Consider the following 56202-nt stretch of genomic DNA (forward strand, 5'->3'; position numbering starts at 1 on the left):
CGGGCGGTAGGCCTGAAACCTGTATGGGCTTGACGGGTGCGGGCGATTTAATTTTGACTGCAACGGGTGACCTCTCGCGCAATCGCCGAGTGGGCTTAGAGCTCGCCGCTGGCAAACCGCTCACTCATATTTTGGGTGGCCTAGGACATGTGGCCGAGGGTGTTTTGTGCGCTCAAGCAGTAGGAAGTTTAGCCATCCGTTTGGAGGTCGACATGCCCATTACGACAATGATGGGTGAGGTACTTTCAGGAAATGTTACTCCGCATGAAGCTGTAAAACAGCTGATGGGACGTGACCCCAAATTAGAAGTCTAGTGTTTAGTCACAACTCAATTGCCGCCGCTTAGGCCGTTTTGACGCCAAGCTTCGTACACTACGATGGCTACTGTGTTTGAGAGGTTGAGGCTGCGACTACTCTCTTGCATTGCTAAGCGCATTTGATTGGGGTTAGGGATAGCACCTCTGACTTCCGCAGAAATCCCTTTGGTCTCAGAGCCAAAGACAAAATAATCATTCGGTAAATATTGCCCCTCATGAAATTTCCCCGTGCCTTTGGTGGTTAAGGCAAAAAGGCGCTCAGTGCGAGGTTGTTCATTGCTTAAAAATTCAGTCCAATTGCCGTGCAGTTTGATGCTGGCAAACTCGTGATAATCCAAGCCCGCACGGCGCAGTTTGGCATCCTCCATGGGAAAGCCAAGGGGTTCGATTAAATGTAAGTGGCAGCCCGTGTTGGCGCATAAGCGAATAATGTTGCCTGTGTTGGGCGGAATTTCTGGTTCGAATAAAACGATATTAAACATACGCATTTCGGAGTGGAGTTGGGCGGGCAGTTCTCAATAACACCCAATTAATGACACGAGATACCCCATTGTCCTTCAGAACGCGGGCAATCTCATTTAAGGTTGCACCGCTGGTCATCACATCGTCAAACACAATCACCGTTTTATTCTTTAAGATGGCCTGAAATTGCGGCGAGATGTGAAAGAGGCCTTGTATAGCAATGCGACGCCCTAACTTATTTTCTAAAGCTAGGGACTGAGAACTATGCCGTCTTAAGAGGGCGTTCGGCAGTCTTTTAATTTGAGGATGCAGGTGGATTCGCCTAGCAATTTCCCAGCTTTGGTTAAAGCCTCTAAGACATAGTTTTTCTTTGCTCAGAGGGACTGGCAGGAGGTAGTTTGCATTTGTTTCAAAGATGGACTGAGCGGCAATGTGATTCCAGCTTGTCGCCAGTCCATGAGCGAACGCAAGGCGCTTGTGATATTTGAGTTGGTGTAGGGCTGCCTGCAACTTGCCTTCATATCGATCAAGACAGTAAGTCTCATCAAAATAAGGGGCAGTGTCTACGCAATCATTGCAGCGCTGAGCCAATAATTCGCTGCGTGCGAGCGTAGTACCGCATTGCTGGCAGCACTCGTAATGCAATAGATTTTCTGCTTCCAATTGTTTTCTACAAGCAGGACACAAAGTTTCCGCCTGAAATGCTGCACAAGCAATGCAAGAGGTTGGTAATATTTGCGCGCAAATAGCGTGAAAAGCATTCTCTAATATAGACATGGGGCGCTGAGTATACTGAGGCAATGACCCAACCAATCAGATGGCTTCAGGACGAAATTGCAGACCGAATGTTGCAAAAGTTAGACCTCGTCAAGTTGCCAGTAAAAAGCGCCCTCATTGTTCCTGATTTTCCTGGAGATCATTGCCGCTTTCTGACAAAGCGTTTTCCTGGAGTGCGTATTGTGAGTGCTCCAGAATCCGATCTACGGGGATTCGATTTATTGCGCTTAAAGACGGCAAATTTATGGCACTCCGGTCTCAAAAGTCAGGCCGATATTTCGCTGGAGGAGTTTCAAAAGTCAGGCCGTTTCGATCTCCCCGATCACTCGGTGGATTTGGTGTTTAGTGACTTGTTGATTCAAAATCTGGCTGATCCCAAGGCATTTCTTCAAGAATGCTGGCGGATACTAAAAGAGGGTGGCCTGCTGACCTTTAGTTATTTAGGGCCTGATACTGGAAAAGAGCTCTATGCAGCAGCTTCGCCCAAGTGGTCATTAAAGAAGCTTGCTAGCCCTTGGGATATGCACGATATGGGCGATGCCCTTGTTGGGGCGCGGTTTGCTGATCCGGTGATGGATATGGAGTATTTGAATTTGGAATATGAGTCAAGCGCCGTTTTGCAAACCGACGCAGTTGCCCTTAATTTGATGGAGCCCTTGGCGGAAAAGCTTCCCATTTCCTCTGAGATGCCAAGCAAGCTGACTCTAGAGGTCGTTTACGGCCATGCCTGGGCAATCGGGAAGCACCTGGCCAAGCCGCAGGATCATATTGCCTATATTGACCCATCTCAAATCTTGCGCAAGACTCGGATTACCCCTGAAATAAAGTAAGTAATTACTAACATATTGAGGTGCAGTCTTTTCGGGGCAGGTTTACCCCATTTGTCGTACATGCTAATTAACCCTATAATCTGTGCTGGTTGTAAGGCAGGACACAGACTTAGGGATTTTTGGGGTCTAAAACTCCAAAAGTTCATGACAACAAACTGAGAATAAGATGAATTTATTTGGAAAAGTCACAAGGGCTTCGCTCTATTTCATAGCTGCCTTTAACGCAGCAGCCGTTTTTGCAGCTGAAAATATGCCGGGCGGCCCTGCCGTGAATCAGCTCAACTTTACGCCCCCCGCCACCAAAATCATGCAAGAAATTCATGGGCTTCACTGGATGATGCTGGTGATTTGCGCAGTGATTTTTATTGGTGTATTTGGCGTGATGTTTTATTCCATCTTGCGTCATCGCAAATCACTCGGCGCCAAATCAGCCTCTTTTCATGAGAGCACCACGGTTGAAATTATTTGGACCGTTATTCCATTGATCATTGTGATCGGTATGGCTTTGCCTGCGACTAAGACGGTCGTGGCAATGAAAGACACCACCAATTCAGATATCACCATTAAAACCACGGGTTATCAGTGGAAATGGGGCTACGACTATATTAAAGGTGAGGGCGAAGGAATTAGTTTTCTTTCAACCCTTTCAACACCAAGAACCCAAGTAAATAATTTGGAACCAAAATCGCCAACCTATTTAATGGAAGTCGATAACGAAATGGTAGTGCCGGTCGATAAAAAAATTCGCATTATTACTACGGCTAACGATGTAATTCACTCTTGGACAATTCCTGCTTTTGGTCTTAAGCAAGATGCTATTCCAGGCTTTGTACGAGATACGTGGTTCCGCGCCGACAGAATCGGCACATTCCGTGGACAGTGTTCTGAGTTATGCGGTGCCGAACATGCGTTTATGCCGATTGTGGTGAAAGTGGTTTCTCAAGAGGACTACACCAAATGGGTGGCAGAGAAGCAAAAGTCACTGACTGCTGCCACGGATGATCCATCCATGGTCTACACCCTTGCGGAGCAAAAAGAGCGTGGTGAAAAAGTTTATGGAGCCAACTGTGCAGCCTGTCATCAGCCTAACGGCAAAGGTGCAGGCGCCTTCCCGGCTTTAGCTGGAAGTAAGGTTGTGAATGGACCTTTGGAAGGTCAAATCCATATTCTCTTGAATGGTAAAAATGCGATGCCTAAGTGGAGCGGTGTTCTCTCTGCTGCGGATATCGCTGCAGTAATTACTTACACGCGTAATTCATGGGGAAATAACTCGGGGCAAGTCATTCAAACCCAAGAAATCGTTTCTGCACAAGCTAAGAACTAATTTTTAAACTATAGATCAATCTCAACTGGAGTAATTCATGAGCACCGTCTCTACCACCCACGATACAGCGCACGATCATGCACACGATGATCACACGCCACACGGTTGGCGTCGTTGGTTATTCGCGACCAACCACAAAGATATCGGTACGATGTATTTAACCTTCTCGTTCATTAGTCTGCTGGCCGGTGGAGCGATGGCGATGGGAATTCGTCTAGAGCTGTTTCAGCCAGGCTTGCAATTTTTCCGCCCAGAATTTTTCAATCAGTTGACCACTATGCATGGTTTGGTAATGGTGTTCGGCGCGATCATGCCCGCATTTGTGGGTTTTGCTAACTGGATGGTGCCACTACAAATTGGCGCCTCCGATATGGCCTTTGCGCGGATGAACAACTTTAGCTTCTGGATTTTGCCAGTCGCAGCGCTATTGCTGTTTGGCTCTTTCTTAGCGCCGGGTGGTGCCCCTGCCGGAGGCTGGACTTTATATGCGCCCTTGACATCGCAAATGGGACCTGGCTTAGACATGGCTATTTTTGCTCTGCACTTGTTGGGTGCGTCTTCGATCATGGGCTCGATTAATATTATTGTGACCATTCTCAATATGCGTGCCCCTGGCATGACGCTGATGAAGATGCCCATGTTCTGCTGGACTTGGTTGATTACCGCATATTTGTTGATTGCCGTAATGCCGGTGTTGGCAGGTGCGATTACGATGGTATTGACTGACCGCCATTTTGGTACAAGCTTCTTCTCGGCTGTAGGCGGCGGTGACCCAGTAATGTTCCAACACATCTTTTGGTTCTTTGGTCACCCAGAGGTGTACATCATGATTCTGCCCGCGTTCGGTATCGTGAGTGAAATCATTCCTGCGTTCTCAAGAAAGACCCTCTTTGGTTATAGCTCGATGGTGTATGCCACCTCTTCGATTGCGATCTTGTCCTTCATTGTTTGGGCTCACCATATGTTTGCCACGGGCATGCCAGTGACAGGTCAATTGTTCTTCATGTACGCCACGATGTTGATTGCTGTACCAACTGGCGTAAAGATTTTCAATTGGGTTGCAACAATGTGGAAAGGCTCAATGACTTTTGAGACTCCCATGTTGTGGGCCGTAGGCTTTATTTTCGTATTTACTATGGGTGGATTTACTGGCTTGATTTTGGCTATTGCACCGATTGATATTGGTTTGCAAGATACCTATTACGTAGTTGCTCACTTCCATTACGTGCTGGTAGCGGGCTCTTTATTTGCGATGTTTGCAGGTTTTTACTACTGGTGTCCTAAGTGGACCGGCCAAATGGCTAATGAAACGCGTGGCAAGATCCATTTTTGGAGCTCCATGATTTTCTTCAACATTACCTTCTTCCCTATGCACTTTTTGGGGCTAGCAGGAATGCCACGTCGTTACGCCGACTACCCAACCCAATTTGCCGACTTCAATATGATCGCTTCGATTGGCGCCTTGGGTTTTGGTTTATCTCAAGTCTATTTCTTGATCTTTGTAGCCTTGCCTGCGTATCGTGGAGAGGGTGTCAAAGCCCCTATGAAGCCCTGGGACGGTGCCAAGGGTCTCGAGTGGACAGTGCCTTCACCAGCTCCACATCACACCTTTGAAACTCCTCCCGATGCTGAAGAATTGCATGCCGCAGGAATTTAAAGTTAGATCAAAGGAAGCCCTCTCTGCTAGCAATCGCAGATTGGGTTTTATTCTATTAAGCATTGCCGCTATTTTCTTTCTCGGCATTCTGATGAAATACAGCATCTTGGGCTAGTCTCAGGAAATCCGCAATGTCCGCAACCCTTGCCCTTAATCGCCAAATCTTACTGAAGCTACTTATTGCTTCAGTCATGATGTTTGGTTTTGGTTACGCTTTGGTGCCGATGTATAAGGCCTTGTGTGAAGTCACCGGTATCAACGTGATTACCAGCAAGAATGATTATGGCGTACGTGCCTTCAGCCCGAATAAGGTAGGCAATTCACAGGTGGATTACTCACGTGTCGTAACGATTGAGTTTGACTCCAATAGTCGGGGGCCCTTTGGCTTTCGCCCGGTCAAGAATTATTTGGAAGTGCATCCCGGTGAAATGACGGAAATTGTTTATGAAGTAACCAATAAATTAGACCGTACCGTGCAAGCACAAGCAATTCCAAGTTATGCGCCTAAAAGTGCGACGGAGTTCTTTACTAAACTAGAATGTTTCTGTTTTCAGCAGCAAACCCTCACAGCACACGAATCAAGAAAGATGCCAGTGGTTTTTGTGGTTGATGCCGGCTTACCGCAGGATGTAAAAACAATTACCTTGTCTTATACTTTTTTTGAGATAGGGGTCGGTCAGCCGCCAGCAGGGTTCACTACGCCAAAGTCTAAAGAGTTGTCGTCATGAAGCAAAAGAGTTCATTTATTAAGTCGATGGTGGCAGTGTTGTGGGCTTTCTTGGGCGTTCGTAATAAGTCGGGCCTAGATAGCGATGTCACCTCTTTAAGTTTTGTGCATATTATTCTTGCAGGTGTTCTGGGTGCTTTAGTATTTATGGCCATCCTGCTGTTGATCGTCAAAGCAGTTCTGTCCCACTGATTATTTATTGATTTAATTGAGAGAAGAAGATGTCATCCAATACCACTCCCTATTATTTTGTTCCTGGATTATCTAGTCACCCTGTCATGGCGGCCATCGGCTTAATTGGCTTTGGCTTTGGTATGGCAGGTTGGGTTAATCACACTTCTTGGGGCGGATATCTTGCAATTGCTGGTGTGCTGTGGGTTTTAGGAGTGCTTTATTACTGGTTTGGCGACACCATTGCAGAGTCAAACGCAGGCAAAAATGGCATCAACGTGGATGTTTCTTATCGCTGGTCGATGGCTTGGTTTATTTTCTCGGAGATTATGTTCTTCGGCGCTTTCTTTTCAGCCTTGTTCTACGCGCGCAATATTGCCATGCCTTGGATGGGTGACGTTGAGAGTAAATTAATATGGCCTAACTTTACGGCGGTCTGGCCCAATGATGGTCCCGCTGGTTTAGTCGAGAAATTCACGACGATGGGCCCTTGGCCAATTCCGACAATTAATACCTTTTTGCTTTTGAGTTCAGGCGTCACAATTACGTATGCCCACCATGCTTTGGTTGAGAATCACATTAAAAAGGCGATTTACGGTCTGGCAGCTACGGTTGCTCTAGGTTTCGTCTTTTTATGCTTTCAAGGCTACGAGTATTACCACGCATACCATGAGCTCAATTTGAAACTCACGTCTGGCATTTATGGCTCAACATTCTTTATGTTGACTGGTTTTCATGGCTTTCACGTCTTTTTAGGCGGTACGATTTTGGCAATTGTCTTGCGCAGGATGATTCGCGGCGATTTCACAGCGGAACATCACTTTGCTTTTGAGGGCGCCGCTTGGTATTGGCACTTCGTTGACGTGATCTGGTTAGGTCTTTACATCGCCGTTTACTGGATGTAAATCCAAAAAGAACGGGGCTTCGGCCCCGTTTTGCATTAGTTGGAGCCGACGCGGATGCCCGTAGCCTCAATCCAGCCAAAGTGATAAGCAATCAGTATCCCAAGAAATAAGGCCATAGAAAGCCCAATGCGCAGCATGAGGGCGCGAACCATTTTGGAGTTATTGCCCTTGCCCTTCATCATAAAGAACAGGGCTGAGCCTAAACTCCCTACAATCAACAGTAGTACAACCGGAATAACCCATTTCATCGTCATCATCCTCGCTTGAATATTTTCTCTATTTTTATTCGCTCACGTATAGCCGCTACTGTATCAGCCCTTTTGGTGATAGCGATTGGCTGTGCGGCGGGAATTTGGCAGCTCAATAGAGCGGATCAAAAGATTCATCTGGGCGAAACGATGGCAGCGATGCAAAAACTGGCAGTGCTGGATGGAAATATAGGTGCCGTCAGCTTAGAGGAGGCAAACCAACGCCGTATGCAGGTGCATGGACGTTATCTGCTGAATGAAGTCGTTTGGCTCGACAATCGGCCGCGACCAGTGCCTGAGGGGGTTGGCGCTAATACCGCTCAAGCCGGGTTTTATGTCTTGATGCCTTTGAAATTAGAGGGTAGCGATCGAGTGCTTTGGGTGAACCGGGGTTGGGCTCCACGCAATCACGAGAGTCGTACACAATTGCCCCTAGTGAACACTCCAGAGCGCGTCCTAACGGTCGAGGGCGTGGTGTTTCCTCATCCTGGCAAGGTATTCGAATTGGGTAAGTCGGATGATTCGCTTACTCAGCCGCGTATCGTGCAAAACTTAGACTTAGCACGCGAGGCGCAGATTCATGGATGGCAGCAGTTGCCTTTTATATTGCGCGCTTCTGATACCGATATCGACGATGGTTTAGTGAGAATTTGGGCAGCTCCGACGAATGGAGTCGATCGCCATTATGCTTATGCCTTTCAGTGGTTTGCATTAGCGCTTTGCGGATTTTTGTTTTGGTTTCTTACCGGACTAAAGCAATATCGGCGCAAACGTAAAATAGAGCGTCAAGTTGGAGTGCAAAATGAGTAATGAAGAGTTATTAATTCCTGCAGCGCAAGCAGATGTTTCCGCTATCAACGCGCGGACTCGTCGTGGCCGTATTCAAATGCTTCTCCTCCTGCTTGCTTGCGCAGCCCCCGTCATTGCTTCCTACTTAGCGTATTACGTGTTTAAACCAGAGGGTGGAAAAACAAACTTTGGTACCTTGGTGCAGCCAGCTCAAGAAATGAGTGACGCTTGGTTTGATTTTCCATTTAAAGGAAAGTGGACTTTGTTGGTGGCTCGGCCAGCAGGTGAATGTCAGGTTGAAAATTCAGATTGTTTAGAAGCCTTATTTTTAATGCGACAACTCCGCGTTGCCATGGCTAGAGAGAGTGGCAGAGTCCAATTAGTGTGGATTAACACCGATGGAAAATCAGTGAGTCCACAAATTGCGCAGGCATACGATAAAAATATAGCCGGTTTTGAAATACTGCCAATGCCAGCCGATCCCCAATCTAAAGCCGCATTTGAGGCCTGGCTAAATCGCGAAGGTGCTGGGCAAAAAATTCAATTAATCGATCCGAGCCCAGCCAAGATGATGTATTTCCCAGTAACAAATTCATCTAAAGAATTTGGCAGCATGAAGAAGGACCTGGAAAGACTCTTGCGCTTTAATCGCAAAGGTGAAAGCCTGCCATGAATAGCTTGATTCTCTTCGGAGAGCTTGCGGCCATTGCCATGCTCTTTGCTGGTCTGCCGTTGACTTATCTGTTGACTAGACCTGGCTATGACTTGTTTCAAAAGCTCAACTGGGTTTTGGTCTTCATGACTTTTGATTTGATTGTGTTTGGGGCATTTACTCGGCTAACGGATTCAGGACTTGGCTGCCCTGATTGGCCCGGTTGCTATGGGACCTCCAATCCGTGGCATGCCATTGGGGATATTCAGTTGGCTCAAACTGCAATGCCTTCAGGTCCAGTGACTGTTCTCAAGGCGTGGATAGAAATGATTCATCGTTATATCGCGATGATGGTGGGCGCTTTAATTTTGGTGCAACTGAGTTTGGCTTGGAGCAAAGTGAAGTCTTTAGGTAAGGCCCCGCTCTTGGGTAGTGTGGGTCTTTTGGGTTTAGTGTGCATTCAAGGTGCATTCGGTGCGTGGACCGTTACCCTGAAACTTCAACCGATTATTGTGACTCTACATCTTTTATTGGCTTTGGCTTTACTCGCCTGTTTAACTGCCTACGCCCAACAAGCTTGGAGTGAAAAAAATTCGGCTCAGGCGATTGCGCGAGTCAAGCCCTTATCAGCAAAGTTACTCTGCTTTGCTTTAATGATTCTCGGTAGCCAAATATTTTTAGGTGCTTGGGTAAGTACTAACTACGCGGTATTAGCTTGCCCGGACTTTCCAACTTGCATGGGAGCCATTTGGCCAGATACTAGTTGGCAGGAGGGCTTTGCTTTATGGCGCCCATTAGGACTTACTGCCCACGGTGAATCTATCTCCCCCACAGCCTTACAAACAATTCATTGGGCGCATCGCGTCTTTGCGATTGCTGTAGTACTCACCTTGGGATTTTTAACTTGGAATGCTTGGCAAGAAGCTGTGCATAGACAGCCACAATTAAAACCATTTGTGCGCCTCTTAATTTTGCTACTGTTTTTGCAGTTGATCACAGGAATCTCTAATGTAGTGTTTCAGTGGCCTTTATTCGCTGCATTACTGCACACTGCTGGTTCCGCTGCTTTGGTATTTTGCTTGGTGAGGCTGAGTTATTGGGCCTCTTGGAAATCACCCCTTTTAATTGATCGCGCAGCACTATGACTGAGTTACTAAAACCAGCTGAAGCGATGCCACGTTGGCGTCAATTTTGGGTGCTGACTAAACCCCGGGTAACGTTACTTGCGGTTTTTTGTGCGGTGATCGGGATGTTTCTAGCAACTCCAGGTATGGTTCCCTATCCCATCCTTATCGGCGGAATAGTAGGAATTTGGTTATTGGCGGGCGCTGCATTTGCCATGAACTGTTTAATAGAATTAGCAGTTGATGCCAAGATGAAGCGCACTGCATGGCGACCCTCCGCTACTGGGGAAGTGACCCCATTTCAGATTGTGGTTTTCTCCATCATCTTAGGCTCACTCGGAATGGTAGTCCTGTGGAACTTTTGCAATCCACTAACGATGTGGCTGACTGTTGCTACCTTTGTGGGTTATGCGGTGATTTACACCTGGTTGCTGAAACCTGCGACCCCACAAAATATTGTGATTGGTGGCCTCTCCGGTGCCATGCCACCTGCCTTAGGATGGGCTGCTGTGACCAATACGCTGCCAGCAGAAGCATGGTTATTGGTGCTCATTATTTTTGTTTGGACGCCTCCGCATTTTTGGGCGCTTGCCTTATTTCGACGCGAAGATTATGAACGGTCTGGTTTGCCGATGCTGCCAGTAACTCATGGAGAGCGGTTTACCTTACTCAATATTTTGCTGTACACGATCATTTTGATTGCTGCTACTTTGCTACCTTATATATATGGCATGAGCGGCTTGGTGTATTTAATATCGGCACTCATATTGGGATTCATTTTCCTTGGCTATGTAATTGCACTCTTCGTCTCTTATAGTGATGCTTTGGCTAAAAAGACCTTCCGCTTTTCCATCACCTATTTATCACTTCTTTTTGCAGTGTTATTAATAGATCATTATTTCCCTTGAGAAGATCATGCGCTTAAAAAAACCATTTGCTTTTTTACTATGCGTTCTGATGGGGGCCTTACTCAGTTTGGGCCTAGCGGCTTGTAACCCCAAAGCAAATTTTAAGAATATCGATATCACCGGAAACGCTTCTTTTGGTAACGACTTTAGCTTGCTAGACCCTAACGGACAAACTAAAACTTTGGCGGACTTCAAGGGCAAGGCAGTAGTCATGTTTTTTGGCTATACACAGTGTCCCGATGTCTGTCCCACCACATTGTCGGAGATGCAGCAGGCCATGACTTTGCTGGGACCGCAGGCCGAGCAGGTGCAAGTTTTATTTGTGAGTATTGACCCAGAACGCGATACTCCAGAAATTTTGCAGCAGTATGTGCCCGCATTTGATAGTCGCTTTATGGGCTTGCGTCCAGCTGATAATGCCGCACTAGAAAAGGTAACGAAAGACTTCAAGATTTATTACAAGAAAATTCCGGGAGCTAGCCCAGGGTCATACACAATGGACCATACCGCTGGTAGCTATGCGTTTGATCCCACGGGACGCTTACGGCTTTACATTAAGCATGGTCAAGGCGCCGAGACTTTGGCGCAGGACTTGAAGGAATTGCTTAAGTAAAACGACTTACAGCCAGAGATTTTTAAGCTGCTTCCTGCAATAAGCTGCGCATCTTTTTAAGAGCGGCTGTCTCGATTTGACGAACGCGTTCGGCGGAGATGCCATACTCGCCAGCCAAATCATGCAAGGTTTTAGTGCCATTACCCTCGGCATCCATTGCTAGCCAGCGTGATTGCACGATATTTCGACTGCGTTCATCCAAGGCCATCAGAGCCTGATCTAATTGTGGACCCTGCAAGGCATCGGTTGCAGCGGCTACCATCCTCTCTGTTGGCTCCTGGCTGTGATCAGCTAGCCACTGGATCGGCGCATAGGCTGCGTCATCATCACTGTCATCGCCTTCCATGGCAATGTCGCCACCGGCTAAGCGCATTTCCATTTCTCTGACATCAGAGTCTTTAACATCCAGCGCTTTTGCTAAAGCGGTAATTTCGTTTGGTGTGAGGGCACTTAAAGTGGGTTTATTGCTGCGTAAATTAAAAAATAATTTACGCTGTGCCTTGGTTGTCGCCACTTTAACTAAGCGCCAGTTCTTCAAGATGTACTCATGGATCTCTGCTTTGATCCAGTGGATCGCATAAGAAACGAGACGTGCACCTTGCGTTGGGTCGTAACGCTTTACAGCTTTCATCAAGCCGATGTTGCCTTCTTGAATGAGATCAGCATGGGGAATGCCGTAGCCAAGATATTGGCGCGCGACCGAAACCACCAAGCGCAAATGAGAAAGCACGAGGGTTTTAGCGGCGTCGACGTTCTCAGTACGACGAAATTCTTGCGCAAGGTGTAGCTCTTCCGCGGCACTAAGCATGGGGACGCGGTTCACGTAAGCAACATAGGAATCAAGGGTGCCAACACCGAGCGAAGGCAGCATCGGAACGTTTAAGGGTGCTACAGCGGTTTGGGGCTGGGCACTTGATGGAATTATTTTCTTTTGTACCATGATCTTTTTTAACGAGATTGAGTTAGGTAGAAAAGCTATTTTAGCACTCCTGTCAAGAGAGTGCTAGCGGTTCGCTCATACTATAAGTATTTGATTTAGCTGAATAATTCTGCTGAATATTGCTTGGCAGTGAAAGGCACCAAGTCCTCAATTCCCTCACCTTTGCCTAAAGCAAAAACGGCTGGTTTTGAACTGTTTTGAAAGGTTTGGGCTAGGGCGCAAATAACGCCCCCTTTGGCAGTGCCATCTAATTTCGTCACGATTAAGCCAGTCAGCCCTAAAGCCTCATGAAAGGCCTTCACCTGACTTAAGCCGTTTTGACCTGTATTGCCATCTAATACGAGCAAAGTCTGGTGAGGCGCGCCAGGAAGGGCCTTAGCAATCACTCGCTTCACCTTCTTCAGCTCTTCCATTAGATGATCTTGGGTGGCTAGTCTGCCAGCAGTGTCAATAATAAGAATATCGCTCTTGCGCGAGATTGCAGAATGAATGGCGTCGTGCGCCACAGCCGCGGTATCTCCGCCATCTTGGGTAATTACGTCCACTTGGTTGCGCAATCCCCATTCTTGCAGTTGATGGCGGGCTGCAGCACGAAAGGTATCGCCGGCAGCCAATAGAACGGATTTACCTTGAGACTGAAATAAGTTGCAGATTTTGCCAATAGTGGTGGTCTTGCCGGCGCCATTCACTCCAATAACAAGCCACACCTCAGGAATGGTCTTTTGATCATGCATGTAAAGTGGATTGGGTGTGGGTTCTAATACTTCCAGTAAAGAAGATACCTCTTGAATTAAGAGTGCCTGAAGGGCTTCTGCATTCGGCACTTTTTCTGATTTGGCTGCTTTACGCAATTTGGTGATCAGTTGCTCGGTTGTACGAAGGCCTACATCGCTCAAAATGAGTGATTCTTCTAAGGCATCAAACCAAGCTTCATCAGCACGCTGAGAATGAAATAGAGATCCAAGGGTTTTACGTAGGCCAAACATAATCGATACAATTTACTCCATGCCTGTGGGCAACTTCTTATAGGGATACGGTGATCTTACAGATGTCTGCTACTTTGCTACGAATTTGCTTGTTTTTGATGCTGTGCTCACAGCTCGCTTGGGCCGGAACGGACACTAAGGTCGATACCCAGGAGTACTTACTTCCTAACGGCCTGAAGTTAATTGTGCGAGAGGATCATCGCGCCCCCACCGTTGCCAGCATGATTTGGTACCGCGCGGGCTCAATGGATGAGTTCAATGGACGCACTGGTGTGGCCCACGTTTTAGAGCACATGATGTTTAAAGGCACTGACAAAGTTAAAACGGGAGAATTCTCCAAGCAGGTGGCGGCAATGGGTGGACGAGAGAATGCGTTTACCTCGCGTGACTACACTGCTTTTTTCCAACAGGTTGAGCGGTCGAAGCTGAATGCGGTGCTCGAACTAGAAGCAGACCGCATGGCTCATCTCAATTTTGATGATGCAGAATTCTTAAAAGAGATTCAGGTGGTGATGGAAGAGCGCCGCTTGCGCACAGAAGACAATCCTAGCAGTCTGTTGCATGAATCCTTGATGGCAAGTGCATTTATGAGTTCACCCTATCGTCACCCTGTCATTGGCTGGATGAATGATCTTGAGAATATGAAAGCAGAAGATGCGCGCAATTGGTACCGCAGTTGGTATGCTCCCAATAACGCCACTGTGGTTATTAGTGGCGACGTTCAAGCAGAGGAAGTGTTCCGTAGTGTTGAAAAATATTTCGGCCCTCTGTCTGCGCATGCATTGCCTGAGCGTAAACCACAAATAGAGCCAACCCAAAAAGGGATGAAGCAGGTCTTAGTTAAAGCACCCGCTGATAGTACGCAGCTCACCATGGCATGGAAGGTACCCAAATTGGAAGCGGGTCAATTGGAGGACTACGAGCCTTATGCGCTGGAATTGTTGGGGGCGGTGTTGGATGGTTATGACAACGCCCGCTTAAATCGTAACTTAGTGAAGCAAGAGCGGGTAGTTGATAGTGTTGGCGTTGACTACGACATGATCTCTCGAGGTCCTGCCTTATTCACGGTGAGTGTCAGTCTAGCTAAAGGCAAAACAGTTGCACAGGCTCAGGCAAGTATTCAGAAAGCTTTGAAGGAAGTGGCGGATCAAGGCGTCTTGGACTCTGAATTAAAGCGCATCAAGGTACGCATTCTTTCTGGGCAAATTTATAAGCGGGACTCTATATTTGGGCAGGCAATGGAAATTGGTACGACTGAAATGTCGGGATTTTCTTGGCGTGACATCGATCCCATTTTGGAGAGAATGCAAACCATTACCCCGGAGCAAGTTCAAGCAGTGGCAAAAAAATATTTAGTGGATGACAGGCTGACCATTGGTGTGCTCGATCCCCAAGCGCGTAAAACCAGCACTTCTGAAAAGGTGGGTAAATGAATCAGCCGCTTAAATCCGCTGCTATAGCGACCATTCTTTTTATTGGGGTTATGTCTGGCGCTAATGCCATCTTACCGATTGAGCAGCTTGACTCCTTCAAGGGCGCAAAGGCCTATTTGGTTCAGACCAAAGCGCTGCCAATGGTAGATATCGAAGTGAGTGTTGATGCTGGCGACCGATACGACACCAGCACTAAGAGTGGCTTAGCCACCATGACAGCGCAATTAATGAAATACGGTACCCGCTCAGACAAGGCGACTTTGACCGAGGCGCAGATTGCCGATGAGATTGCTGATCTAGGCGCCAATATCAGTTTCTCTGTCACTGGTGAACGTGCAATCCTGCGGATACGTAGTTTGAGTAGAAAAGATTTGCGAGAGCGTGCAGTAAGGTTGGCCGCAACCATGTTGAGTAGCCCTAACTACGATGCCAAAATATTGGCCCGCGAAAAGCAAAGAATGACCGCCGCTTTATTGGAGGCTGAAACCAAGCCAGAGGCAGTGCTCGAACGGAATTTCAGAAAATCTGTCTACGGCAATTATCCTTTGGCCCTCTCACCTACGGTGCAATCCGTAGCCAATGTGAGTGTGTCCGATTTAAAGCAATTTCATCAACAGTTTTATCGGGGTGATCGCATGATAGTCAGCATGGTCGGTGACTTGAGTGCTGCGGAAGCCACTGAAATTGTGCATACCTTATTACAAAATATTCCGCAGATTGCCTCAGGCATTCCGCAGCTGCCTGAGTTTGAGCGTTCACCGGTAGAGCCCTTAAGTCAAAGAGAGATACAGATTCCTTTTGATTCTCAGCAAGTGCACATTGCGATGGGTATGACGGCAATCACGCGCAACAACCCAGATTACTTCCCCTTAATTGTTGGTAATTATGTCCTAGGTGGAGGTGGCTTTGTATCGCGTCTCATGGCTGAAGTACGAGAGAAGCGTGGGCTTGCCTACAGCGTATTTAGCTACTTTGCACCCGGCAAAGAGGTTGGTATCTTTGAGGCGGGACTGCAAACTAAAAATGATCAGGCGACTTTAGCACTCGAAATCATGAACACCACGATTGCGAAATTCATTGCAGATGGTCCGACCTCCGCAGAGCTTACTGCAGCCAAATCAAACCTCATGAACGGGTACCCCTTAAGAATTGATAACAATCGTAAATTGCTGGATAACGTATCTGCGATCGCTTGGTACGATTTACCTCTCGACACAATGGAAACATGGACCAGTAAAGTGGAGTCAGTAACTCAGGAGCAGGTCAAGGCTGCATTTCAGCAGTATCTTGCAATCGATCGTATGAAAATTGTGCTTGTGGGGGCGAAAAATAATTAAGCCTTCAAAATCTATCAGTGGCGCAAGTGCTAAGCAGTTGAAAGAGCCTCCAAAAAAGGTACGCATTATTGGAGGTATTTGGCGCAGTCGTTTGCTCAGCGTATTGGATTTGCCAGGCTTGCGCCCAAGCACAGACCGGATTCGTGAAACCTTATTTAATTGGCTTGGACAAGACTTAAGGGGACTGAGCTGCCTCGATTTATTTGCTGGGACTGGGGCTTTGGGTTTTGAGGCGGCGTCACGTCACGCCCAATCCGTTACCCTGCTGGAAAAAAATAAGAAGGCGCATGCCCATCTTTTAAATAGTTTTGCCGCCTTGCAATCCACGCCGGCCCCTGGGCAAGTGCACATCCTGCATCAGGATAGCGTGGCTTTTTTAAAGCAGCAAGCGGATTACTCTAGCAACCTTATCTTTGTTGATCCGCCTTTTCAGGAGGAAGATTTGCTTGAGCGCGCACTGACTGAGGCAGGACGCATCTGCGATGACCGTGCTGGCGGGGGCATTTATGTCGAATTTCCGGCTAATCGCCTTCTTGAGGATGTGGAAGCCTTATTGCCTGAGTGGTATTGCACTAAATACCTAGAGGCGGGTCAGGTAAAAGCTTGTCTCTTTCGTTCGAGAAGAGACTAAACTCTTACCTACCGCTTTTGATGCTATAGGAGAGTTATGACTGTTGCCGTATACCCTGGAACATTTGATCCGTTTACTCGTGGTCATGAAGACTTGGTGCGCCGCGCCTCAAGTATTTTTGGCGAGCTCATTATTGGAGTGGCGGATAGCCGAAATAAACACCCCTTCTTTACTTTGGAAGAGCGTATTGAAATTGCCCAAGAAGTGCTGGGACATTATTCCAATGTGAAGATTGTTGGCTTTTCAGGCTTGTTGAAGGATTTTGCTAGAGAACACAATGCCCGGGTAATCGTGCGCGGTCTCAGAGCCGTTTCAGATTTTGAATATGAATTCCAGATGGCAGGCATGAATCGTTACCTCTTGCCCGATGTAGAAACCTTGTTCTTGACCCCTTCCGATCAGTATCAATTTATCTCCGGCACCTTTGTGCGTGAGATTGCCTTTATGGGTGGGGATGTAAGTAAATTCGTTTTTCCTTCGGTAGAAAAGTGGTTGGCTAAGAAAACTGCTGACCTGAAATTACCTAAAGAGTAGGCTTCAGACTAATCCCATGGCCTTAATGATCACCGACGAATGTATCAATTGCGACGTATGTGAACCCGAGTGCCCGAATGATGCGATTTACATGGGGTTAGAGATTTATGAAATTAATCCCAATAAATGCACAGAGTGTGTCGGTCACTTTGATGCCCCGCAATGCCGTCAAGTTTGTCCGGTGGATTGCATTCCCTTAAATCCACAGTTTCCTGAAAACCAAATGCAATTGATGGCGAAATACCACTTACTCACTGCTGCACTCAAAAGCGAAACAGTAAAAGAAGTTACTGAATAAAGTAGAGCTAGTTAATGCACTTTGGAGTGAAGCTCAAGCATCGCTGCCTGGCTATCACCCTTTAAAAACAAGGGCAATATTTTTAAACCACTTTCAATGCTCGCAACAATTTGTGACTGCTCGGCTTTTAGGGGTCTGCGCAAGACGTAATCAGCCACCTCCATGGCTCGGCCGTCACCAGCCAGATCACGCGGGTGGCCGATACCTAAGCGCAGCCGCCAGTAGTCAGGGGTACCCAAATGGGCTTGTATATCCTTAAGACCATTGTGACCGCCGGTGCCGCCACCTAGCTTAATACGGGCGGTGCCAGGCTTGAGGTCAAGTTCATCCTGAATCACCAAAATATCTTTTGGCGCAATGTGATGAAAGCGGGCAAGTGCACCTACTGCCTGCCCACTGAGATTCATATATGTGTTTGGCTTGAGCAAAAAGAGGTCTTCACCTTCCCACTTCGCCTTTGCCACCTTGCCACTAAAGCGCTTTTCAGATTCAAAACGGGCGCCTAGTTCTTTGGCGAGGGCGTCCACAAACCAGAAGCCCGCATTGTGCCGATCTTCTAGATGCTCTTCGCCCGGATTGCCGAGGCCAACAATTAATTTAGTCATGATTAAGGCTCAAGGATAAGAGTATTTGCGCAAAAAAGAAAACCCGCCGATAAGCGGGTCTTCTCGAATACAAACTACAAGACTGCTAAATCATTTAGCCTTATCTTTTGCAGCTTCAGCAGGAGCGGCAGCCGCAGGCGCTGCCTCAGTATCCGCAGCCTTGACTGTTGGGATACGTGCATTAGCCAATACTGGATTCTCTTGCTCGATGTGCAATACCAAGCTCACACCTTTTGGCAAAGTGAGATCCTTAGCATGAATACCATGACCTACTTCAATGGCGCCTAAGTCCACTTCAATGAACTCTGGCAAGTCTGCTGGTAAGCAAGACACTTCCAATTCGGTAGCAATATGGCTTACGAGGGCGCCTTGCAACTTCACGGCAGCAGAGTTCTCTGCATTGGTAAAGTGCAATGGCACGCGCATATGGACTTTCTCAGACGCGGATACGCGCTGAAAGTCAATGTGCAAAACCAATGGTTTAAATGGATGCATCTGGTAGTCGCGGAGCAACACTTTTTGTGCTTTACCGGCGATTTCTAGATCAAGGATGGATGAGTGGAATGCTTCCTTGCGGAGAGCATGAAACAGTGCGTTGTGATCCAACTCAATCGCTACGGCCGCTTCTTTGCTACCGTAGATAATTCCCGGAGTTTTACCGGAGTTGCGCAGACGGCGGCTCGCACCCGTTCCCTGTACGCTTCTTTCAAAGGCTACTACTTTCATATTGAATTCCCAAAATTAAGGTTAATTTCCGTTCGCGACCAAACAGAAAAGCCTTTGATTATATCTTGGGATTGCCAATCACAGCCTACAAAAGATCTAAAAATTAGCAAAAACTAGGCAAAACGAACTATTTTGGCCTTATTCAGCAAAAAGGGACATCACTGAGTCGCCCTTGCTAATGCGAGAAAGGGTCTCCGCCAAAATGGGAGCAACGGTTAATTGCCGAATTTTAGATACCTGCATCGCTTCTGGGGTCAGCGGGATGGTATCGGTTACCACTAATTCGTCTAATTGTGAGGCGGCGATTCTGGCAACGGCTCCGCCGGAGAGTACGGCATGGGTACAGTAAGCAGTAACGGCCTTAGCGCCACGCGCTTTAAGCGCTTCAGCAGCCTTACAGAGCGTTCCACCCGTATCAATGATGTCATCCATGATGACGCAATGCCGGCCTTCCACTTCGCCGATGAGATGCATGACTTCAGAAACATTTGCTTTAGGGCGGCGCTTATCAATAATCGCCAAATCCGTGCCTAACTGTTTTGCCATGGCACGAGCGCGTACGACCCCACCAATATCTGGAGAAACAATAATGAGGTCTTTCTGGGTTTTTTGGGCCTCTAGATCGGCCAGCAAAACGGGGGACGCGTAAATGTTATCTACTGGGATATCAAAAAAGCCCTGAATTTGGTCCGCATGAAGGTCCATCGTCAATACCCGCTCAATGCCAGCGACCGATTGAAGCATGTTCGCAACAATTCTGGCGGAGATCGCAACCCGGGCCGAGCGTGGCCGACGATCTTGTCTAGCGTATCCAAAGTAAGGGATCACTGCGGTTATGCGCCCCGCCGATGCTCGTTTTAGCGCATCAATCATGATCATGAGTTCCATCAAATTGTCATTGGTAGGCGCGCAGGTCGACTGGATGACAACGATATTCTTACCCCGAACATTCTCTTGAATCTCTACTTGAATTTCTCCATCGGAGAAGCGCCCTACAAAGGCTTTGCCCATGGGGAGATTGAGTTCTTTGGCAACAGCTTGGGCCAAAACTGGATTTGCATTGCCAGTAAATAGGGTAAGCGGTTCAGGATTCATGGGGTATTTGGATTAGATAGGGAGTTAAATTGGTCATTTATTCTCATCCAAAGTATTTGGCAGGGGAAGAAGGATTCGAACCTTCGCATGCTGGAATCAAAATCCAGTGCCTTAACCAGCTTGGCGATTCCCCTACAGCTTACTCTGAAGAGATCAAATTGTAAGCGGGATTTTTATTTAGCCCCCCAACAACTCGTCCCACCCATCCTTTTGGAAGATTTTGCAAATGATTTTCTAGGTTCGCGAGGTCTGTCTTAGGGTCTAAGGCAGTAAATACGCTACTTCCGGAACCAGACATGCGCGGCGTTGAACCCGGTAATGTCTGACTAATCCAATCTAATGCATGCTTCACTTCAGGACATATGCGCACCGCAACTGTTTGACAATCATTCGTCTGATTTAATAGTGGCGATGCAACAAAGCCATCTATTGTAATCGGAGCGCGATCCCGGGTCAATTCCGGGTCTTGAAAAATCAAAGCAGTGGCAATCGCCTGATTGGGAAAAATCACCAAAAAGTTCTGTAATTCCAGAGAGATAGCCTGCATTTTCTCTCCAATACCTTCAACAAATGCATTGCTACCAAAAATGAAAAAAGGTACATCAGCACCCAGACTTAAGCCCAATCTGCATAGGGTAGCCTGATCCAAGTTGAGATGCCAAAGCTGATTTAAGCCAATGAGAGTGGCGGCCGCATCTGAAGAGCCCCCACCAAGTCCGGCACCCATCGGTATGTTTTTCTGCAGGCGGATTTCAACACCGGTGCGGACACCGCAATACGCTTTAATTAGTTGGGCAGCCCGCACCACGAGATCACTTTCTGCAGGCACGCCAGGAATAGGATCGATCCGCCGAATTTCATTTTCAGGAATGAGTTTAAGGTTAAGTACATCGCACCAATCGATGAGTTGGAAGGCTGACTGGAGTAAGTGATAGCCGTCAGCGCGACGCCCAACAATGTGTAGAAATAGGTTTAACTTGGCTGGGGTATGCAGCTCCAGAGTGTGTCCAACGTCAGTCATTCGGATTATCAAAGACTAGGCGAATGTCGATAGTGCCGATGTTTGAACTGCGGGTCATCGTCAGTTTTTCCAGGCGATTGGTGGCATTCCAGAGGTATTGCAGAATCCAACCGTCTTGCGTAATTTGGTTTACCTGACCCTCTGAATTTCTTTCGATGCTCGCGGTGCTTCCAGGACGCGCTTGACCCCTTAGCCAATCAGATAAACCCCTTGCTGGCAGCGGTAACCCCAGAGTATTTTGTATCAAGGTGTCCGCGTCTACTGCTGTGGTGATTTTTCCGTCACGCTCTAGTGAGGCGCTACTTGGCTTAATAGTGATTTTTGCCACCGAGCCACCCATTGGGTTACGGATTTCCAGGACATCTACTAAGGCAGCTTGAGTCAAGGTAAAGCCACCAGAACCGCCTTGATTTTTACTTTCTGTGACACCTGTTACTCTGACAGCAAAACGGCCATCCCAATTGCCGCTAGGAGCTTCGTTTGTTTGGCCCCAAGCAGGTTTTAAGCGTTGGATAGTGGCTTCTAGCGTCACATTATTCGCATCCAGTTTTTGACCTTCACGCCATACCGCTTCAGCCTCTTGTGCTTGACCCATGGCCCAAAGGACCTCTCCCAAGTGGGCCGCAATATCTGCTTCGGGTTTTTGCTTGTAGGCTTGACGCAATTGGGTTTGAGCTAAAGCGTTATTGCCCATGCGGAAATTGACCCAACCTAAGCTATCCAGGATAAAACTGTCATTCGGCGAAAGTAGATGAGCCTTACTAATGAGCTGAAATGCTTCAGGCAAGTTTTTATTACGATCTGCTAATGAGTAACCCAAGGCATTGAGTGCGTTTGGATCATTTGGGTGGGTCAGCAGGATGGTGCGCAAGGTTTTTTCCATTACTTGGAAATAACCCATTTTTTCTGCAGCCATGGCATAGGTATAGAGTATTCCAGGATCTTTTGGCGGGGGCTTGATTGCGGAAACAATGGCATAAAAAGCACGTAAGGCTTCTGTTTCATCATTGGCATTGGCAAGCAGGCCTTGAATTTGCTTTAGCGTAGCCGTGCGTTGCACGGGGGTTTCTTGATTCAGCAAATTAATCGCTGGCTCCACCGCTTCTGACCAGCGTTGATTAATCAGTAATAAGGTAACAAGCACTTCTTTCGGCTTAGTGTCAGATGTCCCAGCTAAGCTTGACCATGTTTGGGCTGCCTCAAGTGCTAAATTAGGAGAGTTCGCTGTGATGGCAATTTCCATCGCACGCTGCGCTAAGCGGGGATCGTTGAGCTCGCGCGCTAGTTCCAGATACGTTCCATAAGCTAGGCCAGCCTCACCGCGCTGCATCGCAATTTCTGAAGCTAATATTCCAAAAACTGCTTCGCCTGTTTCTAAACTATTTGTTTTGGCGCTCACGCTCGATAATCCAACTCCTAACCAAATAGTGGTCAATAGGACTCGAAACAAGTACCGAAGTGCATTTCTGTTCATAAGCGTATTCTAATCTCTGAATCTACAATCCATTTATGCCTGAACTACCAGAAGTAGAAGTCACTCGCCTCGGAATCCAGCCTCACTTGCAGGGGCGGAAAATGACCGCAGTTAAAGTACTCGATGGGCGCTTGCGTTGGCCGGTGCCAAACCATCTGGCCAGCACACTGCCTAGTCAGACGGTACATAAGGTAGAGCGCCGTGGCAAATATCTGCTAATAGAAATGGATACGGGCTACTTGGTCATCCATTTGGGCATGACCGGCACCCTGCGCGTCTTACCCAGTTCAGATCCTCTCAAAGTGCATGACCGCGTCACCTTTGAGTTTGGAGAGCTCAGCCTGCGTCTACACGACCCCAGAAAGTTTGGTGCGGTATTGTGGCACCCTAAATCTAAGGGACCTATAGAAAATTTCGTATTGTTACAAAAATTAGGAGTAGAGCCTTTTTCTCCAGCCTTTGCCGACGACCTCGGGGCTGAGGTTTTATATCGCGCGTCTCGTAAGCGCAGTATTTCCGTGAAGCAATTCTTATTAGCTGGGCAGGCGGTAGTGGGCGTAGGTAATATCTATTGTTCAGAAAGCTTATTTGAGGCGGGCATTCATCCCGCAAAAGCAGCAGGTAAGTTAACTCGCCCGCAGTGCATCCGCTTAGCTAATGCGGTAAGAATGATTCTGAAAAAAGCGATTGATGCTGGCGGTAGTTCACTCAAAGACTTCGTGAATAGCCATGGTGAGCCTGGACATTTTATGATTCTTACCAAAGTCTATGATCGTAAAGATGAAGCCTGCCGGGTCTGCAAAACACCCATTAAACAAATAGTCCAAGGCCAACGCTCCACTTATTTTTGCCCAGTATGTCAAAAACGCTAATAGCGAGTTTTGCCCAAAAACTCCTGGTCTGGCATCAGGCACATGGCCGAGAAGGATTGCCGTGGCAAGGAATTAAAGATCCTTATGCAGTGTGGATTTCTGAAATCATGTTGCAACAAACCCAAGTAGCCACGGTATTAGAGCGGTACCCTCGCTTCATGGCGCGCTTTCCAACGGTAAAGCAATTGGCCCTAGCCCCTATCGATGCTGTTTTAGCTGAGTGGGCTGGTTTAGGTTATTACTCGCGAGCGCGTAATCTCCATGCTTGCGCCAAGCAGGTAATGGAGCAATTTAGCGGAACCTTTCCTAGTGACCCGCGATTACTCGAAAGTCTTAAAGGGATTGGCCGATCTACCGCGGGCGCGATTGCCGCGTTTGCTTTTCATGAGCGTGCGCCGATCTTAGATGCGAATGTCAAGCGTGTACTGGCACGTCTTTTTGCAATTGAGGGCGCCATAGAAGAGAAGAAGGTGAACGATCTCCTATGGGGCTTGGCGCAAGAATTGCTACCAACAGATTCAGAGAGGATGCCGGTTTATACCCAAGCTTTAATGGACTTTGGAGCGACTTGGTGTACTTCACGCAAACCAGTTTGTTTAAGTGATGCTTATGTTTGTACCTTCGCAAAACAATGCCAAGCAAACTTAAGCAACCAAGTCCTAATGCTTCCCCAAAAGAAAGTGAAAGCAAAGTCGCCCGAGTTTGATGCTGACCTGCTATTGATGCGTCATCAAAATGCCGTGTTACTGCAGAGACGACCTGAGAAGGCCATTTGGGGAGGCCTATGGTCTTTGCCAGAATCACCTTGGCGAGCGAAAGCAAACAAAGTAGATCAAGAGATCCAGGGACACTTTTTTTCACCCGAAGAAATCCTAAAACTTACGCTACCAAATGAAAATGCGGAACTTGGTCACAAGGATTACCAGCAAGTGATTCTCGGAGAGCGTATTAAGCATGTCTTTACGCATCGGCGTTTATGGATGCAAATCTGGCATATGAATAGCGCAAAAGCAGTGCAATTTACTGATGAAAACTTAAGATGGGTGTCACTGCATCAATTGGGGCAATATGGCTTGCCACAACCTATTAAGTTGTTGTTGCAGGGATTGAATCCAGTTCGCGATGACGAATGAGGAAGTTAATCTGTAGGTCATTCAACGCTTGATGACCGATGAAATACTGACTAATCTGATTCACCAAATAGACCGAACGGTGCTGACCACCGGTGCATCCAATTGCTACAGTTAAATAGCTACGACCATCGGCAATGTAGTGCGGCAGCCATTTGTCAATAAAACCAATAATGTCTTGCTCCATTCCGATGACTTCAGGAATGTTTCTTAAAAACTCTTGAACTGGTAAGTCATTTCCTGTGAGGGGCCTCAGTAGTTTGTCGTAATGGGGGTTAGGCAGGCAACGAACGTCAAATACTAAGTCAGCGTCGCTGGGCAAGCCCCTTTTAAAGCCAAAGGATTCAAAAATCACAGCTAAGCCAAGCGCCTGACCCATTAATAAATCTTGAATCCAAGAGCGCAAGGTGTGCGCAGGAATATTGCTGGTATCAATGCTGTGAGCTTGACTGCGTAATGGTTCCAGAAGGCTGCGCTCGGTTTCAATCGCTTCGGTTAGGGTGACAGATTGGGATTGTTCATCACGCGTAGAGAGGGGATGACGTCGCCGAGTTTCTGAAAAGCGCTGAATCAGCGTATTGGAATCTGCGTTTAAAAAAATAATGCGCACCTCATGATGAAGCCGCAGATTTTCTAAAATCTGGGGTAACTCTGCCAGTGACTTACCGCGACGCGCATCAATTGCAACGGCCACTTTTTCACTTTTTTCAAGCGCAAGGGTGTTGATCAGGCTTTCTAGCAAAGCGACGGGGAGATTGTCGACGCAGTCATAACCTGCATCCTCAAAAGCGCGCAGAGCAACCGATTTACCTGAGCCGGATATACCGGTAATCAGATTAATTTGCATATTAGAGCAAACGCCTTTGAGACTTTACTGGATCGGCTTCAGCGTTCATTTGTAAGCGCTGCCGTTCCATAAATTCTTTTAAGGTGTCAATGCCACGCAGTTGCAAAATCGTATTGCGAACAGCAGCCTCAACGAGTACAGCTAAGTTACGACCTGCGGCAACCTGAATTTTGACTGTGCGAATACCTACGCCTAGAACATCAATATGTTGAGCCTCTAAGGGTAGGCGCTCAAATTCACCGTCTGTGCGGCGCACGAGTTGCACAATGAGGCGGAGCTTAAGCTTTCGACGTACGGCGGTTTCGCCAAAGATAGTCCGAATATCCAATAATCCCAATCCCCGTACCTCTAAAAGATTACGCAAGATGATAGGGCAGCGACCCTCAATATAGTCAGGTCCAAGACGCGAAAAATCCACCGCATCGTCCGCTACCAAACCATGACCCCGAGAAATCAGTTCCAGGCCTAATTCACTTTTGCCAAGGCCGGATTCTCCAGTAATCAATACGCCCAATCCCAGAATGTCCATAAAGACACCATGCATAGTGATCTGGGGCGCGCCAATTTTCGTGAGGTAAATGCGTAAATGATCAATGACCTCTGCAGCAGAGCGAGGGGTAGTAAATAACGGGGTAGAAGAGCGTTGGCAGAACAGCTGCAGATCAGGGTCGGCAGATTTACCATCGGCAACAATCACACAAGGAGGCGTCTTTGAAATCAGTTCAGAGATTTGTTCTTGCTTTTGTTTTTGATCCAGTGCTGCGTGGTAATCCACTTCCTGATCGCCAAAGATTTGAATGCGGCTAGGGTGTATCAGGTTTAAATGTCCAACTAGGTCAGAGCTTGCTGCTGCAGCCTTTACAGCCTCTTTAGGAAAAGTTCTGTCGGCACCTTCTAAGCCTCCAATCCAAGATAACTTCAGATCCGAGACGTTGTCGTCAAAGATTTGTTGCGCAGTTACCCCTTCTAGAAGCAAAGGTTGGATCATTGATGAGAGCCCCAGTTTTGAAGGAAATGACAAATATTCTCAGGACTGCTGTCCGAGTTCAGTAGCTTTCGATTTTCTGGTTCCGACAACAATTGTGCAATTGATGACAAAATTTCTAGATGCTGCTGAGTCGCTTTTTCTGGGACCAATAAAACAATCAAAATCGAGATAGGCTCAGCATCGGGTGCGGCAAACTCAATAGGCTCATTTAGTCTTATAAAAGCAGCTATAGGTTGCTTAAGTCCTTTGACTCGTCCGTGGGGAATAGCTACTCCTGCACCGAGAGCGGTAGAGCCGAGTTCCTCGCGGGCATCTAAGAAGCCAACTACTGCACTGGCATCCAAGTGAGCATGTTGGGAAAAAAGTGCGCCTGCGACTGCAAATGCCTCAGCCCTGCTTTTGGCAGGATTATCTAAGGAGATGCAGTCGGGGGCAAATAAAGTAGTCAGGGCATTCATATCGTTTGATTATAGGTGTCCCGACTCCAGCAATTACTCAAAATGCTTATCGTGATGGTGATCTTGAATTTTTTCTTTGTGTTTGACAACCTGGCGCTCGAGCTTATCCACCACGGCATCCATCGCATGGTAAAGATCGGCATTATGAGCTTGGGCAAAGATTTCTTTGCCTTTGAGATGAATGGTGATCTCAGCGGTTTGGCGTAGGTCCTTCTCTTTAGTATTGTCGATGATAAGAAAGGCCGAAGCATCCAGCACATGATCAAAATGTTTACGAACTTTGGCTAAGCCAGCTTCCAAATGGGTTCGCATGGCTGGAGTAACTTCTAAGTGATGGCTATTAATTTTCAAATTCATCAGCAGCTCCTAGGTAATCTCTGTGCGTAAGTTATTGCCAAGGGTGCGCAGTAAACCCTTGTCTTATCTCATTAAGTTTATTGGGATGAAGAGAACATGCCCCTCCAGCGTATCAGCGATTTTGTTGAAAACCAAGTGGGGGTAAGCTCTTTTTGTAAAAAATTTCCCCAATTCGCTTTCTTACATACGGAAGTTTTCGCCCAAATACACTCTGCGAACGGCATCATTTTGAATAATTTCGTCTGGTTTTCCAGCTGCTAAAACGCTTCCTTCGCTGATGATGTAGGCGTGATCGCAAATACCCAGTGTTTCACGCACGTTATGGTCGGTAATTAAAACCCCAATCTGACGATCACGCAAAAAGCGGACGATCCGCTGAATTTCCCCAACTGCAATAGGGTCAACACCTGCGAAGGGCTCGTCCAGCAAAATAAATTTGGGTTGAGAAGCGAGGGCCCGTGCGATTTCAACACGTCGACGCTCTCCCCCTGAAAGGGATAAGGCAGGGTTATCGCGCAGATGGCTTATTTGCAGCTCGCCTAATAGCTCATCTAAGCGCTGCGCTATCGCAGCTTTACTTAAAGGCTTGCCACCCTGAACTTGTAACTCAAGAACTGCTTGAATATTTTCAGCAACATTGAGCTTTCTAAAGACCGAAGCCTCTTGTGGCAGGTACGATAGTCCCATGCGGGCACGCTCATGAATGGGTAGATGCGTGATGTCAGTACCGTCTAAATTGATATTGCCGCCATCGAGAGGGACCAAGCCTACGATCATGTAAAAAGAGGTGGTCTTGCCAGCACCGTTGGGACCCAATAGACCTACAACCTCACCACATTTCACTTCAATAGAGACATCGCGAACTACAGTGCGTGAGCCATAGCGTTTTTGTAAGTGTTGCGCTTTAAGGGTGGGAGCACTGGCTAGACTATTTGTATCCGTGGTCATTTCTCTAGGGTCGCTTTTTTTCTAGGTGAAAGGATCGCTCTTGCTAAAGGGAGATCCTCTAATTTGGCATTTGCGGGTGGTAAGACCCGATAGTATTGCTTCACATCATCATATTCAATTTTCCAGCCATGCAATTGATCGAGCATTTGCATATTGAGCAAACGCTTGAGGGTGGCATCGCCAGTCAATGTCAAGAATTCAGTTTTTGCGTTATAGGTGACCACGCTAGAGCGGCCTTGCATAAACTCATCTGCACGGCCATCGCGGCGCTGACGAAAATTAGCCAAGTCCTCTGGAGTGCCTTGAACATCAATATATTCATAGCCCTCCGGATCTACCTTAATATTGCTTTTATCCCCTGTAATCAAGATGCTTCCTTTGGTCAGTAGGACAGTGCCATCTAGTTGATAGATTTGCTGTACGTCATCAACAGATACTTTTTCGGCCTCAAGTACGATGGGCTTATCCTGATCTGCTTTTTCAGCATGCGAGACTCCGAGGCTAAATAATCCGAAGAGGAGAAGAGCTAAAGCGGTCTTATGCAAATTAGAGGAGGTGATTACCGTCATGGACGTATTCCTTGTTGCTCCCGCTCAATTCGGCCTCGTACTTGACCTGACAAGACCATGCTTTGCTGAACATTATTAAACGTGCCCCCATCACTCGCATGCATGACCGACATCCCCTGTTCTAGAGTGATTGGTTTATTGGTTTCGATGATGTCATCGTTAATAAGCACTTTAAAAAAAGAAGACAGTGCTAGCATTCTTGGTCTAGCAGGTTCAGTGGCTGAGGCTGCTTGTGGCGGGCGAAAAATCTCTGCATTACCGGTTAAGTCTAGGATAGTAAGGTCGCCATCCAAATGTCCAAGATCAGACTTCACTGTGACAGCCGCTTTCCCTGGGGGAAACAAGCGCATCCGCGGCGCAGTAATGTCAATCGAAGCATCATCATCGTAGTGAATCACTTTTTTGCCTAAGATCCGATATTTTGTTTTACCTAATTCATCTAGGGCAGAGAGCGCCCCATTCACAATGGTGTAATCCGGCTCATGCAAGCGAACCCGTTCAATGACTGATTTTGATACGGGTTCATTTTGTTTCACTAGCCAGAATGTGACGAGCGTCAAAACACCCATCAATAACAGGGGCGTGAGGCGTAGCAAGCTACGCAATAAGCCTGTTTTGATGGTTTCAGAATTCAGATAGGCTGTTTTCATGACTTAGCCACGTGCCTGAGCAAGCAATCCTTCATATTGGTTCTGTGCTTTGAGAATGAGATCGCAAACTTCACGCACAGCGCCCTTACCGCCGGCCGCCTCAGTCACAAAATGCGCGCCATCTTTCACGCTCACATGAGCCTGAGCAGGGCATACTCGCAAACCAGCCGATTTCATCATGGCAAGATCAGGCCAATCATCGCCCATGACCGCGCAATCTGCAGGTTTCAAATGCAATGCTTGAAGAATTTCTTGCAGAGCAATCGCCTTATCTTTCACACCCATGTGTACATGATTAATCCCGAGCTCAGTGCAGCGCCCTAAGACCATTTTGGATTCTCGGCCCGTAATGACCGCAGTAGGTATGCCCACCTGCTGTAAAAGCTTGATGCCAAGACCATCTTGAATATCAAATGACTTAAATGCTTCTTGTCCATCCGGCCCAATAAATACTTGGCCATCGGTAAGCACTCCATCCACATCCAATACCAATAACTTTACCTGGGTAGCGCGGTCCCATGCTTGCGGATAACGACTAGAGGGATTGGTATTGTGGGGATGAAAAGCATTAGGCATAAGAGGGTGCTGTAAAGAAGGGGGTGGGCAGGTAATTTAAATTACTTTAGCGGCAAATAGGTCATGCAAATTCAGGGCTCCCAAAAGTGCTCCTTGGGAATCCGTCACCACTAAATGATTGATGCGATGTTTTTCCATCATCTCAATCGCTTCCTCTGCAAGCAATTCAGCGGGGATGGTATGTGGCTTGCTGGTAGTGGCTGCTTTAAGAGAAAAGTCAGTCAAATTGCTACTCTTTTCCAGCAAGCGGCGTAAGTCGCCATCGGTAAAAATGCCGGCTACTTTCTGATGCTCATCAAGGGTGACCACCATACCCATGCGTTTAGCAGTCATTTCTAACAAAGCTTCTGATAGAGGAGCTTCCTGCGAAATCTTGGGGGTGTCGCCATAACTACGCATCACCTCACTCACGTACATGAGCAATTTACGACCAAGTCGTCCGCCTGGATGGGAGCGCTGGAAGTCCTCAGCCTGAAATCCTCTGACATCCAAAAGTGCAACGGCTAGCGCATCACCCATGGCAAGGGTCGCGGTAGTACTGGCGGTCGGAGCCAGATTGAGTGTGCACGCCTCCTTCTCTACGCTGGTATCCAAATGGGCATCGGCCAGCTTGGCTAGGGAAGAGTCTGGCGCGCCGGTTAAAGCAATTAATTTCGCACCAGTGCGCTTCACAATGGGGACAATAGTGAGAAGCTCTTCTGTTTCCCCAGAGTTGGAGAGGGCCACAAAGACGTCATCTCGCGTCACCATACCCAAATCACCATGACTGGCTTCCGCAGGATGAACAAAGAACGCAGGGGAGCCTGTAGAGGCAAAGGTGGCCGCAATTTTGCGGGCGATGTGCCCAGATTTACCAATCCCTGAAACTACGATGCGGCCTTTGCAAGAATGCAGAAGTTCCACCGCGAGCACGAGGGCGTCCGCATTGCTGCCTGCCAATCTATCGCGCATAGTGAGCAGGGCATCAGCTTCAATGCTCAAGGTATCAAGCGCAAGCTTTAGGGTACGTTCACGAGTCTTAGCTATCATGGGGTGAGTATATGCCGTCAGTCCTTCAGTTAACTCTCATTTTGCTGGCCTCTGGCGTGGCCGGGGTAGTCATTTTCCGCTATTTTGGCTTGCCCCCTATTTTGGGCTATTTGGCCATTGGTGTCCTTATCGGCCCAAATGCCCTTGCTTTGGCTAATGATTCAGCTACGGTCAAATACCTTGCGGAATTCGGCGTCGTCTTTCTGATGTTCTCCATTGGCTTGGAATTTAACCTCCATAAGCTAAGAGCCATGCGCACCATCGTATTTGGTTTAGGTGGCAGCCAGGTGGTTTTGACGATGTTGTTGGCGGTTCCAGCAAGCTTGCTGCTAAATCAGATTTACCCTATCTCTTGGCAGGCTGCAATCGCCTTAGGGGGTGCTTTAGCGATGTCCTCAACGGCCATTGTGACCAAGCTCATCGCCGATCGCTCTGAGTTAGAGACAGAGCATGGCCGAAATGTCATCGGAATACTCCTTTTTCAGGACTTGGCAGTAGTTTTCTTGCTGATTCTGTTGCCATCCTTGGGTAAAAATCCTGGCGACTTGGTGATTGCACTAGCTTTGGCTGGCATCAAGATCGTAGTTGCCCTGACCCTCATTTTTGTCATTGGCCAGACTGTGATGAGTCGCTGGTTTAGATTGGTCACCAAACTACGCTCCCAAGAGCTATTCATGCTCAATCTCTTGTTGATTGTTTTGGGCATGGCGGGTTTAACAGAATATTTTGGCCTGTCTTTGGCGCTGGGCGCCTTTTTGGCCGGGATGCTCATTGCTGAGACTCCCTTTAGGCACCAAGTTGAAGAGGATGTGAAGCCTTTTCGGGATGTCTTGCTCGGTCTTTTCTTTATTACCGTGGGCATGCTGCTGGACTTTGAGGTGATACATCAGCAATGGCTCTTGGTATTGCTTTTACTGGCCGGCCCACTAATCTTAAAGTTTGGCTTAATTGCGTTGTTGTCTCGCGCCTTTGGTTCTAGTCCAGGCATTTCGATTCGGACTGGTCTCTGTTTGGCGCAAGCTGGAGAATTTGGCTTTGTCTTACTCAATCAAATTGATGGCTTGGACATGATTGATCCGGCTTTAAGCCAAGCAGTATTGGCGGCGATGCTGATTTCCATGTTTGGCGCTCCTTTCTTAATTCAATATAGCGACCGCATCGCCATGCGCTTTGCCAGTAATGAATGGCTATTGCAATCCCTGGCATTAACTCGCGTGGCTTCTAAAAGTGTCCGCTCAGAAAATCATGTTCTGATTTGTGGATTTGGGCGCTCGGGGCAAAGCTTAGCCCGCATGTTGGATCAAGAAAAAATTCCATACATTGCCTTGGACATGGATTTGGATCGAGTGAAGGAGGCGGCAGCGGCTGGCGACAATGTGGTTTACGGAGATGCGAGTCGAGAAAATTTTTTGGGCGCGGCTGGCTTATCTAGGGCGAAGGCGGTTGTCATCACTTACGCCGATACTCCAGCGACCTTAAAAGTGTTGTATCAGGTGGAGCGTTTACGCCCAGGCATGACAATCTTGGTACGCACTAAAGATGATGCCGATTTATTGAAGTTGCAGGCCGCTGGTGCAACCGAGGTAGTTCCTGAGTTAATTGAGGGAAGTCTCATGATGGCCTCCCACGTGTTGCTGATGATGGGTGTGCCCATGCGTAAGGTAGTACGCCGTATTACCAAGGCGCGTGAGGCTCGCTACACCTTGCTACGAGGATATTTTCGGGGGGCTGATGATGCTGATTTACAGACCACGGAATCTTGGAGGCTTCACTCGGTTACGCTATTGCCGGAGTCTGCCAGCATTGGCAAAACACTTGCAGAGCTTTACCTAGAAAACGAGGGCGTGAGTGTGCAGGCGGTTCGACGTAAAGTGGGTGGAGCTGATTATGTCAAGCTCGAGCTGACACCCACTTTAACTCTGGAAGCAAATGATGTGTTGGTGCTCTCGGGCAATTCAGAGGCAACCGAATTGGCTGAATCTAAATTGCTCTGAGTAAGCTATTTCTTTTTCCCTATTTCTTTTTCTGTTTGCTTGCAGGAACTTTACGGGTAAGTAGTGGCGCTAAGTAGTGGCCAGTAAAGCTAGCCTCATTTTTAGCGACGTCTTCAGGAGTGCCAGTGGCAATAATGAGTCCACCGCCAGCACCACCTTTAGGTCCTAGATCGATGATCCAGTCGGCTGTCTTAATCACATCCAAATTATGTTCAATGATGACAATCGTATTGCCCTGTTTCTTGAGGGTTTGCAATACGGTGAGCAGGAGTTGAATGTCGTGAAAATGTAGACCAGTAGTGGGCTCATCCAAGATATACAAGGTTCGACCAGTATCGCGCTTTGAAAGTTCTAAAGAAAGCTTGACGCGCTGAGCTTCGCCACCTGAAAGTGTCGTAGCGCTCTGACCAAGTTTCACATAACCTAGGCCAACATCGAGCAAGGTTTTGAGTTTGCGTTTGACCAGTGGAACGGCTTCAAAGAATTCATGTGCTTGTTCAATCGTCAACGATAGAACTTCATGAATATTTTTGCCCTTATAGCGAATATCTAATGTTTCGCGGTTGTAGCGCTTGCCATGACAAATGTCACAAGGGACGTAGACATCGGGCAAGAAGTGCATTTCTACTTTGATGACGCCGTCGCCTTCGCAGGCATCACAGCGCCCACCTTTGACGTTAAAGGAAAAGCGACCAGCTTCGTAGCCACGTTCTCGCGCTGCAGGTACGCCACAGAAAAGCTCGCGGATAGGGGTGAACAAGCCGGTATACGTCGCTGGGTTGGAGCGTGGCGTTCTGCCGATAGGAGATTGGTCAACACTGATGACCTTATCGAAATTCTCAAGACCCTTAATGGCATCGTGCGCTGCGGGTTCCGCATTGGAGCCATAAATATGTTGGGCTACAGCATGATGAAGTGTGTCGTTAATCAGTGTCGATTTACCCGAACCGGAGACGCCTGTCACGCAGGTGAGTAAGCCCACAGGAATTTGGGCGTGAACCGATTGCAGATTATTACCACGCGCGCCCATGATTTCAAGAAACTTATCCGTTACTGGGATGCGTTTTTCTGGCACAGCAATACATTCGCGTCCTGAGAGGTAGGCACCAGTTAAGGAATTTAGATTTGCTTCAACTTCCGCAGGCGTGCCTTGAGCAACAACTTCACCACCGTGCACTCCGGCACCTGGCCCAATATCAATCACATAGTCAGATGCGCGGATCATATCTTCATCGTGCTCGACTACCAACACGCTATTGCCTAAGTCGCGCAAGTGTTTCAGGGTGCCAATGAGGCGATCGTTATCGCGTTGATGCAAGCCAATGGATGGCTCATCTAATACATACATCACACCAGTTAAACCAGAACCAATTTGTGAAGCTAAGCGAATTCGTTGTGCCTCTCCACCAGAAAGGGTGTCAGCACTTCGTTCAAGGGAAAGATAGTCTAGGCCAACGTCATTTAAGAAGCGTAAGCGAGCACTGATCTCCGTCACTATCTTGTCGGCAATTTCTCGTTTAGCACCTTTTAATTGCAAGACTTCAAAATATTCCTTCGCCTCTTTTAAAGGTAGCGCACTGATTTCGAAAATGGCACGTGACTGTTTGTCGTCACCCACTTTGACAAAGCGAGCTTCTCTGCGCAGACGACTACCCTTACAGTCTGGACAGATTTGCATATTTTGGTAGCGCGATAGCTCTTCGCGCACGGTCATGGAATCGGTTTCGCGATAGCGTCTTTCGAAGTTCGCCACGATGCCCTCGAAGGCATGCTCGCGCACACTATTTTTGCCGCGCTCATTGATATATTCAAAAGGAATGGTGATATCGCCAGAACCCAAAAGAATTAAATCTTGCTGCTTTTTGCTCAGTGTCTCAAATGGCTTTTCAACATCAAAGCCACCATGCTTCGCTAGTGTCTGTAACAGTTTGAAATAAAACTGATTACGGCGATCCCAGCCTTTGATCGCTCCCGATGCCAGAGATAAATCCGGATGCGCCACAATGCGCTTCGGATCAAAAAAGGATTGATGGCCTAAGCCATCGCACGATGGGCAAGCGCCCATAGGATTGTTAAAGGAGAAGAGGCGCGGCTCCAACTCTCTTAAAGAGTACGAGCAGACCGGACAGGCAAACTTGCTAGAGAAGATCATCTCTTTGCCCGTATCCATATCCACAATCATGGCTTTGCCATCGGCAAGGCGCAGGGCGGTTTCAAATGACTCGGCCACACGTTGCTGAATGTCAGGACGCACTTTAATGCGATCAACAACTACTTCAATGGAATGCTTTTCGTTCTTCTTCAGCTCAGGTAGTTGATCGACTTCAAAGATTTCTGCTTTAGCCGTATTGGTTGTCCCGCCACCAGATCGAACCCGAAAGCGCACAAACCCTTGGGCTTGCAAGTCTTGGAAGAGATCGACAAACTCGCCCTTACGCTCGCTCACTACTGGAGCCAAAATCATCAACTTGGTATCTTCGGGCATCGATAAAACGGTATCTACCATTTGCGACACACTTTGTGCTTCAAGTGGCAAATCGTGATCAGGGCAATGGGGTGTACCAGCCCGGGCAAACAGCAAACGGAGGTAGTCATGAATTTCCGTGACGGTGCCGACAGTCGAGCGGGGATTGTGGCTCGTGGCTTTTTGCTCAATGGAGATTGCTGGTGATAGGCCTTCTATGACATCGACATCAGGCTTTTCCATCATTTGCAGAAATTGACGCGCATAGGATGAGAGAGACTCAACATAGCGTCGTTGACCTTCAGCGTACAAGGTGTCAAATGCTAAGGAGCTCTTGCCTGAGCCGGATAGGCCAGTGAGAACGACCAATTTCTCCCTAGGAATGTCTAGGTTGATGTTTTTGAGGTTGTGGGTGCGGGCACCGCGGATCTTAATGTAGTTGTTCATGTTTTTTTAGCGTAACTTGTTAATATAGCCCTTTCCCATGAATTCTTCTGAACTTCGCTCTACTCTGGCCTTAGCGGGCATTTTTGGCCTACGTATGTTGGGCCTGTTTCTGCTTTTGCCGGTTTTTAGTATTCACGCTCGGGGCTTGCCAGGCGGAGACCATGCCCTTTGGGTTGGTCTTACCCTAGGAATCTTCAATATTGTTCAAGCTTGCTTCTATATTCCCTTGGGACGTCTGTCAGATCGAATTGGGCGCAAACCGGTTGTTTTATGGGGCCTTTCCTTATTTGTTGCTGGTGCCTTGATTTGCGCTTCCCAGGAGGACCTGCTTTGGATTGCGATTGGGCGCGGAGTGATGGGTGCAGGAGCGGTATCAGCGGCCATTTCCGCTTGGGTGGCTGATTTAACGCGTGAGCAAGTGCGTACGCGGGCCATGGCGATCGTTGGTGGCAGTATTGCACTCTCTTTTGCCCTTTCCTTGGTGATTGCCGCCCCAATTTACAAAGTCATTGGTCTGAGTGGAATTTTTGTAGTGTTGGCCGCTCTAGGCGTTATTGCGATTTGGGTGACTTACTCTGTCCTCCCAAGTGCAATGCCCGAAACGCAAGTTCAACAGGCGAGTCTAAAAGCGGTTTTTTTCCGCCCAGAGCTGATGCGTTTAAATGCGGGGGTCTTTGTGCTGCACGCCACCCAAGTGGCGATGTTCTTGGTAGTTCCTCGTTTGCTCGTTCAAGCAGGCTTACCGCTGGCATCACACTGGCAGGTGTACCTTTCAGTAGTGTTGCTTTCCTTCGTTTTTATGGCACCAGTATTGATTTTGGGAGAAAAAAAGCATGCCTTGCGGAAGGTGCTGTTATTAGCGATTGTGTTGCTGTTTATTGCTGAGCTGGTATTCATCAAAGCAGGATCCATCATGGGTATCTCACTGGCCTTATTGATTTATTTTGTCGGTTTTAACCTACTCGAAGCATTACAGCCCTCATTAGTTTCTCGCTTTGCAAAAGAATCCAAGGGCACCGCACTAGGTGTTTACAACACGACACAATCTATTGGCTTATTCACAGGGGCTGTCGCAGGGGGCTGGTTAATGGATAGCCATGGCGATTTATCTGTCTTTATGATGGGCGCTGCCCTTCTTTTATGCTGGCTTATAATTGCTTGGTCAATGCGCGAGTTACCAGCGAAGGTAGTAGATTCAACGGATACAGAAGCAAAGACAGTGCCTTAGCTATACATATAGAATCTATTTTTAGAGCAGTCATTTAGATTCATTTCACATCATCATTTTTCTTCGGGAGACAACATGGCTTCGGTAAATAAAGTCATCGTGGTAGGTAACGTTGGGCGTGACCCAGAAACCCGTTACATGCCAAGCGGCGACGCAGTAACTAACATTTCAGTAGCGACATCAGATCGCTACAAAGACAAGACTTCAGGCGAAATGAAAGAAACCACAGAATGGCATCGAGTCGCCTTCTTTGGAAAACTAGCTGAAATCGCTGGTCAGTATCTTAAAAAAGGTTCACAGGTTTACGTGGAAGGTCGTTTGAAAACCCGTAAATGGACCGATGCCAGTGGTCAAGAAAAATACTCCACCGAGATCGTTGCAGAAACTATGCAAATGCTTGGTGGTAAGCCAGTAGGTGGCAGCGGTGATGGCGGTGAAAGTTATAGCCGCTCAAAGCCGGTTGAGCAATCCGCACCAATGTCCTCTAACGCCGCTTCGCTGGGCGCAATGGATGACGACATTCCGTTCTAATAGAGAGCTGGTGAGTTCAGTAAAAACGGCCCCTTTTAGGTTTTCCTACAAGGGGTTTTTATTGTCTGGCGTGACGTACGTTCTCAGGCCAAACTGCATTATGGTCAGTGCGAAATGGATTGATATCCAATCCACCGCGCCGCGTGTAGCGTGCATACACTGATAAATGCTCGGGTTTGCACTGGCGCTTAATGTCACAAAAGATGGTTTCAACACAATGCTCATGAAACTCACCAAGCTGTCTAAAGCCAATCAAGTATCGCAATAGCCCTTCTTGATCGATCGGACGCCCTTGATAACGAATTTGGACGCTGGCCCAATCGGGCTGACCGGTTACTGGGCAATTTGACTTTAGTAAGTGCGAGACCAAGCACTGTTCGGTGGGGCCAAAAGCACTATTCACTGTCAGTAGCGAAGCGTCGGCTGAAAGTGCTGGATCAATAGTGATATCTAGTCTATCGAGCAAGATGCCGCTCATTTCTTGCATGCCTTTTTTGGCAACCTGCTCAGGTGTATTAATCTGAACGTGAATTCGGCTCCCTGCAACCTGAGATAAGTCGGCCGTGATGCGCTCACGTAATTCGTCTGCATCTACAAAGCGCGCGCTATTGAGGCTATTGAGATAAAGCTTGAATGACTTTGATTCAATCATATTTGGTGAATCTGCCGGCACCTGAAATTCAGCCAAGGCAATTTGGGGTTTGCCTTTGGGGTTAAGCCAGCTAAGTTCGAAGGCGTTCCAAAGATCTACTCCTAAAAACGGCAATTGCTGCGTTGGCGTGATACCTAATTTCTGGCGATTCACAATGCGCGGAATGGGGAAAAGTAAGCTAGGGTCATATTGATCGGGATAGGCAGATTGTTGGCCTAGAACTAGGGTAGACATAAATAGATCAGTGAAGAAAGAATGAAGGAGGGATGCTAGGGCTTAGGAGGGTTGGATACGCCCGAAACGACATGTCCTGTTGGAGCTACAGCAGAAGCAGATTGGCAATGACCAGTTTGATCATCAAAGAAAAAATCGGGTTCGAATTCTCGGAGGAATTCACTTTTGGACAAGCCTCCTAAAAACATGGCTTCATCCACATCAATACCCCAAGCCATGAGAGTCCGTATGGCCCGCTCGTGAGCTGGAGCTGAGCGCGCGGTCACTAAGGCTGTACGGATCCGCATGCCAGCTTCACTGGTAGAGCGCTGAAGATGATGAAGTGCTTCAAGCAAAGGTTTAAAAGGCCCTGGTGGCAAGGGAATAGCAGCCTTTTTACTTTCATGATTCACAAATGCGACCAAGCCTTTTTTCTGAAAGACCTGTTCTGCCTCATCGGAAAAGAGCACCGCATCACCATCAAAGGCAATACGAATTTCATTAGGGTGTGATTCCGCTGTTTTGCTTGATTCGGGATAGACCCGCGCCGCTGGAAAGCCGGCATCAATAGTTGCTCGGACATCATCTTCGTTAGCTGACAGAAAGAGGTTTGCGTGCAAGGAGCGAAGATAGTGGTAAGGAGGTCGGCCTCTAGTAAATACACCCCGCTCTAAATGTAAGCCGTGATGTTCTGCGGAACGAAAGACCCGCAGACCACTCACTGGATCGTTGCGCGAGAGAATTACCACTTCAACTCGTTGTTCGCCCACATCATTAAAGGCCAGCAACTTCTTCACCAGTGGAAAAGCAACTCCAGTTTGTGCCGCGATCCCTAGGCGGTCGAGCTGGAGCTTCATGTAAGCGCTGTCGTCAGTGGATTCAAAAATGCGATTCTCTTCCTCGAAATCAAAGAGGGCACGCGATGAAATCGCTACAACGAGTTTGCCGGTGAGTGTGAAGGACATCTTATTTTAGAAAAAGGCGATAGGCTGGATTATCGGTTTCATCCCAATGAGGATACCCAAGGGATGTTAAGAATTTCTGAAACGCCCTCTGTGCATTTTGGGGCACTTGAATACCCACCAGAATCCGACCGTAATCGGCACCATGATTTCGGTAGTGAAAGAGGCTGATATTCCAATTAGGAGCCATGCTAGTAAGGAACTTCATTAGCGCGCCTGGCCGCTCAGGGAACTCAAAGCGATACAAAAGCTCATCCTTAGCCAATGTAGACCTGCCGCCCACCATATGGCGTAAATGCGATTTTGCTAGCTCATCATGTGTCAGATCTATCGTAGCGAATTTAGCCTTACGAAAATGCTTGGCGATGGCAGTGCTGTCAGTGGCTTTCTGGGTGCCAATACCAATAAAAATATGGGCCTCATCTTGATCGGCAATGCGATAGTTAAACTCTGTCACATTACGCTTACCTAAGAGCTCGCAAAAGCGCCGAAATGAACCGCGCTCTTCAGGAATGGTGACAGCAAAAACAGCCTCACGGGATTCACCAACATCAGCGCGCTCTGCTACAAAGCGCAAGCGACTGAAGTTGATATTTGCACCACAAGCAATGGCTACCAGATTCTTCTTTTTTAAATGATGTTTGCCGACATACTTTTTCATGCCCGCGATCGATAGGGCGCCTGCAGGTTCTAGGATGCTCCGAGTATCCGTAAACGCATCATTGATAGCGGCGCAGATTTCATCGGTATCGACGGTGATGATGTCATCGACTACGCGTTTGCAAATCCGAAAGGTTTCTTTGCCAACCAGTTTGACTGCAGTACCGTCGGAAAATAGTCCGACATCCTTCATTTCAATGCGTTTGTTAGCCTCGAGCGACCTTCTCATAGCATCTGAGTCGACGGATTGCACGCCAATCACTTTGGTTTTAGGACTGACTGCTTTGACGTATTCGCCAATGCCGGCAATTAAGCCACCGCCACCAATGGCCACAAAGATGGCATCAATTGGTTCTTGGCATTGCTGAAAAATTTCCTTGGCGATCGTGCCTTGTCCGGCAATGACGTCAGGATCATCAAAGGGGTGGACGAAGGTCAGACCCCGTTTTTTTTCTAAAATCTGGGCATGTTGAAAGGCATCGCTATATGACTCGCCAACTAAGATGATCTCGACCCAAGAGCCACCATGTGCTTTGACAGCATCAATTTTGACGCTGGGGGTCGTTAGCGGCATCACAATGACAGCCTTGCTTTTCATTTTGGCTGCTGAGAGAGCTACTCCTTGGGCGTGATTGCCCGCGGAGGCGGCGATGACCCCCCGTTTGAGTGCCTCAGGGGATAAGTGAGCCATTTTGTTGTACGCACCGCGTAACTTGAAGGAGAAAACGGGTTGGTTGTCTTCTCTTTTCAGTAAAACTTGGTTGCCTAAACGCTTGCTCAGCTCAGGAGCTAATTGCAGTTCAGTTTCTCTAGCCACGTCATAGACTTTGGCCGATAAAATTTTCTTTAAATAATTTGTCGCCATCCAATGAGCGTACCACGGATGGGCTCTAAGCCCTTAGTTTTGAAAGGGTTTATCGCTGACTCAGACATTTTGAGCGGATCCCTGTCAATATCGAATTCCTCAATTAAAATGCATATTTGTTAAATATGACGCCATGAACGCACCCTTAGCTTTAAATCAATTGCTAGACGCCGAGGCAGCAGCTCCGCGCTTGCGTGAAATTCCTTACAACTACACCTCTTTTTCAGATCGTGAAATTGTGATTCGCCTCTTGGGCGAGGAATCTTGGCGCGCCCTGAGTTCACTGCGTGGGGCACGTCGTACCGGTCGCTCAGCTCGTATGTTATTCGAGGTGCTCGGCGATATCTGGGTGGTTCAGCGCAACCCTTATTTGCAAGATGATTTACTGGATAACGCTAAACGCCGTCAACTATTGGTGGATGCTTTATGGCATCGCCTGGGCGAGGTAAAGAAACGCGCTGGTGAGGAATCGGCAGAGCAAGTTGGAATTTTGCTCAGTGCTGCCCGCCGTGCAGTGGAAAACTTTGAGCAGGGCTTTAAGGAAGTTGAAATCATCCGTAAGCGCGCTCGCAAAGAGCTTGGGCGTCATACAGCTTCTGACAATATTTGTTTCGATGGTATGTCCCGTGCCGCCCATGTGACCGATGCAACCGATTGGCGTGTCGAGTTTCCGTTGGTGGTTCTCAAGCCCGACTATGAATCTGAGATTCCTGGCCTCGTTAAGGGTTGTATTGCGCTCGGACTGACAATTATTCCGCGCGGAGGAGGCACTGGCTATACCGGTGGCGCCATCCCTTTGTACGCCATGTCGGCAGTGATTAATACTGAAAAACTCGAACAAATTGATAGCGTTAAAAGTAAACGTTTGCCTGGCGTCGAGCATGAAGTCTCTACCATCTTTACTGGCGCTGGGGTTGTTACCCGTCGCGTAGCAGATGCGGCAGAACGCGCTGGCTTGGTGTTTGCGGTTGATCCAACTTCAGCAGATGCGAGCTGTATCGGCGGCAATATTGCCATGAACGCTGGTGGGAAGAAGGCCGTGTTGTGGGGAACTGCACTCGATAACTTGGCAAGCTGGCGGATGGTGGATCCTGACGGAAATTGGCTTGATGTTGAGCGTCTTGACCATAACCTAGGCAAGATCCACGTTGCTGAAACCGTCCGCTTCCAGTTGACATGGTCTGATGGCTTGAGTGAGCCTGGCCAACGTATTCTTAAACAAGAAACCTTGGTAGTTCCAGGCAAGCGTTTCCGTAAAGAGGGATTGGGCAAAGACGTTACTGACAAATTCTTATCAGGCTTGCCAGGCATTCAAAAAGAAGGCTGTGACGGCTTAATTACCAGCGCTACTTGGATCTTGCATCGCATGCCTAAGCATATGCGTACGGTTTGCCTAGAATTTTTTGGTCAAGCGCGCGAAGCGATACCTAGTATTGTGGAAATTAAAGCGTATTTAGATGGCTTGACTAAAGAGGGCGGCCCAATTTTGGCTGGCTTGGAGCATTTGGATGACCGTTATCTAAAAGCAGTGGGTTACTCCACTAAATCAAAGCGCAATAGTTTGCCTAAGATGGTCCTCATCGGTGATATCGCCGGCGATGATGAGCAGGCAGTGGCAGCGGCAACTAGTGAAGTGGTCCGTATGGCCAACCTGCGCGTTGGTGAAGGTTTTGTAGCAGTGAGCCCAGAGGCACGCAAGAAGTTTTGGTTGGATCGCGCACGCACTGCGGCAATTGCGCGCCATACCAATGCGTTCAAGATTAACGAAGATGTGGTGATTCCGTTGCCACGTATGGGTGAGTACACCGAAGGGATTGAGCGCATCAATATTGAGCTCTCACTGAAGAACAAGCTTCAAGTACTCGATGGTCTAGAAGTCTTTTTACACAAGGGCGCCCTGCCTTTAGGTAAATCGACTGAGGACGACGATATCCCTACAGCAGAAATTTTGGGGGACCGTGTAGAGCAAGCGCTCCAACTCATTGAGGGTGTGAGAAATCGTTGGTCGGATTGGCTCGCTAATATGGATGCCTACTTTCCGGAATTGCAGAACTTCACATTGCGAGCTTCTTGGAAAGAAGAAGTGCGTGCTGAACTACGGATTATTTTCGGCGGCTTATCCTTTGAGCCGATCCTGAGTGAGTTAGAGGCGATTCATAAGAAAATTTTGCGTAAGCGGGTGTTTATCGCTTTGCATATGCATGCCGGTGACGGTAACGTGCATACCAATATTCCCGTCAATTCCGATGACTACGAGATGCTGCAAGACGCGCATCAGGCAGTAGATCGGATTATGAAATTAGCCCGCTCATTAGACGGGGTGATTTCAGGTGAGCACGGAATTGGTATTACCAAGCTGGAATACCTGACTGAAGAAGAGCTCAAGGACTTCCGTAGCTATAAGAATCGCGTGGATCCTGAGGGTCGCTTCAATAAAGGCAAGTTGATGCCACATGCTGACCTCAGCATGGCCTACACCCCCAGTTTTGGCTTGATGGGACACGAGTCCATCATCATGCAGCAAAGCGATATCGGTGCCATAGCTGATAGTGTGAAGGATTGCTTGCGCTGCGGTAAATGTAAGCCGGTATGTGCCACGCACGTACCGCGAGCCAACTTGCTCTACAGTCCACGTGACAAAATTTTGGCGACTTCTTTATTGATTGAAGCTTTCTTATACGAAGAGCAAACCCGCCGTGGTGTATCTATTCGCCACTGGGAAATGTTGGATGACGTGGCCGCGCATTGCACGGTTTGTCATAAGTGCCTCACGCCATGCCCAGTCAATATTGACTTTGGCGAAGTGTCGATGAATATGCGCAATCTGTTGCGCAAGATGGGTAAACAACAATTTAATCCCGGCACTGCTGCATCGATGTTCTTCTTAAATGCTACCAATCCAGAAACTATTAATTTAGTTCGCAAAGTGATGATTGGTTGGGGTTACAAATTGCAGCGTTTAGGCAATGATGTTTTCCGTAAGCTGGCGCGTAAGCAAACAGCGCATCCGCCAGCAACTGTCACCAAGCCAAACATGAAAGAACAGGTCATTTTCTTTGTGAATAAGAAGATGCCAGGCAATTTACCTAAGAAGACTGCGCGGGCTTTGCTGGACATTGAGGATGCGAACTATGTTCCTATCATTCGTGATCCGCAAACTACCTCTGCTGATACCGAGGCTGTCTTTTACTTTCCTGGTTGTGGTTCCGAGCGCCTCTTTTCTCAGGTGGGCTTAGCAACGCAAGCCATGCTCTGGAATGTAGGTGTGCAGACGGTCTTGCCGCCAGGTTACTTATGTTGCGGTTATCCGCAGCGTGGCAATGGAGACTTCGATAAAGCGGAAAAGATGATTACCGATAATCGAGTCCTCTTCCATCGAGTTGCGAATACCTTAAATTATCTTGATATTAAAACTGTCGTTGTGTCTTGCGGAACTTGTTACGACCAGTTGGCGGGTTATCAGTTCGACCAAATTTTCCCGGGCTGCCGAATTATTGATATCCATGAATATTTACTAGAGAAGGGTCTTAAGCTTTCTGGAGTATCTGGCGTGCGGTACATGTATCACGATCCATGCCATTCACCTATGAAGCTTCAGGACCCCATCAAAACAGTTAACGAGCTGATTACGCAAGAAGATGGCAAGGCTATTTTGAAGAATGATCGTTGCTGTGGTGAGGCGGGCACCCTTGCAGTCACGCGGCCAGATATTTCGACGCAAATTCGTTTTCGTAAGCAGATTGAAATGGAAAAGGGCGCCAACGACTTACGTAAGGATGACTTTGTGGGCGAAGTCAAAGTGTTGACTAGCTGCCCATCTTGCCTGCAGGGCTTAACTCGTTTTGATGCAGATAGCGGTACAACTGCAGACTATATTGTGGTCGAAATGGCGCAAAAAATATTGGGCGAGAACTGGATGCAAGAGTACGTAGCCAAAGCCAATCAAGGCGGCATTGAAAGGGTCTTGGTCTAATGATTCCAACTCAGGTCGTAGTGCATCAACAATCCAAAGTGTTGGAGTTGGGTTATGAGAATGGCAAAACCTATCGCTTGCCATTTGAACTACTCAGGGTGTTATCTCCATCTGCTGAGGTGCAAGGGCACGGTCCTGGTCAAGAGACCTTACAAACGGGTAAGCGCGATGTCTTGATTGCGAATCTTGAGCCCGTAGGTCATTACGCTCTGAAACCTTCATTTTCAGATGGGCATGATTCTGGCTTATATTCTTGGAGCTTCTTGCTGCATCTCTGTGAAAATCAAGACTCCTTGTGGCAGGCCTACTTGGCGCGTTTAGCTGCGGCAGGCTTGGAACGAGATGCGCCTATGATTGTTGCCGGTGGCCATGCTTGCGGTAGTCATTAAGCGTTCAGTGAATCTGATTTAATTTAATTAAGCGAAAAAGAACTTCATGAGTAAAACCCATTTCGGCTATCAAAGTGTGGATGAGGCCGAAAAGGCAAATAAGGTCGCTGAGGTGTTTCATTCGGTGGCGAGCAAATACGATGTCATGAATGATTTCATGTCCTTCGGTTTGCATCGGCTGTGGAAAAAATTGACAATTGCACGCGCTCAGGTGCGCCCTGGTCAAAAAGTCTTGGATATTGCTGGTGGAACTGGGGATTTAGCGGCTGCGTTTGCCCGTGCAGCAGATTGGGGTTATCAAGCGGATGCACAAGTGTGGCTAAGCGATATCAATGCCTCTATGCTGGGAGTTGGGCGCGATCGACTGTTGGATCAAGGTTTGGCTTTGCCTTGCGTCCAATTTGATGCGGAGCAAATTCCCTTTCCGGCGAATCACTTTGATGTGGTGACGGTTGCTTTTGGTTTGCGGAATATGACGCACAAAGAGCGTGCGTTGCAGGAAATGTGCCGTGTGATTAAGCCGGGTGGCCGGGTGTTGGTTTTAGAGTTTTCTAAGCCCGATGCATTTATTCAGCCCATCTATGATGTGTACTCATTTAAGGTATTGCCTTGGCTAGGTGAGAAGATTGCGCAAGATTCAGAAAGCTATCGCTACTTAGCGGAATCCATCCGTATGCACCCAGATGCACCAGCCCTGAAAGAAATGATGCTGGAGGCAGGTTTTGACGAGGTTGAAGTCCACAGAATGTCTGGGGGTATTGTTGCTCTGCATATTGGTATTAAATACTGAGTATTGTTAATTACAAATTCGCTGTTCCTTTGTGAAGTAGAAGTTCAGAAGTCAGTAGTGACCTTTAGGAGTAACAAAATGAATGCACATTTTTTTAAAGCAGCATTTCTCAGCTTGAGCTTGGTATTTGCTTTGGTTGGCGAGGTCGATGCAGCCCGTTTGGGCGGCGGCAGAAGTATTGGACGCGCCCCGAGTGCGCCAATGCAAAAACAAGCTGCCCCTGTGCAAAAGCCAGCACAGCCGACCCAAGCAACTGCACCACAAGCCCCGACCCCTAGCCGTTTTGGCGGTATGGGCGGTATGTTAGGTGGCTTGGCTGCAGGTCTGGGTATTGGCTATCTTTTATCCCATTTTGGTATGGGTGAAGCGGCATCCTCACTCATCACAGGATTATTAATTGCCGCATTAGCTGGCTTCGTCATTCTCTTTGTAATCAGAAAGTTGATGCCTGCTTTGTCGGGCGCTCAACGGGCTCCAGCCCCTTCTCAGGGCATGCAACGTACTAGCTTTGATCCATCGCCACGGCAGGATCCAGCCTTTGCGCCGATTGCGAATAATTTTGGCGGCAGTTCAAACGAGCCGGCCCCATTTCAGTCGACCTTACCGCCAGGTTTCGATGAATATGCGTTCTTGGGAAATGCCAAGCAGTATTTTGTGGCACTTCAAAAAGCCTGGGATCAAGGGGATTTGGCTGCTTTACACGAATATACGACCCCAGAAATGTTTGCTACGATCTCGCAAGACTTGGCTGGACGAGCTGACAGTTCAAATCAAACCGATGTGCTGTCCATTGAGGCAAAGTTAATCGGCATTGAAACTAACGCAAACCGGTACTACTGCAGCGTGCAATTTACCGGCATGATTTCTGAGCAACCTGGCGCACCTGCCAACCACTTCTCAGAATTATGGAATTTGAGCAAACCAGTTGAGGGTCCAGGAGGCTGGGTTTTGGCAGGCATTTCTCAGTTAGTTTAAGCTTGAGGCACTTTCCAATGGAAACCCGCACGAGTGCGGGTTTTTTACACTTATGAGCACTGATACTCTTCCAGGTCACACCATCGCCGCTGACGCAGTTTGTCGCGGGATTAACCACGTGCTTGCAAGTGAGCCTTGGGCAATGGCTGAATTGGCGCGTCATGCAAATAAGACGATTTTGCTGAAGTTACCTGTCGGCAATCTCGGAGTCCAATTAAGTGACCAAGGCCTCTTAAAGGTTGCTGCTGATAATGAAAATCCAAGCCTCATTCTGGATGTTTCTGCCCAGGCGCTCAGCGAGCTCATTGGCGGCCCAGGTAATTTACGGGAACAGGCTTTTAAAGCCGTTCGGATTACTGGTGATGCAGACTTAGCGCAATTATTAGGACGTCTTGCAGGACAGGTTCGCTGGGACTATGAAGAAGACTTAGCTCGCATGGTGGGAGACGCGCAAGCCCACTTGACAGTGCGCGAGGGTAAGAAATTGCTAAAGGCCGGACAAGCTGCTGCACAAGATTTTTTAGGTAATGTAATTGAGTACCTTACTGAGGAGAATCAGGTGCTACTGAATAAGCGAGACTTGATGGCTCGCAAAGTGGAATTAAACGACTTGCGTGATGCAGTGGATCGCATAGAAAAACGCATCCAATTATTAGAAAAAAAGGCTTCATAAACCGTGCGTCGATTAGCTCGTCTGTGTTTTATATTCTTTACCGCTTGGCGCTTTGGACTCTTGTCTTTATTGCGCGATCACCTCAAGCCAGGACTGCGCAGGGGATTTCTGTCGATTCTTTGTTGGGCTTCTCCAAATGCCCATTTACCCAGAGGCGAACGTATTCGTCTGACCCTAGAGGCGTTGGGGCCGATCTTCGTCAAGTTTGGCCAAGTACTTTCTACTAGACGGGATTTGCTACCAGAGGATATCTCCAATGAGTTAGCCAAGTTACAAGACCAAGTTCCCCCCTTTTCAAATGAAGAGTCGCGGCGTCTGATTGAAAAAGCATTGGGACAATCGATCGAGGAGATCTTCGTTAGCTTTGATGCGACGCCAGTGGCAAGTGCTTCTGTCGCACAAGTGCATTTTGGCGTGTTGCGAGCCACTGAGAAGCATCCAGAGTGGCAGGATCGTGCGGTTGCAATTAAGGTCTTACGCCCAGGCATCTTGCCAGTAATTGATAACGATATTGCCTTGATGTATGACCTCGCAAGGATTATTGAAAAAGTATCCGAAGACGGCCGTCGCCTTAAGCCGCGAGAAAATGTAGCTGAGTTTGATACCCATTTGCATGATGAGTTGGATCTCATGCGTGAGGCGTCTAACGCCAGTCAGTTGCGCCGTTATTTTGTAGATTCAAAAAAGTTGATGATTCCAGAGATGTATTGGGACTTATGCCATACCAATGTCATCGTCATGGAGCGGATGTACGGTATTTCAATTGGGCGTTATGCAGAATTGCGCGCCGCCGGAGTGGACTTTAAAAAGCTCGCGTCCGATGGGGTGGAGATATTTTTCACCCAAGTATTTGAGTACGGCTTTTTCCATGCGGACATGCACCCTGGAAATATCATGATCAGCCTAGAGCCGGATACTTTCGGCCGTTTCATTTCTTTAGATTTCGGTATTGTTGGCGCCTTAAGCGAAACCGATAAAAACTACTTGGCCCTCAATTTCTTGGCTTTCTTCAATCGTGATTACCGACGCGTAGCTGAACTTCATATTGAATCCGGCTGGGTACCAGCGAATACTCGGGTTGAGGAGCTAGAGGGCGCCGTTCGTTCGGTTTGCGAACCCTACTTTGATCGCCCATTAAAGGAAATCTCTTTAGGCCTAGTTCTCATGCGCCTCTTTCAGACTTCCCGTCGCTTTAAGGTGGAAATTCAGCCGCAATTGACTCTGCTGCAAAAGACCTTGTTAAATGTCGAAGGGCTCGCGCGCCAGTTAGATCCAGACCTAGACCTGTGGAAAACCGCCAAGCCGATTTTGGAAAAGTGGATCAGTCAGCAATTGGGTTGGCGCGGCCTCATCGACGGAATCAAGGCCGAAGCGCCAATGTGGGCCAAATTAGTACCTACTTTGCCCCGTTTAATTGCTGAAAGCCTGGCACAAAATCAGAGTCAATATCTTAAAAAGGACCAAAATCAGCAATTGGAGCTGCTTAAAGCACTCTTGCTGGAAGAACGGCGCACCTACCGCTTATTTGTCGGCGCCTTACTTTTTGGAGGTGGTTTTTTGCTCGGCGTGTTAATTATTGGCCTGAGGATTTATTAAGCACTCGCTTGTCGTGGTCTATACCGCTAAAATGGCAAATTAGGCAAATCACAATTACATGAAAAAATACTTTATCGCCGGCATTCTAGTTTGGGCACCCATGTCTGTCACCATATGGGTGATCGCGGGCGGCCTAGGTATGCTCGATGGTGTTTTTGGCTCGGTAATGCGTGCCATTATTGCCGTTTTCCCAAACCAGTTTGAGCCTGATCTGCAGCATTTCCGCGACTTACCAGGCGTAGGCATTCTGATCGTAGTGTCAGTCATCATGTTTACCGGGCTGTTGGCCATTAACTTTGCCGGGCAGTGGTGGTTGCGGGCCTGGGATAACCTAATGCACCGCATCCCAATTGTCCGCTCAATTTACTCCAGCGTTCAGCAAGTCTCCTCCACTCTGTTCTCTGGCAACGGTCAGGCTTTCAGCAAGGCGCTATTAATTCGTTACCCTCATGCTGAATCATGGGCAATTGCATTTCAAACAGGCGCTCCTGCACAGGAAGTGACTGCAAAGTTGGGTGAGAACTACGTCAATGTATTTCTACCTACTACTCCCAATCCTACCTCTGGCTTTTTTATGATCGTACCCCGCTCACAAACGATCGAGTTGGATATGAGCGTGGAAGAGGCGCTCAAACATATTGTCTCTATGGGCTCTGTACCGCCCACGATCCCAAACGATTTGACTGTGAAGTCAGCTCATTCATCTTGATTTATAGGAAATTTTATGTCGATGCGAAGCCACACCTGCGGCCAGGTTACTGAATTACTGATTGGTCAAGAAGTCACCCTCTCTGGTTGGGTGAATCGTCGTCGTGACCATGGCGGCGTGATCTTTATTGACTTACGTGATCATCAAGGTTTCGTCCAAGTGGTATGCGATCCTGATCGCCCAGAAATGTTTGCTTTAGCTGAAGAAGTGCGCAACGAGTTTTGCATTCAGATCAAAGGATTGGTACGGGCGCGTCCTGCTGGCACTGAGAACAATGACTTGGTTAGCGGAAAAATTGAGATTTTGTGTCATAGCTTGGTGATTCTGAATGCGTCTATTACTCCGCCATTCCAGTTAGATGACGAGAATTTATCCGAGACAACTCGCTTAACTCACCGCGTGCTGGATTTGCGTCGCCCACAGATGCAAAAGAATTTGCGTCTACGCTATAACGTCGCTATGGAATGCCGCCGCTATTTAGATGCCGCGGGCTTTATCGATATTGAAACGCCTATGCTCACCAAGAGCACACCAGAAGGTGCGCGTGATTATTTGGTGCCATCGCGTGTTCATGACGGTCAGTTTTTTGCCTTACCTCAGTCCCCCCAGTTATTTAAGCAGTTGTTGATGGTGGCGGGTTTTGATCGCTACTATCAAATTACCAAATGTTTCCGTGATGAAGATTTACGGGCAGATCGTCAGCCTGAATTTACTCAGATTGACTGTGAAACTGCATTCCTGAGCGAGCTCGAGATTCGTGATTTATTTGAAAACATGATTCGTCATATTTTCAAGGTCACCATGAATGTAGAGTTACCCAATCCCTTCCCGACCATGCCTTACTCCGAAGGTATGGCGCGTTTTGGCTCTGATAAGCCAGACCTGCGGGTGAACTTTGAATTTACCGAATTGACCGACTTGATGAAAGACGTCGATTTCAAGGTATTTTCTGGCGCCGCCAATCAAGAAGGCGGACGCGTAGTGGGCTTGTGTGTGCCCCGCGGCGCTGAAATTAGTCGTAGTGAAATTGATGACTACACTCAGTTTGTGGCGATCTACGGTGCCAAGGGTTTAGCTTGGATTAAAGTGAACAAGGTTGCTGATGGCCGCAATGGCTTGCAATCTCCTATCGTGAAGAACCTACATGATGCGGCAGTGGAAGGCATTATCAAGCGCACTGGTGCAAAAGATGGCGACATCATTTTCTTCGGCGCTGATAAAGAAAAAGTAGCCAACGATGCAATGGGTAATTTGCGACTCAAGATTGGTCATTCAGCATGGGGCAAAGCGCATGGACTCTTTTCTGAAGGCTGGAAGCCATTGTGGGTAGTTGATTTCCCCATGTTTGATTACGATGACAATGAAGCGCGTTGGGTAGCTTGCCACCATCCCTTTACCAGTCCAAAAGACGAGCATATGCAGTATCTAGAAACCGCTCCAGGAAAATGTTTAGCGAAAGCCTACGACATGGTCCTCAATGGCAGTGAAATTGGCGGTGGCTCGGTACGTATCCATCAAGAGGCAGTGCAAAGCCAGGTATTCCGTGCCCTAAAGATTGGCGCTGAGGAAGCCCAAGCCAAGTTTGGATTCTTACTTGATGCCCTGCAGTATGGTGCGCCTCCCCATGGCGGTATTGCTTTTGGACTTGATCGTATTGTGACTATGATGACTGGGGCTGATTCCATTCGTGACGTCATCGCCTTCCCTAAAACACAACGCGCGCAGTGCTTATTAACTCAGGCACCTAGCCCAGTGGATGAACGTCAACTCAAAGAGTTGCATATTCGTTTACGTCAAGCAACTCCTGCAGCGTAATTTAGCGAGAAATTAGCTTATCGTGAAGATCCCCATTTCGGTTTTGGTAGTCATCTACAAAACTGCTGGGGAAGTTCTGTTAATTGAGCGAGCAGATAAAGCGGGTTTCTGGCAGTCGGTGACCGGCAGCCTTGACGCACCCGCTGAAGATCTCGCAATGGCAGCCGCTCGCGAGGTTCTGGAAGAAACAGGAATTGATGTCGTTTCTTTGCCTGAAGGTGCATTGCAAAATAGGCACCATCACATTGAATATGAAATCTATCCTCAATGGCGTCATCGTTATGCGCCGGGCGTGGTCAAAAATACGGAGCATTGGTTTTCATTAAAAGTGCCTGATGACACGCAAGTGACTCTAGCTCCAAGAGAGCATGTTGCCTATCAGTGGCTGCCCTATCAAGAGGCGGCAAAGAAATGTTTTTCTCCTAGTAATGGTGAGGCCATCTTGCAATTATTTTCCGTATGACTAAGCCAACCCATAAGAAAGCAAGATGAGACACTCCTCAGGACGCCATCACGCCGAAGGGGCTTCAAAATCTTCGCAAAGCACTGATTGGAAAGTGATTCGCGATTTATTGCCCTATCTTCTGGAATATAAGGTCAGGGTAGCCTTAGCGTTGGGTTGCTTGATTGCTGCTAAGGTAGCCAACCTGGGTATTCCAATACTGCTTAAAAACTTAATTGATACTTTAAATATCAAAGTTGATTCCCCTCAAGCATTACTTGCGGTTCCCGTGGGATTAATTTTGGCTTACGGACTTTTAAGACTCTCCGCCTCACTCTTTAATGAATTACGGGAAGCCCTCTTTGCCCGTGTTACTCAAAACGCCGTGCGCAAGGTCGCTCTGCAAGTCTTTGAGCATTTACACGCTTTAGCGCTGAGCTTTCATTTGGCGAGACAAACTGGCGGGGTTAGTCGTGATATTGAGCGTGGTACCCGTGGCATCCAATCGCTGATTTCTTATTCGCTGTATAGCATCTTGCCCACACTCATTGAGTTTTGTTTGGTGCTTGGCTATTTTGCCTATTCATATGATATTTGGTTCACTGTAATCACTTCAGTAGCCTTGGTCCTCTATATTGCGTTCACCGTATTAGTCACAGAGTGGCGTAGCCATTTTCGTCGTACGATGAACGAGATGGATTCAAAGGCAAATCAGAAAGCCATCGATTCTTTACTTAATTTTGAGACAGTAAAGTACTTTAGTAACGAAGCTTTTGAAGCAGGTCGTTACGATGAGAATTTAGTACGCTATCAGTTGGCTGCTGTGAAGTCTCAAAAATCCTTGGCTGTGCTCAACCTGGGGCAACAGCTGATTATTGGTGTTGGTCTGGTACTGATTCTTTGGCGCGCCACTCTTGGTGTAGTCGATGGCACGATGACCTTGGGCGACTTGGTCTTAGTCAATACCTTAATGCTTCAGCTCTACATTCCCCTGAATTTTTTGGGCGTGATTTATCGAGAGATAAAACAGGCATTGACAGATATGGATCGGATGTTTTCTTTACTCGGAACAGCAAAAGAAATTGCAGATGCTCCAGATGCGAAGTCACTTCACATTCCTCACTTTGCAATTGGACCTGAGGTTCGCTTTGAACATGTTTCATTTCATTACGAGGCGAAACGAGAAATTCTTAAGGATGTGAGTTTTCATATTCCAGCAGGAACGATTACAGCTGTCGTTGGTCAAAGTGGGGCCGGGAAAAGTACCTTAGCACGGCTATTGTTTCGTTTTTATGATGTGCAGGCCGGCAAGATATTGATTGATGATCAAAATATTCAAGATGTAACTCAGGCGAGTTTGCGCAAGGCAATCGGCATTGTGCCGCAAGATACGGTTTTGTTTAACGACACGATTGGTTACAACATTGCTTATGGCAATCCACACGCTTTGGCTGAGGAAGTATATGAGGCGGCCAGAGCTGCGCAGATTGATCAGTTCATTCGTCACTTACCCGATGGCTACGACACCCAAGTCGGCGAGCGCGGCCTGAAATTATCTGGGGGTGAAAAGCAACGGGTTGCCATTGCCCGCACTTTATTAAAAAAGCCAGCCATGCTTATTTTCGATGAGGCCACTTCGGCGCTCGATTCCAAAACTGAACGCGCTTTTCAGGAGGAGCTGCTGAGTTTGGCGAAGAATCGCACGACCTTAATCATTGCTCATCGGTTATCAACGATCATTCACGCGGACCAAATTTTAGTCATGGACCACGGCAAGATCGTAGAGCGGGGTACCCATGCTGACCTACTGATGCTCAATGGGCGCTATAAGGAAATGTGGCAAATGCAAGAACGGGCCACGCTTGATTAAAATAGCGCCATGAGCAAACAAGAATTATTTCTGAAAAATGCCTTTGCTGCTGCGGTAGCCGCCGCGGACCCACAGCTTATTGTCCCAGAGCATCTTGCGCGCATCTTTTCTCCAGAAGATCGGCCTAAAGGAAGATGCCTTGTAGTGGGCGCTGGCAAAGCAAGCGCATCGATGGCTAGCGCTCTCGAAGCCTATGCAAGTGTGCATTGGCCTGAGGTGACACTTGAAGGTGTGGTCCTGACTCGCTACGGCCATCAGGCGCCCACTTCCCATATACAGATTATCCAAGCAGGTCACCCAGTTCCTGATCAAGCAGGCATGGATGGTGCAGTGGCACTTTTAGCGCTCGTTCAGACTTTGAAGCCGGGAGATGTGTTAATCGCCCTTGTCTCTGGCGGCGGATCCAGTTTGTTAACTTTGCCGCAAGACGGTATTGGAATTGATGATCTGCGCCATACAACGGAAACACTATTGCGCAGTGGCGCCCCCATCGAGGAAATGAACATTGTTCGCAAACACCTTTCCGCTATTTTGGGGGGCAATTTAGCTAGAGCGGCAATGGCTAGAGGTGCACGCGTCGAAGCATTATTAATTTCTGATGTCACCGGCGATGATCCAGCAGATATTGCGAGCGGACCCTGTGCGGCAGACTATTCAACCTACCAAGATGCCTTGGATATTTTGGCTAAATATTTAATGGATGCAGAGTCTATTCCGCAGTCAGTGATGCAGCATCTTTTGCGAGGCGCTGCCGGACAAATTCCTGAGACATTAAAAGAGGCGGATTTAGTGGGTGCTCAAGTCACCAATCATGTGATTGCTACCGCTTACAAAAGTCTTGAGGCTGCCGCAGCCTATATTCAGCAAGAGGGGTACGAGCCCATTATTTTGGGAGACATGATTACTGGTGAGGCGCACGAGGTGGCTATGGAGCAGTCCATCATTGCGCAGGCATACACCGTTGATCAACAATCTAAAGCCCGTCCAATCGCTTTTATTTCGGGCGGTGAATGCACTGTCACTTTACCAGTGGGTATTAAGGGTCGTGGAGGTCGCTGTAGCGAATTCCTTTTATCCTTATTTTCCAATACATTCCACATACCCAATTTATCGGCTTTAGCAGCGGATACCGATGGTATCGATGGTAGCGAAACAAATGCCGGCGCTTGGTTTGTGCCGCAATCACGTTACGCAGCTAACGAGCTGGGGTTAATGCCAGCACCCTTTTTAAATGAGCATGATTGCTATGGTTTTTTTGAGCAAATAGACTGCTTAGTAGAAACTGGACCTACACTTACGAATGTGAATGATTTTAGAATCATCTTGCTCGATTAAGGCCGATTGAAAAGCTATGAAAATAAGTTCCACTCAAATTCAACTCATTCAACCAGACGACTGGCATCTTCATATTCGGGATGGTGATGTCATGCGCGATGTACTGGTTGACACGGCACGACAGTTTGCCCGCGCCATCATCATGCCCAATTTAAAGCCACCTGTGACAACGGTTGCTTTGGCTAAGGAATATAAAGCCCGCATACAGGCGCAATTAAACCTACTGGGCATCGAACACTTCACACCTTTGATGACCTTGTATTTAACGGATAACACTTCCGCTGAAGAAGTGCGCAAAGCACATGCTGAGGGCATTGTGGCATTTAAGCTTTACCCCGCTGGCGCCACTACGAATAGTGACTCAGGTGTGAGTGATATCAAGCATTGTTACAAGGCGCTTGAAGCAATGCAAACGCTGGGCGTACCTCTTTTGATTCATGGTGAAGTGACCCATTCAGAGGTAGACATATTTGACCGTGAAGCGGTTTTTATTGATCAAGTTTTAGAGCCGCTGCGCCACGACTTTCCTGAGCTGAAGATGGTGTTTGAGCACATTACAACCTTGCAGGCAGCTCAATATGTACGTGATGCCTCCACAGCTGGCAAAAATA

General features: G+C 47.8%; 58 protein-coding genes and 1 tRNA gene (2 of these 59 running past the window's edge). 35 read left to right on the forward strand and 24 right to left on the reverse strand.

The window, feature by feature from the left end:
• Nucleotides 1-314: the 3' portion of an NAD(P)H-dependent glycerol-3-phosphate dehydrogenase gene (locus CP950_RS00620; RefSeq protein WP_096671930.1), read on the forward strand. The gene continues 709 nt to the left of window position 1, outside the view; the window shows 314 of its 1023 coding nt (coding positions 710-1023); its start codon lies off the left edge, out of view; its stop codon occupies nucleotides 312-314.
• Nucleotides 315-328: 14 nt separating this feature from the next.
• On the opposite strand, the gene trmL is transcribed toward CP950_RS00620, so the two are convergent.
• Nucleotides 329-799 (reverse strand): tRNA (uridine(34)/cytosine(34)/5-carboxymethylaminomethyluridine(34)-2'-O)-methyltransferase TrmL, encoded by a 471-nt coding sequence (gene trmL, locus CP950_RS00625; RefSeq protein WP_096671931.1) that lies wholly within the window; start codon nucleotides 797-799, stop codon nucleotides 329-331.
• Entirely contained in the window at nucleotides 792-1556 is a 765-nt protein-coding gene (locus CP950_RS00630) for a ComF family protein (protein ID WP_096671932.1), read from the reverse strand. Before CP950_RS00630 ends, trmL begins: the two co-directional genes overlap by 8 nt.
• Before the next feature lie 23 nt (nucleotides 1557-1579).
• Between CP950_RS00630 and CP950_RS00635 the strand changes: the two genes are divergently transcribed.
• From CP950_RS00635 to CP950_RS00660, 7 genes are all read left to right on the forward strand, one after another.
• Nucleotides 1580-2386: a class I SAM-dependent methyltransferase gene (locus CP950_RS00635; protein WP_096671933.1), complete on the forward strand. Its 807-nt coding sequence runs from the start codon at nucleotides 1580-1582 to the stop codon at nucleotides 2384-2386.
• Nucleotides 2387-2636: 250 nt separating this feature from the next.
• Nucleotides 2637-3710 carry a cytochrome c oxidase subunit II gene (gene coxB, locus CP950_RS00640; protein ID WP_419185563.1) on the forward strand — a complete coding sequence of 358 codons (1074 nt, stop codon included), beginning with the start codon at nucleotides 2637-2639 and terminating at the stop codon, nucleotides 3708-3710.
• Nucleotides 3711-3747: 37 nt separating this feature from the next.
• Nucleotides 3748-5367, forward strand: coding sequence for a cytochrome c oxidase subunit I (ctaD, locus tag CP950_RS00645; RefSeq protein WP_096671935.1), 1620 nt, complete (start codon nucleotides 3748-3750; stop codon nucleotides 5365-5367).
• Nucleotides 5351-5482 carry a cytochrome oxidase small assembly protein gene (locus CP950_RS10040; RefSeq protein ID WP_243391873.1) on the forward strand — a complete coding sequence of 44 codons (132 nt, stop codon included), beginning with the start codon at nucleotides 5351-5353 and terminating at the stop codon, nucleotides 5480-5482. Before ctaD ends, CP950_RS10040 begins: the two co-directional genes overlap by 17 nt.
• A 16-nt stretch (nucleotides 5483-5498) precedes the next feature.
• On the forward strand, nucleotides 5499-6095 hold the full coding sequence (locus CP950_RS00650; protein WP_096671936.1) for a cytochrome c oxidase assembly protein: 597 nt from the start codon (nucleotides 5499-5501) through the stop codon (nucleotides 6093-6095).
• The gene (locus CP950_RS00655; protein WP_096671937.1) at nucleotides 6092-6286 is read left to right on the forward strand and encodes a DUF2970 domain-containing protein; all 195 of its coding nucleotides are present in this window, start codon (nucleotides 6092-6094) and stop codon (nucleotides 6284-6286) included. Before CP950_RS00650 ends, CP950_RS00655 begins: the two co-directional genes overlap by 4 nt.
• A gap of 29 nt (nucleotides 6287-6315) precedes the next feature.
• Nucleotides 6316-7170 (forward strand): cytochrome c oxidase subunit 3, encoded by an 855-nt coding sequence (locus CP950_RS00660; protein ID WP_096671938.1) that lies wholly within the window; start codon nucleotides 6316-6318, stop codon nucleotides 7168-7170.
• Nucleotides 7171-7205: 35 nt separating this feature from the next.
• On the opposite strand, the gene CP950_RS00665 is transcribed toward CP950_RS00660, so the two are convergent.
• Entirely contained in the window at nucleotides 7206-7418 is a 213-nt protein-coding gene (locus CP950_RS00665; RefSeq protein ID WP_096672385.1) for a twin transmembrane helix small protein, read from the reverse strand.
• Between the two features lie 15 nt (nucleotides 7419-7433).
• Here CP950_RS00665 and CP950_RS00670 point away from each other — a divergent pair, with 15 nt between their 5' ends.
• From CP950_RS00670 to CP950_RS00690, 5 genes are read left to right on the forward strand one after another with little or no spacing between them, the layout of a single operon-like run.
• Nucleotides 7434-8228, forward strand: a complete 795-nt coding sequence (locus CP950_RS00670) for an SURF1 family protein (RefSeq protein WP_096671939.1) — start codon at nucleotides 7434-7436, stop codon at nucleotides 8226-8228.
• Nucleotides 8221-8880 (forward strand): hypothetical protein, encoded by a 660-nt coding sequence (locus CP950_RS00675; protein WP_096671940.1) that lies wholly within the window; start codon nucleotides 8221-8223, stop codon nucleotides 8878-8880. Before CP950_RS00670 ends, CP950_RS00675 begins: the two co-directional genes overlap by 8 nt.
• Nucleotides 8877-10004, forward strand: a complete 1128-nt coding sequence (locus CP950_RS00680; protein ID WP_096671941.1) for a COX15/CtaA family protein — start codon at nucleotides 8877-8879, stop codon at nucleotides 10002-10004. Before CP950_RS00675 ends, CP950_RS00680 begins: the two co-directional genes overlap by 4 nt.
• Nucleotides 10001-10891: a heme o synthase gene (cyoE, locus tag CP950_RS00685; RefSeq protein ID WP_096671942.1), complete on the forward strand. Its 891-nt coding sequence runs from the start codon at nucleotides 10001-10003 to the stop codon at nucleotides 10889-10891. The genes CP950_RS00680 and cyoE overlap by 4 nt, the downstream gene beginning before the upstream one ends.
• Before the next feature lie 7 nt (nucleotides 10892-10898).
• Complete coding sequence (locus CP950_RS00690) at nucleotides 10899-11504, forward strand: SCO family protein (RefSeq protein ID WP_096671943.1); 606 nt, start codon at nucleotides 10899-10901, stop codon at nucleotides 11502-11504.
• 22 nt (nucleotides 11505-11526) lie between these two features.
• Here CP950_RS00690 and rpoH read toward each other — a convergent pair whose 3' ends face one another.
• Nucleotides 11527-12444 carry an RNA polymerase sigma factor RpoH gene (rpoH, locus tag CP950_RS00695; protein ID WP_096671944.1) on the reverse strand — a complete coding sequence of 306 codons (918 nt, stop codon included), beginning with the start codon at nucleotides 12442-12444 and terminating at the stop codon, nucleotides 11527-11529.
• Between the two features lie 95 nt (nucleotides 12445-12539).
• Nucleotides 12540-13430: a signal recognition particle-docking protein FtsY gene (gene ftsY / locus CP950_RS00700; RefSeq protein ID WP_096671945.1), complete on the reverse strand. Its 891-nt coding sequence runs from the start codon at nucleotides 13428-13430 to the stop codon at nucleotides 12540-12542.
• Between the two features lie 62 nt (nucleotides 13431-13492).
• Here ftsY and CP950_RS00705 point away from each other — a divergent pair, with 62 nt between their 5' ends.
• From CP950_RS00705 to CP950_RS00725, 5 genes are read left to right on the forward strand one after another with little or no spacing between them, the layout of a single operon-like run.
• Nucleotides 13493-14863, forward strand: a complete 1371-nt coding sequence (locus CP950_RS00705; RefSeq protein ID WP_096671946.1) for a M16 family metallopeptidase — start codon at nucleotides 13493-13495, stop codon at nucleotides 14861-14863.
• The gene (locus CP950_RS00710; RefSeq protein ID WP_096671947.1) at nucleotides 14860-16200 is read left to right on the forward strand and encodes a M16 family metallopeptidase; all 1341 of its coding nucleotides are present in this window, start codon (nucleotides 14860-14862) and stop codon (nucleotides 16198-16200) included. Before CP950_RS00705 ends, CP950_RS00710 begins: the two co-directional genes overlap by 4 nt.
• A 37-nt stretch (nucleotides 16201-16237) precedes the next feature.
• The gene (gene rsmD / locus CP950_RS00715; RefSeq protein WP_096672386.1) at nucleotides 16238-16831 is read left to right on the forward strand and encodes a 16S rRNA (guanine(966)-N(2))-methyltransferase RsmD; all 594 of its coding nucleotides are present in this window, start codon (nucleotides 16238-16240) and stop codon (nucleotides 16829-16831) included.
• Nucleotides 16832-16867: 36 nt separating this feature from the next.
• Nucleotides 16868-17365 carry a pantetheine-phosphate adenylyltransferase gene (gene coaD, locus CP950_RS00720; protein ID WP_096671948.1) on the forward strand — a complete coding sequence of 166 codons (498 nt, stop codon included), beginning with the start codon at nucleotides 16868-16870 and terminating at the stop codon, nucleotides 17363-17365.
• Nucleotides 17366-17381: 16 nt separating this feature from the next.
• The gene (locus CP950_RS00725; RefSeq protein ID WP_096671949.1) at nucleotides 17382-17663 is read left to right on the forward strand and encodes a YfhL family 4Fe-4S dicluster ferredoxin; all 282 of its coding nucleotides are present in this window, start codon (nucleotides 17382-17384) and stop codon (nucleotides 17661-17663) included.
• 11 nt (nucleotides 17664-17674) lie between these two features.
• Here the strand turns inward: CP950_RS00725 and pth are convergent, their stop codons facing one another.
• The 6 genes from pth to CP950_RS00755 form a co-directional block, all read right to left on the reverse strand.
• Complete coding sequence (gene pth / locus CP950_RS00730; RefSeq protein ID WP_096671950.1) at nucleotides 17675-18268, reverse strand: aminoacyl-tRNA hydrolase; 594 nt, start codon at nucleotides 18266-18268, stop codon at nucleotides 17675-17677.
• A gap of 90 nt (nucleotides 18269-18358) precedes the next feature.
• The gene (locus CP950_RS00735; protein WP_096671951.1) at nucleotides 18359-18994 is read right to left on the reverse strand and encodes a 50S ribosomal protein L25/general stress protein Ctc; all 636 of its coding nucleotides are present in this window, start codon (nucleotides 18992-18994) and stop codon (nucleotides 18359-18361) included.
• Nucleotides 18995-19132: 138 nt separating this feature from the next.
• Nucleotides 19133-20089, reverse strand: coding sequence for a ribose-phosphate pyrophosphokinase (locus CP950_RS00740; protein WP_096671952.1), 957 nt, complete (start codon nucleotides 20087-20089; stop codon nucleotides 19133-19135).
• 57 nt (nucleotides 20090-20146) lie between these two features.
• Nucleotides 20147-20223: transfer RNA gene (locus CP950_RS00745), tRNA-Gln, on the reverse strand.
• A gap of 5 nt (nucleotides 20224-20228) precedes the next feature.
• Nucleotides 20229-21110: a 4-(cytidine 5'-diphospho)-2-C-methyl-D-erythritol kinase gene (ispE, locus tag CP950_RS00750; protein ID WP_096671953.1), complete on the reverse strand. Its 882-nt coding sequence runs from the start codon at nucleotides 21108-21110 to the stop codon at nucleotides 20229-20231.
• Nucleotides 21103-22509 carry a lipoprotein insertase outer membrane protein LolB gene (locus CP950_RS00755; RefSeq protein WP_243391874.1) on the reverse strand — a complete coding sequence of 469 codons (1407 nt, stop codon included), beginning with the start codon at nucleotides 22507-22509 and terminating at the stop codon, nucleotides 21103-21105. Before CP950_RS00755 ends, ispE begins: the two co-directional genes overlap by 8 nt.
• 110 nt (nucleotides 22510-22619) lie before the next feature.
• On the opposite strand from CP950_RS00755, the gene mutM reads away from it, so the two are divergent.
• Both mutM and mutY read left to right on the forward strand, forming a co-directional pair.
• Nucleotides 22620-23456 (forward strand): bifunctional DNA-formamidopyrimidine glycosylase/DNA-(apurinic or apyrimidinic site) lyase, encoded by an 837-nt coding sequence (gene mutM / locus CP950_RS00760; protein WP_096671955.1) that lies wholly within the window; start codon nucleotides 22620-22622, stop codon nucleotides 23454-23456.
• Entirely contained in the window at nucleotides 23441-24589 is a 1149-nt protein-coding gene (mutY, locus tag CP950_RS00765; protein WP_096671956.1) for an A/G-specific adenine glycosylase, read from the forward strand. Before mutM ends, mutY begins: the two co-directional genes overlap by 16 nt.
• Here the strand turns inward: mutY and rapZ are convergent.
• The 9 genes from rapZ to CP950_RS00810 all read right to left on the reverse strand — a co-directional run bounded on the left by rapZ (nucleotide 24543) and on the right by CP950_RS00810 (nucleotide 31008).
• Complete coding sequence (rapZ, locus tag CP950_RS00770) at nucleotides 24543-25433, reverse strand: RNase adapter RapZ (RefSeq protein WP_096671957.1); 891 nt, start codon at nucleotides 25431-25433, stop codon at nucleotides 24543-24545. The genes mutY and rapZ overlap by 47 nt on opposite strands.
• 1 nt (nucleotide 25434) lies before the next feature.
• A complete protein-coding gene (hprK, locus tag CP950_RS00775; RefSeq protein WP_207760192.1) occupies nucleotides 25435-26409 on the reverse strand; it encodes an HPr(Ser) kinase/phosphatase in 975 nt (324 codons plus the stop codon).
• 8 nt (nucleotides 26410-26417) lie between these two features.
• Nucleotides 26418-26879, reverse strand: coding sequence for a PTS sugar transporter subunit IIA (locus CP950_RS00780; RefSeq protein WP_096671959.1), 462 nt, complete (start codon nucleotides 26877-26879; stop codon nucleotides 26418-26420).
• A gap of 33 nt (nucleotides 26880-26912) precedes the next feature.
• Nucleotides 26913-27236: a ribosome hibernation-promoting factor, HPF/YfiA family gene (hpf, locus tag CP950_RS00785; RefSeq protein ID WP_096671960.1), complete on the reverse strand. Its 324-nt coding sequence runs from the start codon at nucleotides 27234-27236 to the stop codon at nucleotides 26913-26915.
• 180 nt (nucleotides 27237-27416) lie between these two features.
• Nucleotides 27417-28184, reverse strand: a complete 768-nt coding sequence (gene lptB, locus CP950_RS00790; RefSeq protein WP_096671961.1) for an LPS export ABC transporter ATP-binding protein — start codon at nucleotides 28182-28184, stop codon at nucleotides 27417-27419.
• Entirely contained in the window at nucleotides 28181-28753 is a 573-nt protein-coding gene (gene lptA, locus CP950_RS00795) for a lipopolysaccharide transport periplasmic protein LptA (RefSeq protein WP_096671962.1), read from the reverse strand. The genes lptB and lptA overlap by 4 nt, the downstream gene beginning before the upstream one ends.
• Nucleotides 28750-29403, reverse strand: coding sequence for an LPS export ABC transporter periplasmic protein LptC (lptC, locus tag CP950_RS00800; RefSeq protein ID WP_096671963.1), 654 nt, complete (start codon nucleotides 29401-29403; stop codon nucleotides 28750-28752). The genes lptA and lptC overlap by 4 nt, the downstream gene beginning before the upstream one ends.
• Nucleotides 29404-29406: 3 nt before the next feature.
• Nucleotides 29407-29979: a KdsC family phosphatase gene (locus tag CP950_RS00805; RefSeq protein ID WP_096671964.1), complete on the reverse strand. Its 573-nt coding sequence runs from the start codon at nucleotides 29977-29979 to the stop codon at nucleotides 29407-29409.
• Nucleotides 29980-30015: 36 nt separating this feature from the next.
• Nucleotides 30016-31008, reverse strand: a complete 993-nt coding sequence (locus CP950_RS00810; protein ID WP_096671965.1) for a KpsF/GutQ family sugar-phosphate isomerase — start codon at nucleotides 31006-31008, stop codon at nucleotides 30016-30018.
• 11 nt (nucleotides 31009-31019) lie between these two features.
• Between CP950_RS00810 and CP950_RS00815 the strand changes: the two genes are divergently transcribed.
• Entirely contained in the window at nucleotides 31020-33002 is a 1983-nt protein-coding gene (locus tag CP950_RS00815) for a monovalent cation:proton antiporter family protein (RefSeq protein WP_096671966.1), read from the forward strand.
• A 19-nt stretch (nucleotides 33003-33021) separates the two neighbouring features.
• Here CP950_RS00815 and uvrA read toward each other — a convergent pair whose 3' ends face one another.
• Complete coding sequence (gene uvrA, locus CP950_RS00820; RefSeq protein ID WP_096671967.1) at nucleotides 33022-35913, reverse strand: excinuclease ABC subunit UvrA; 2892 nt, start codon at nucleotides 35911-35913, stop codon at nucleotides 33022-33024.
• A 37-nt stretch (nucleotides 35914-35950) separates the two neighbouring features.
• Here uvrA and CP950_RS00825 point away from each other — a divergent pair, with 37 nt between their 5' ends.
• On the forward strand, nucleotides 35951-37141 hold the full coding sequence (locus CP950_RS00825) for an MFS transporter (RefSeq protein WP_096671968.1): 1191 nt from the start codon (nucleotides 35951-35953) through the stop codon (nucleotides 37139-37141).
• 75 nt (nucleotides 37142-37216) lie between these two features.
• A complete protein-coding gene (gene ssb / locus CP950_RS00830) occupies nucleotides 37217-37672 on the forward strand; it encodes a single-stranded DNA-binding protein (protein ID WP_096671969.1) in 456 nt (151 codons plus the stop codon).
• A gap of 58 nt (nucleotides 37673-37730) precedes the next feature.
• On the opposite strand, the gene queF is transcribed toward ssb, so the two are convergent.
• The 3 genes from queF to ilvA are packed head-to-tail and all read right to left on the reverse strand — an operon-like array spanning nucleotide 37731 to nucleotide 41024.
• The gene (queF, locus tag CP950_RS00835) at nucleotides 37731-38558 is read right to left on the reverse strand and encodes an NADPH-dependent 7-cyano-7-deazaguanine reductase QueF (RefSeq protein ID WP_096671970.1); all 828 of its coding nucleotides are present in this window, start codon (nucleotides 38556-38558) and stop codon (nucleotides 37731-37733) included.
• A 35-nt stretch (nucleotides 38559-38593) separates the two neighbouring features.
• Nucleotides 38594-39502: a 5'-nucleotidase gene (locus tag CP950_RS00840; protein WP_096671971.1), complete on the reverse strand. Its 909-nt coding sequence runs from the start codon at nucleotides 39500-39502 to the stop codon at nucleotides 38594-38596.
• A gap of 1 nt (nucleotide 39503) precedes the next feature.
• Nucleotides 39504-41024, reverse strand: a complete 1521-nt coding sequence (gene ilvA / locus CP950_RS00845; RefSeq protein WP_096671972.1) for a threonine ammonia-lyase, biosynthetic — start codon at nucleotides 41022-41024, stop codon at nucleotides 39504-39506.
• A 133-nt stretch (nucleotides 41025-41157) separates the two neighbouring features.
• Here ilvA and CP950_RS00850 point away from each other — a divergent pair, with 133 nt between their 5' ends.
• The 12 genes from CP950_RS00850 to pyrC form a co-directional block, all read left to right on the forward strand.
• Complete coding sequence (locus tag CP950_RS00850; RefSeq protein WP_096671973.1) at nucleotides 41158-44997, forward strand: DUF3683 domain-containing protein; 3840 nt, start codon at nucleotides 41158-41160, stop codon at nucleotides 44995-44997.
• Nucleotides 44997-45386, forward strand: coding sequence for a gamma-butyrobetaine hydroxylase family protein (locus tag CP950_RS00855; RefSeq protein WP_096671974.1), 390 nt, complete (start codon nucleotides 44997-44999; stop codon nucleotides 45384-45386). Before CP950_RS00850 ends, CP950_RS00855 begins: the two co-directional genes overlap by 1 nt.
• 46 nt (nucleotides 45387-45432) lie before the next feature.
• On the forward strand, nucleotides 45433-46176 hold the full coding sequence (gene ubiE, locus CP950_RS00860; protein ID WP_096671975.1) for a bifunctional demethylmenaquinone methyltransferase/2-methoxy-6-polyprenyl-1,4-benzoquinol methylase UbiE: 744 nt from the start codon (nucleotides 45433-45435) through the stop codon (nucleotides 46174-46176).
• A 78-nt stretch (nucleotides 46177-46254) separates the two neighbouring features.
• The gene (locus tag CP950_RS00865) at nucleotides 46255-47151 is read left to right on the forward strand and encodes a Tim44 domain-containing protein (protein ID WP_096671976.1); all 897 of its coding nucleotides are present in this window, start codon (nucleotides 46255-46257) and stop codon (nucleotides 47149-47151) included.
• Nucleotides 47152-47203: 52 nt separating this feature from the next.
• Nucleotides 47204-47824 (forward strand): ubiquinone biosynthesis accessory factor UbiJ, encoded by a 621-nt coding sequence (locus tag CP950_RS00870; protein ID WP_096671977.1) that lies wholly within the window; start codon nucleotides 47204-47206, stop codon nucleotides 47822-47824.
• A gap of 3 nt (nucleotides 47825-47827) precedes the next feature.
• Nucleotides 47828-49420, forward strand: coding sequence for a ubiquinone biosynthesis regulatory protein kinase UbiB (gene ubiB / locus CP950_RS00875; RefSeq protein ID WP_096671978.1), 1593 nt, complete (start codon nucleotides 47828-47830; stop codon nucleotides 49418-49420).
• Between the two features lie 58 nt (nucleotides 49421-49478).
• Entirely contained in the window at nucleotides 49479-50129 is a 651-nt protein-coding gene (locus tag CP950_RS00880; protein ID WP_096671979.1) for a DUF502 domain-containing protein, read from the forward strand.
• A gap of 15 nt (nucleotides 50130-50144) precedes the next feature.
• A complete protein-coding gene (gene aspS / locus CP950_RS00885; protein ID WP_096671980.1) occupies nucleotides 50145-51944 on the forward strand; it encodes an aspartate--tRNA ligase in 1800 nt (599 codons plus the stop codon).
• A gap of 22 nt (nucleotides 51945-51966) precedes the next feature.
• Nucleotides 51967-52407, forward strand: coding sequence for a dihydroneopterin triphosphate diphosphatase (nudB, locus tag CP950_RS00890; RefSeq protein ID WP_096671981.1), 441 nt, complete (start codon nucleotides 51967-51969; stop codon nucleotides 52405-52407).
• Between the two features lie 25 nt (nucleotides 52408-52432).
• Nucleotides 52433-54256 carry an ABCB family ABC transporter ATP-binding protein/permease gene (locus CP950_RS00895; protein WP_096671982.1) on the forward strand — a complete coding sequence of 608 codons (1824 nt, stop codon included), beginning with the start codon at nucleotides 52433-52435 and terminating at the stop codon, nucleotides 54254-54256.
• Between the two features lie 9 nt (nucleotides 54257-54265).
• On the forward strand, nucleotides 54266-55591 hold the full coding sequence (locus tag CP950_RS00900) for a glycerate kinase type-2 family protein (protein WP_096671983.1): 1326 nt from the start codon (nucleotides 54266-54268) through the stop codon (nucleotides 55589-55591).
• A gap of 16 nt (nucleotides 55592-55607) precedes the next feature.
• A protein-coding gene (gene pyrC / locus CP950_RS00905) for a dihydroorotase (RefSeq protein ID WP_096671984.1) crosses the window boundary here: on the forward strand, nucleotides 55608-56202 show its 5' portion. 464 nt of this gene lie beyond the right edge of the window; 595 of the gene's 1059 nt are visible here — the first part of the coding sequence; its start codon is at nucleotides 55608-55610; its stop codon lies beyond the right edge, outside the window.

The sequence above is a fragment of the Polynucleobacter meluiroseus genome (assembly GCF_900205755.1).
In the GTDB taxonomy this organism is placed as follows: Bacteria; Pseudomonadota; Gammaproteobacteria; order Burkholderiales; family Burkholderiaceae; genus Polynucleobacter; species Polynucleobacter meluiroseus.

What these genes read in the sequence shown, in the direction of transcription:
- ftsY (WP_096671945.1), bottom strand. Translation starts at nt 13,430, where the DNA reads ATGTTTGGCCTACGTAAAACCCTTGGATCTCTATTTCATTCTCAGCGT.
- ispE (WP_096671953.1), bottom strand. Translation starts at nt 21,110, where the DNA reads ATGACTGACGTTGGACACACTCTGGAGCTGCATACCCCAGCCAAGTTA.
- cyoE (WP_096671942.1), top strand. Translation starts at nt 10,001, where the DNA reads ATGACTGAGTTACTAAAACCAGCTGAAGCGATGCCACGTTGGCGTCAA.
- CP950_RS00815 (WP_096671966.1), top strand. Translation starts at nt 31,020, where the DNA reads ATGCCGTCAGTCCTTCAGTTAACTCTCATTTTGCTGGCCTCTGGCGTG.
- uvrA (WP_096671967.1), bottom strand. Translation starts at nt 35,913, where the DNA reads ATGAACAACTACATTAAGATCCGCGGTGCCCGCACCCACAACCTCAAA.
- lptB (WP_096671961.1), bottom strand. Translation starts at nt 28,184, where the DNA reads ATGACCACGGATACAAATAGTCTAGCCAGTGCTCCCACCCTTAAAGCG.
- lptA (WP_096671962.1), bottom strand. Translation starts at nt 28,753, where the DNA reads ATGACGGTAATCACCTCCTCTAATTTGCATAAGACCGCTTTAGCTCTT.
- hpf (WP_096671960.1), bottom strand. Translation starts at nt 27,236, where the DNA reads ATGAATTTGAAAATTAATAGCCATCACTTAGAAGTTACTCCAGCCATG.
- CP950_RS00660 (WP_096671938.1), top strand. Translation starts at nt 6,316, where the DNA reads ATGTCATCCAATACCACTCCCTATTATTTTGTTCCTGGATTATCTAGT.
- ubiE (WP_096671975.1), top strand. Translation starts at nt 45,433, where the DNA reads ATGAGTAAAACCCATTTCGGCTATCAAAGTGTGGATGAGGCCGAAAAG.
- CP950_RS00880 (WP_096671979.1), top strand. Translation starts at nt 49,479, where the DNA reads ATGAAAAAATACTTTATCGCCGGCATTCTAGTTTGGGCACCCATGTCT.
- ssb (WP_096671969.1), top strand. Translation starts at nt 37,217, where the DNA reads ATGGCTTCGGTAAATAAAGTCATCGTGGTAGGTAACGTTGGGCGTGAC.
- CP950_RS00665 (WP_096672385.1), bottom strand. Translation starts at nt 7,418, where the DNA reads ATGAAATGGGTTATTCCGGTTGTACTACTGTTGATTGTAGGGAGTTTA.
- CP950_RS10040 (WP_243391873.1), top strand. Translation starts at nt 5,351, where the DNA reads ATGCCGCAGGAATTTAAAGTTAGATCAAAGGAAGCCCTCTCTGCTAGC.
- CP950_RS00740 (WP_096671952.1), bottom strand. Translation starts at nt 20,089, where the DNA reads ATGAATCCTGAACCGCTTACCCTATTTACTGGCAATGCAAATCCAGTT.
- CP950_RS00810 (WP_096671965.1), bottom strand. Translation starts at nt 31,008, where the DNA reads ATGATAGCTAAGACTCGTGAACGTACCCTAAAGCTTGCGCTTGATACC.
- aspS (WP_096671980.1), top strand. Translation starts at nt 50,145, where the DNA reads ATGTCGATGCGAAGCCACACCTGCGGCCAGGTTACTGAATTACTGATT.
- ctaD (WP_096671935.1), top strand. Translation starts at nt 3,748, where the DNA reads ATGAGCACCGTCTCTACCACCCACGATACAGCGCACGATCATGCACAC.
- CP950_RS00725 (WP_096671949.1), top strand. Translation starts at nt 17,382, where the DNA reads ATGGCCTTAATGATCACCGACGAATGTATCAATTGCGACGTATGTGAA.
- CP950_RS00865 (WP_096671976.1), top strand. Translation starts at nt 46,255, where the DNA reads ATGAATGCACATTTTTTTAAAGCAGCATTTCTCAGCTTGAGCTTGGTA.
- rpoH (WP_096671944.1), bottom strand. Translation starts at nt 12,444, where the DNA reads ATGGTACAAAAGAAAATAATTCCATCAAGTGCCCAGCCCCAAACCGCT.
- CP950_RS00680 (WP_096671941.1), top strand. Translation starts at nt 8,877, where the DNA reads ATGAATAGCTTGATTCTCTTCGGAGAGCTTGCGGCCATTGCCATGCTC.
- CP950_RS00675 (WP_096671940.1), top strand. Translation starts at nt 8,221, where the DNA reads ATGAGTAATGAAGAGTTATTAATTCCTGCAGCGCAAGCAGATGTTTCC.
- CP950_RS00825 (WP_096671968.1), top strand. Translation starts at nt 35,951, where the DNA reads ATGAATTCTTCTGAACTTCGCTCTACTCTGGCCTTAGCGGGCATTTTT.
- CP950_RS00735 (WP_096671951.1), bottom strand. Translation starts at nt 18,994, where the DNA reads ATGAAAGTAGTAGCCTTTGAAAGAAGCGTACAGGGAACGGGTGCGAGC.
- CP950_RS00840 (WP_096671971.1), bottom strand. Translation starts at nt 39,502, where the DNA reads ATGTCCTTCACACTCACCGGCAAACTCGTTGTAGCGATTTCATCGCGT.
- CP950_RS00635 (WP_096671933.1), top strand. Translation starts at nt 1,580, where the DNA reads ATGACCCAACCAATCAGATGGCTTCAGGACGAAATTGCAGACCGAATG.
- CP950_RS00630 (WP_096671932.1), bottom strand. Translation starts at nt 1,556, where the DNA reads ATGTCTATATTAGAGAATGCTTTTCACGCTATTTGCGCGCAAATATTA.
- CP950_RS00705 (WP_096671946.1), top strand. Translation starts at nt 13,493, where the DNA reads ATGTCTGCTACTTTGCTACGAATTTGCTTGTTTTTGATGCTGTGCTCA.
- ilvA (WP_096671972.1), bottom strand. Translation starts at nt 41,024, where the DNA reads ATGGCGACAAATTATTTAAAGAAAATTTTATCGGCCAAAGTCTATGAC.
- CP950_RS00855 (WP_096671974.1), top strand. Translation starts at nt 44,997, where the DNA reads ATGATTCCAACTCAGGTCGTAGTGCATCAACAATCCAAAGTGTTGGAG.
- coaD (WP_096671948.1), top strand. Translation starts at nt 16,868, where the DNA reads ATGACTGTTGCCGTATACCCTGGAACATTTGATCCGTTTACTCGTGGT.
- coxB (WP_419185563.1), top strand. Translation starts at nt 2,637, where the DNA reads ATGCCGGGCGGCCCTGCCGTGAATCAGCTCAACTTTACGCCCCCCGCC.
- CP950_RS00655 (WP_096671937.1), top strand. Translation starts at nt 6,092, where the DNA reads ATGAAGCAAAAGAGTTCATTTATTAAGTCGATGGTGGCAGTGTTGTGG.
- pth (WP_096671950.1), bottom strand. Translation starts at nt 18,268, where the DNA reads ATGACTAAATTAATTGTTGGCCTCGGCAATCCGGGCGAAGAGCATCTA.
- CP950_RS00710 (WP_096671947.1), top strand. Translation starts at nt 14,860, where the DNA reads ATGAATCAGCCGCTTAAATCCGCTGCTATAGCGACCATTCTTTTTATT.
- CP950_RS00895 (WP_096671982.1), top strand. Translation starts at nt 52,433, where the DNA reads ATGAGACACTCCTCAGGACGCCATCACGCCGAAGGGGCTTCAAAATCT.
- rapZ (WP_096671957.1), bottom strand. Translation starts at nt 25,433, where the DNA reads ATGCAAATTAATCTGATTACCGGTATATCCGGCTCAGGTAAATCGGTT.
- mutM (WP_096671955.1), top strand. Translation starts at nt 22,620, where the DNA reads ATGCCTGAACTACCAGAAGTAGAAGTCACTCGCCTCGGAATCCAGCCT.
- queF (WP_096671970.1), bottom strand. Translation starts at nt 38,558, where the DNA reads ATGTCTACCCTAGTTCTAGGCCAACAATCTGCCTATCCCGATCAATAT.
- CP950_RS00690 (WP_096671943.1), top strand. Translation starts at nt 10,899, where the DNA reads ATGCGCTTAAAAAAACCATTTGCTTTTTTACTATGCGTTCTGATGGGG.
- CP950_RS00780 (WP_096671959.1), bottom strand. Translation starts at nt 26,879, where the DNA reads ATGAATGCCCTGACTACTTTATTTGCCCCCGACTGCATCTCCTTAGAT.
- CP950_RS00850 (WP_096671973.1), top strand. Translation starts at nt 41,158, where the DNA reads ATGAACGCACCCTTAGCTTTAAATCAATTGCTAGACGCCGAGGCAGCA.
- CP950_RS00650 (WP_096671936.1), top strand. Translation starts at nt 5,499, where the DNA reads ATGTCCGCAACCCTTGCCCTTAATCGCCAAATCTTACTGAAGCTACTT.
- trmL (WP_096671931.1), bottom strand. Translation starts at nt 799, where the DNA reads ATGTTTAATATCGTTTTATTCGAACCAGAAATTCCGCCCAACACAGGC.
- CP950_RS00805 (WP_096671964.1), bottom strand. Translation starts at nt 29,979, where the DNA reads ATGCCTAATGCTTTTCATCCCCACAATACCAATCCCTCTAGTCGTTAT.
- CP950_RS00900 (WP_096671983.1), top strand. Translation starts at nt 54,266, where the DNA reads ATGAGCAAACAAGAATTATTTCTGAAAAATGCCTTTGCTGCTGCGGTA.
- mutY (WP_096671956.1), top strand. Translation starts at nt 23,441, where the DNA reads ATGTCAAAAACGCTAATAGCGAGTTTTGCCCAAAAACTCCTGGTCTGG.
- CP950_RS00870 (WP_096671977.1), top strand. Translation starts at nt 47,204, where the DNA reads ATGAGCACTGATACTCTTCCAGGTCACACCATCGCCGCTGACGCAGTT.
- lptC (WP_096671963.1), bottom strand. Translation starts at nt 29,403, where the DNA reads ATGAAAACAGCCTATCTGAATTCTGAAACCATCAAAACAGGCTTATTG.